The sequence below is a fragment of the Segatella copri genome (assembly GCF_002224675.1).
GTDB lineage: Bacteria > Bacteroidota > Bacteroidia > Bacteroidales > Bacteroidaceae > Prevotella > Prevotella copri_U.
Map to the genome: position 1 here is coordinate 1 of NZ_NMPZ01000023.1, position 57,671 is coordinate 57,671.

The window sequence follows — 57,671 nt, forward strand, 5'->3', positions numbered from 1 at the left end:
TTATCACAAGTGATTTCTGCCTTTGGATTGATGCGTTTGAGCAATTCGCTGGCTGGCTCGTCATTCGGGTCTTGCGGTACAAGTTTGCCATGAATAGCGAGGTCGAGGATTTTGGACTTTGCTTGAATAATTATTTTCTTCAAATCAGATTTTCCACTTTCAACAACATTTACAAACAACATCCAACGCTCAATCTCTGAAACGATTCGCTTTTGTTCTTCTAATGGTGGCAAAGGAAAGGCTATTTTTGAAAAATTGCCCTTATTCAGTATCGGTAATGTTGTTGCAGAAGCATTACTCTTAATTTCATTCTGCATGTATTCTGACACACACGCATAATATAAGAAATAAGGAATGATGCTCTTGGTTGGGACGATAGCATTTATCTGCTGATTACATGAGCCTTCTACGGAAATTAAACCTGTTTTTCCTATAGTAGCACCTATACATGTTACCAAAACAGTATTCGCTGGCAATTTTCGAGAAGACTCAAATCCTAATTGACTAAGTTTGTCATTTGAAAACTTTGTATCAATACCTTGCTCTAAATCCGTAGGCTTAAAGAAAGGAATATTGCCACCATAATACTCTTTATTATCTTTAGATGGAGTATTACCTGTAGTAATTTCTCCGATTTCTCCCAATGTCGTCCACTTCCACCCCTTCGGCAGTTCAAACGGATAATGCGGCTTATCAGAAGTTAAATATATTGCATAAAGCTGCTGCCAGATTCTAAAAACAGAAACAAAGCATAGACACAGATAAGTTTATCATCCCTCCTTAATTATCCACTCGCTGACAGTACGCTGAGTGCTATCATAAATCACAGCAAGAAGCTTCTCCATACTAATCTTCACCTCCTGGTTAGGATACAAACAAAGAAATAGCATCTATCCGATTACGCGCACATAAAAGTTTTTTCTACAAAAAAGTATCATAGTCTCATTTTTCGCTGGAAAATCCATATTATATTACTGATATATTGATATTTACATTCAATGAGACTTCCCGCAAAAAGTAGAAAGAAGTATCATGGAAGTATCATGAAATGCTATAGAAGTATCATTAAAGACTGCACGATGCACGCGAAAAAGCAGTTTAAACAGCGCAAAAAGATAGTTTAAACAGCGCAAAGACCCTAAAGAATATTGCCCAAAAACGAGTCCGATATTTGGGCACTCGTTGCCCACGCTATGGGCAATAGTTGCCCAGCACACGGTCTGCCGATGCCCACGTGGTGGGCTGCGGATGCCCGTGTGACGGGCACAAACAGACCAACCGGAGGGCATAGAGAGACCAACTGATGAACTGAAAAAGTAGACACATTACCGTGACTTATCCTGATTATATTGGCACCACTATCTGCACTTTTCCCAATTTTCCATCATTATAGAGAAGAAATAGGGTTAAAAAAGCCAATGAGACTTCAATGAGACTTCAATGAGACTTCTCGGCTCAAAAACCGAGAAGTCTCATTTTTATTATTTTCTTATATATCAAGTATTTAAGCCTCATTTTTCAAGCAAAAATGAGACTTTGATACTTTTTTCGAGAAAAAAAACTTTTTCACGTAGGCAATCGATGCCCGTAAAATTTTCACGTAGGCAACCGAAGCCTAAAACATGAAGATTATTCGATGATGATACCGCCATTAGGCTGAATCACAACCTTTGCCTTACCATTCTTTCCAACCTTCAATGCCTTCTTGACAGAAGTGAAGAACTTCTCGCCCTTCTTCTTTGGCTGGTCGGTGATATAAGTCACCGTCTTACCAGCAAACATCGGCAAATCCAGGGTCAGAGCAAGAGGCTTGTCTGTAGCATTCAGTCCGCCCACGAACCATCTGCCGGCAGTAAGCGCTGCACCTGAACCATTCTCTACACTCGACTTGCGAGCCACTACAGCATACTTGGTAGGATAACCGGCAATAAACTTGGTATCCTCCCATGCTGTTGGTACATTCTTGAGCCAATCCAACTCCCACTGCGGTACATCCTGCAAATTGTTAGGATAGAGACAGATGCAGTTTACGCTGCTCTGATTGGTGATGGCTGTAGCCATCTCAAATACATCGCTGGTATAACGCTGGTGGCGGCTCTTGTTATCCTTAGAGAAATACTTGTTCATCATCACACCACCCCAGTCGAAGCTGGCTACGGCATTTCTTGAGAACGGATGCATCGTCATCTCGAAGGCCTCTTTCTTGGCATGATAATCCGTGAAATATACGTTCTCAGAAGCCAGGGCAGCCTCGCTCGATACATAGTTAGGATACATACGCTCCCAGCCACGTGGCATGGTACAGCCATGGAAGATTACCTCCAAGCCATAATCGTTGGCATCGCTGAGGATATCCTCATAGAGCTTCATCGTCTCCTGCTTGTCGCCACCGAAGAAATCCACCTTGATACCTACCACGCCAATCTTCTTCATCCAAGCCATCTCCTTCTTGCGGGCGATGGAATTGTTCATAATCTGACGAGGAGTCTGAGGAGCATCATTCTCGAAACCGTTGGAATTGTACCAGAGCATCAGGCTTACCTTCTTGCTCTTGGCATACTTGCTCAACTCTTCGATGCGCTTTCTGCCTATCTGCTTGTCCCACAAGGCATCCACCAATACGGCTTCATACTCCTGAGCAGCAGCAACATCTATCATCTTCACCTGATCATCATAGTTGACAGAGTTATCCTGCCAGATGAGCCAGCTCCAGGTATAGCGGGAAGGCTTGTAGGTCTGGGATGCCTCATACAAAGGCTCTACCACATCGTAAGGGATGGTAGTTTCTACGACAGGAGCCAGCGAAGAACCTACGGTAATGGTCCGCCAAGGAGTCTCGCCCGGCAATGGGATGCCGGCAAATTCAGAACCGATGCCATTGTTCTCACCCTTCTGAGGGAAGGCTACGGTATAGCCCTTGCCTGGCTCGTAATCAGAAAGACGACTGCCTGGATAAGCGCTCGACACACCGGTTTCGCTGACCAGTACCCATCCATCGTTTCCTACCTTGAAGAGACAAGGAAAAGTATAGCCTACACCGAACTGTGACTTCACGTTCATCGGAGCATCCGGAGTATATTCCTCCTCATAAGATGGCTTGGTGCGCTCCCAACCGGTCATCGGAGTAATCTGAGGACAGAGGAAGGTAGTGGTCTTCTCCGGGAAATTGAATCCACTCACCTCATTATAGATAATCACCGACTTAGGATTATCCTTCTTAGGACGGCTCATCTCATACTTGTAGGCGAGGTCGTTGTTGCTTACATGAAGATGGAGGGTCATGGAATCCTTCTTACTGTTGAGGAAACCGATGGTAGCATCCACCACATCCTTCTGGATATCACTCTTCTTGATGCGGGTCATCTTATAGGCAAGCGGCTTCACTTCCCCACCCTTTAGGATGCCCATGGTGAGATCCTTTGAGAAATCACCATAATTGGCAACCAGACCGAGCGCCGAAGTTCCCAGCATCTGCTTGCCATTGTAATCTACCGTGTAGGAAGCCTTGCCTCCCTCACAAGCAACATTCACCACCAATTTACCATCTGGCGACTTCACTGTATAGTTGTTAGCCTGCATACCCAAAGCAGCAAGCAACAAAATACCAGCGATACTCATTTTTTGCTTCATATTATTTTCTTCTTAGGTTTGATTTATTTTAATGCCTGCAAAGATAAGCAAAATCCAGAAGAAAGAGGAGAAGAATCATTAAAAATTTGACACTTTTCGCTAATTTAAAGGGATTTAATGACAAAAAGCCCCGACATCACGTCGAGGCTTTTGAATTTTTGAATGTTTCAGCATTCAGACATGTCGATTCCTGCGTTCGCAAATACCGATTTCCGCCCCGTAGCCTTGCGGTCCCTTTCATAAAAAAAACATAATTTTCACCTTATATATATAATAAGAGCATTTTTTTTATTATCTTTGCACCTATAATAATACGTACGTAAAGAATGAAAGAATTTGTAATATCAGAAGTCAAGGCGGAAACCGCTGTGCTGGTGGGTCTTATTACCAAGACACAGGACGAAGCCAAGACCAAGGAATATCTCGACGAGTTGGAATTTCTTGCAGATACCGCAGGCGCCGTCACCGTGAAGCGATTCACGCAGAAGGTGGTGTCGCCAAACCAGACCACCTATGTGGGAAAGGGTAAGCTGGAGGAAATCAAGCAATACATCAAGGACGAGGAAGAAGAAGACAGAGAAGTAGGTATGGTGATCTTCGATGATGAACTCTCAGCCAAGCAAATCCGAAATATCGAGCAGGAATTGCAGGTGAAGATTCTCGACCGTACTTCACTCATCCTCGACATCTTCGCCATGCGTGCCCAGACTGCTGCTGCCAAGACGCAGGTAGAGCTGGCACAATACCGCTACATGCTGCCAAGACTGCAGCGACTCTGGACTCACCTGGAGCGCCAGGGTGGTGGTTCAGGTTCCGGTGGCGGAAAGGGATCGGTAGGTCTGCGTGGACCGGGTGAGACCCAGCTCGAGATGGACCGCCGTATCATCCTCGGCAGAATGAGCCTGCTCAAGGAGCGACTCGCAGAAATAGACAAGCAGAAGACTACCCAGCGCAAGAACCGCGGAAGAATGATCCGCGTGGCTCTCGTGGGCTATACCAACGTAGGAAAATCCACCATCATGAACCTGCTCAGCAAGAGCGAGGTGTTTGCAGAGAACAAGCTCTTTGCTACCCTCGATACCACCGTGAGAAAGGTGGTGGTAGATAACCTGCCATTCCTCCTTGCCGACACCGTAGGATTCATCCGCAAGCTGCCTACCGACCTGGTGGATTCCTTCAAGAGCACCCTGGATGAGACCCGTGAGGCAGACCTCCTGCTGCACGTGGTGGATATCTCCCACCCAGACTTCGAGGAGCAGATCCAGGTAGTGGAAAAGACCCTGGAGGAAATAGGATGCTCCGACAAGCCTTCGATGATCATCTTCAACAAGATAGACAACTACTCCTGGGTGGAGAAGGAGGAAGACGACCTCACTCCGATGGAGAAGGAGAACATCCCGCTGGAAGATCTCAAGAAAACCTGGATGGCAAAGCTCAACGACGACTGTCTCTTCATCTCTGCAAAGAACAAGGAGAACATCGACGAGTTCCGAGAGGTGCTATATAAAAAGGTAAGAGAACTGCACGTACAGAAGTATCCATACAACGACTTCCTGTACCAGGATTACGAATAATTCCCTAAAAACATATCAACAATGAATGACTACAGATCTCTGACCTCCGAGGAAATCGAGGTACTCAAGAGCAACGACTGCTGGGCAGAAGACTGGACTTCAATCAATGTTTCAGAAGACTTCAAGCCCAACTACATGCATCGCGTGATGCTCTATGGCGAGGTAAACATCGGTGCCTTCAACAAGAATGTGGAGGTGAGCCAAGGCTTCGTAAAGCATTCCGGCATCAACAATGCCACCCTGAGAAACGTAACCATCGGAGACGACTGTCTCATCGAGAACGTGGGCAACTTCATCAATAACTACTCCATTGGTGATGACTGCTACATCTCCAACATCTCTACGATGGAAACCACCGAGGGCGCTACCTTCGGCGAGGGTAACCTGGTGAGCGTGCTCAACGAGGTGGGCGAAGGAAACGTGATTCTCTTCTCCGACCTCAACAGTCAGCTGGCTGCCTTCATGGTGAAGCATTCCTCCGACAAGGAACTGAAGGAGAACATCCGACAGCTCATCAAGACCGACATCGAGAACAAGGCGCCGGAAAGAGGACAGATTGGCAGCAACGTGAAGATTGTGAACACCAAGGAGATTACCAACTGCGTAATCAACGACCTCTGCGAGGTAAACGGTGCTTCACGACTCAGCGACTGTACGCTGCTCGGTTCGGTTCACGGCAACGTATATATCGGCACGGGAGTCATCATCGAGAACTCCATCATCGCCGAGGGTTCCAGCGTAATCAACAGCGTGAAGATACAGGACTGCTTCGTAGGCGAAGCCTGCCAGCTGAGCAACGGATTCACAGCCTCAGCCTCCGTATTCTTTGCCAACAGCTATATGAGCAACGGTGAGGCGTGCGCCGCCTTCTGTGGTCCATTCACAGCATCGCATCACAAGAGCAGTCTGCTTATCGGCGGAATGTTCTCATTCTATAATGCCGGTTCAGCCACCAACTTCAGCAACCATGCCTACAAAATGGGTCCTATGCACTGGGGCATCCTGGAGCGTGGTTCGAAGACAGCCAGCGGTGCCTACCTGTTGATGCCAGCCACCCTGGGTTCGTTCTCAGTATGCTTCGGCAAGCTGATGCACCACCCTAACACCCGCAACCTGCCATTCGCCTATCTGATAGCCGATGGCGACAAGATGTTCCTCATCCCAGGCAGAAACATCACCACCGTGGGCTTGTACCGCGACATCAAGAAATGGCCGAAGCGCGACCTCCGTGCACAGGAAAACCGCAAGAGCATTGTCAACTTCGACTGGCTCTCTCCTTTCTCCGTGGGCGAAATTCTGAAGGGCAAGAAGATTCTGGAGAGTCTCCGCGAGGTAACGGGCGACAACGTATCGCAGTATCTCTATCACGAGTACATCATCCCTGCCACATCGCTCCACAAGGGCATCAAATACTACGACATCGCCTTGAGAATCTATATGGGTGCCGTGCTGAAGCGAGTTTTGAAGCGCGACCCTTCCATCACCCCTCCTACCACGGAGATAGGAACCAGCGACTGGGATGACCTCTCCGGACTCCTCCTGCCGGTTAGCGAGGAAGAGCGCATCATCTCCGACCTGAAGGATGGAACCATCGAAACCATCCAGGAGCTCATCAGCCGCTTCGAGGAGATTGATGCCAACTATCGCGAATATCAGTGGGCATGGACCTACAAGATGATCTGCGACTACTACCACATCTCCGAGATTACCCTGGAGGATGCCAACCGCATCCACGAGGACTACATCAAGGCACGCCGTTCCTGGATTGCGGAAATCAAGAAGGATGCCGAGAAGGAGTATGCCATGGGCGATGTGGAGGAAGAGGTTTACAGAAACTTCGTCAACAGTCTGGACCAGGAAGTGGAATACGAGAATTAATTCATAATGAAGAATTAACAATTTATAATTTAAAATGAAGATCAAGCACGTTTTGCTGGCAGCTGTCCTGATGGGCAGCATCAGCGCCACAGCTAAGGATTATCATTACACCACCATCCCCGGTGATGCGATGAAGACACGCATCTATACCCTCGACAACGGTCTGACGGTGTATATGTCAGTCAACAAGGAAAAGCCTCGTCTGCAGGCTAATATCGCCGTCAAGACAGGTTCCAGAAACGACCCTGCCGAAACAACCGGTCTTGCCCACTATCTGGAGCACCTGATGTTCAAGGGAACCCAGAAGTTCGGTACCATCGACCACGCCAAGGAGAAGCCTTATCTCGACGAAATCACACGCCGATATGAGAGCTACCGCAAGCTGACCGACCCTGCACAGCGCAAGCAGGCTTATCACGAAATCGACTCGGTTTCGCAGCTGGCAGCCAAGTACAACATCCCGAACGAGTACGACAAGCTGATGTCGAGCATCGGAAGCCAGGGCACCAACGCCTATACTTCCAACGACGTGACCTGCTATGTGGAGAACATCCCGAACAACGAGATTGAGAACTGGGCAAAGGTACAGAGCGACCGATTCCAAAACATGGTGATCCGCGGTTTCCATACCGAGCTGGAGGCTGTATACGAGGAGAAGAACATCTCTATGGCTAGCGACAACGACAAGGAGTTTGCTGCCCTCTGGAAGCTTCTCACCCCTACCCATCCTTACGGTACCCAGACCACCATCGGTGAGCAGGAACATCTCAAGAACCCTAGCATCATCAACATCCAGAACTACTTCCACCGCTACTATGTACCTAACAATGTGGCTATCTGTCTGGCAGGTGATTTCGACCCAGACCAGACCATTGCCATCATCGACAAATACTTCGGTTCATGGAAGAAGAGCGACAACCTCACCCGTCCTGAGTTCAGCCTGCAGCCGGACATTACTGCCGTCAAGGATACTGCCGTAGTGGGCAAGGAAGCTGAAAACGTGATGCTCGCCTGGAAATTCAAGGGTGCCAACGACAAGGAGAGCGATATCCTCGATGTCATCGAAGATATGCTTTCCAACGGTAAGGCTGGACTGATGGAGGTTGACCTGGAGCAACAGATGAAGCTGGCTTCTGCCGGAGCCTTCGTCTACGGCCTGCACGACTATTCTGCCTTCATCCTTGCCGGTAATCCTAACAAGGGTCAGAAGCTGGAAGAGGTACGCAGCCTCATGCTCCAGGAGATGGCGAAGCTGCGCCGTGGAGAATTCGACAACGACCTCCTGCCTTCAGTCATCGCCAACAAGAAGCTGAACTTCTACAGAGGTCTCGACAGCAATGACAACCGTGCCAGCATCATGGTAGATGCCTTCATCAACGACGAGAAATGGGAAGACGTAGCCAGCAAGCTGGAGCGTCAGAGCAAGCTGACCAAGCAGGACATCGTGGATTTCGCCAACAAATATCTGCGCGACGACAACTTCATCTGCGTCTACAAGCAAATGGGCGAGGATACTACCCTGAAGAAGATTGAGAAGCCTGCCATCACTCCTATTCCGGCAAACCGCGAGTATGAGAGTGCTTTCGTCAAGGAAATCAAGAACGCCCAGGTGCCTGAAATCCAGCCTCAGTTCCTCGATTTCAAGAAGGACCTTACCGTAGGAAAGACCAGCAGGAAGCTGCCTCTCGTATACAAGCAGAACACCCAGGACGACCTCTTCAACCTCGTATTCCGCTACGAGTTCGGCGATGAGGATGATATCCGCTACAGCTATGCAGCCCAGTATCTCGACTATATCGGAACCGACAAGAAGAGCGTTTCTGCCATCAAGCAGGCTTTCTACAAGCTGGCTTGCAACTTCAGCATCGCCCAGGGTTCCAAGACTCTGCAGATCAGCCTCAACGGTCTGAACGAGAACCTTCCTGCAGCTCTCCGGCTGACGGAGGAAATCCTGCACCATGCCAAGGCAGACAAGACCTCATGGAACCAGTTCATCGACCTCATCGAGAAGCAACAGCAGGATGCCAAGACCAACCAGATGTCAAACTTCAGCTATCTCTGGGACTACAGCACCTACGGTGCCTACAACCCAACCCGCAACGCCATCAAGACCGCTGACCTGCGCAAGATGGATCCTCAGGAGCTGGTCAACCTTCTGGGCGGACTGAACAACATAGAGCACACCGTTGCCTACTATGGTCCTTACAGCGAGAAGCAGCTCAACGCCCTGCTCGCCAAGGAGCACAAGACAGCCAAGAAGCTTGCTGCCGTTCCTGAGGGCAAGGAGTACAAGATGGAAGAAATCAAGCAGAACGAGATTTATATCGCTCCTTACGATGCCAAGAACATCTATCTGCGCTCCTACCAGAACACCGGAAAGAAGAGCGATGTGAAGGACGGTGCCCTGATTTCTCTCTTCAATGAGTATTATGGTGGCGGCATGAATACCATCGTCTTCCAGGAGCTTCGTGAGACCCGCGGTCTGGCTTACAATGCCGGTGCAGCCTACTACACTCCAGTTCGCAAGGACGAGAAGGATTACTTCATGCGTCACATCATCACCCAGAACGACAAGATGATGGACTGCATCCACGTCTTCGATGAGATTACCGACAATCTCCCACAGAACGAGGCTTCCTTCAATCTTGCCAAGCAGAACCTGATGAAGTCTATCCAGAGCCGTCGCGTTACCAAGGCTGGCGTCATCAACGCATACTTCAATGCCAAACTGATGGGCATCGACTATGATGTAACCAAGCTCTATTACGAGCAGCTCCCTTCACTCACCCTGCAGGACATCACGAACTTCGAGAAGCAGAATATCGTAGGCAAGCCATACCGCATGGTGATCCTCGGTGATGAGAAGAATCTCGATATGAAGAGCCTGGAGAAGATTGCGCCAATCAAGCGTCTCTCTCAAGAGGAAATCTTCGGCTATTAAATAGGAAAAAGAATATATTGAATATTTCAACAGTTTAAAATAACAAAAAAACATTATGGCAAAAACTCCAGATTTTAAGTATGCTCCAATGTTCCAGATTGGAGAGGACAAGACAGAGTATCGCCTTATCTCTAAGGAAGGCGTAAGCACAGCAGAGTTCGAGGGTAAGACTATCCTCAAGGTTTCCAAGGAAGCTCTTACTTTGCTGGCACAGCAGGGTTTCCACGACGTAGAGTTCAAGCTCCGTCGTGAGCACAACCTCCAGGTGGCTAAGATCCTCAGCGACCCAGAGGCTTCAGAGAACGACAAGTACGTAGCTCTCCAGTTCCTTCGCAATGCAGAGACTGCCGTCAAGGGCATTCTCCCATTCTGCCAGGATACAGGTACTGCTATCATCCACGGCGAGAAGGGTCAGCGCGTATGGACTGACTTCGAGGACGAAGAGGCTTTGAGCCTGGGTGTTTACAACACCTTTACACAGGACAACCTCCGCTATTCCCAGAACGCTCCTCTCAACATGTATGATGAGGTGAACACCCGTTGCAACCTGCCTGCCCAGATCGATATCGAGGCTACAGAGGGCGACGAGTACCGCTTCGTAATGGTAGCCAAGGGTGGTGGCTCTGCCAACAAGACTTACTTCTACCCTATGACCAAGGCTACTATCCAGAATGAGGGTACACTGCTCCCATTCCTCGTAGAGAAGATGAAGAGCCTGGGTACAGCTGCATGTCCTCCTTACCACATCGCCTTCGTTATCGGCGGTACTTCTGCTGAAAAGAACCTCCTTACCGTGAAGCTGGCTTCTATCAAGTACTATGATGAGTTGCCTACAACAGGTGATGAGACTGGCCGTGCCTTCCGTGACATCGACTTGGAGAACAAGCTCCTCGAAGAGGCTCACAAGATTGGCTTGGGTGCACAGTTCGGCGGTAAATATCTGGCTCACGATATCCGTGTCATCCGTCTGCCTCGTCACGGTGCAAGCTGCCCTATCGGTATGGGTGTAAGCTGCTCTGCCGACCGTAACATCAAGGCTAAGATCAACAAGGACGGTATCTGGTTGGAGAAGATGGATGAGAACCCAACAGAGTTGATTCCTGAGGAGCTCCGCAACCCAGGTGAGGGTACCAAGGGTATCGAGATTGACCTCGACAAGGGTATCGACGCAGTTCGTGCTGAGTTGAGCAAGTATCCAGTAAGCACCCGTGTAAACCTGAAGGGTACCATCATCGTGGCTCGTGACATCGCTCACGCCAAGCTCAAGGCTCGCTTGGATGCTGGCGAGGAGATGCCAGAGTACTTCAAGAACCACCCTATCCTCTATGCAGGACCAGCCAAGACTCCAGAGGGCTATCCATGTGGATCTATGGGACCTACCACAGCCAACCGTATGGACCCATACGTAGATGAGTTCCAGGATCACGGCGCCAGCCTGGTAATGATTGCCAAGGGTAACCGTGGTGATGTTGTTACAGAGGCCTGCAAGAAGCACGGTGGTTTCTACCTCGGAACTATCGGTGGTGTAGCTGCCGTTCTCTCTAAGAGTTCTATCAAGAGCATCGAGTGTGTAGAATACCCTGAGCTCGGTATGGAGGCAATCTGGAAGATTACCGTAGAGGACTTCCCTGCATTCATCCTCGTAGATGACAAGGGCAACGACTTCTTCAAGCAGTTGAAGCCTTGGACTCCTTGCAAGGAATGCCAGAAGTAATGACGCAGACATTATCATATAAAAAAGCTCAGGGCCATCAGCCTTGAGCTTTTTTCTTTATCTGTATTTCTTTTAAAGATCCTTTTACCTTTTTACTTTTTTACCTTTAAATTATTCTTCACTGATAAACTGCTTTTTCATAATTCCATGTTTTCCTAAAAAAAATAGAGCTGCTATCTACTCTTCACAAGCAGATAGCAGCTAATCAATCAACATTAAACCTTTATATCAACTATTCACTAAAAACCAACAATTCAAACTAATACTTACTGACCAAATGGGGAGCCTTACAATGTATATTCCTCAGGAATCTGAGGCATTGCACCATTCTGGGTACAAACGTATGCACTCACCTTAACGGCAAGCTCGTGTGCCTCCTGGATGCTCTTACCCTTCAGGATGCTGGCGCAGAAAGTACCGGTGAAGCTATCGCCTGCACCTACGGTATCAGCCACCTCAACCTTTGGAGTCTCCTGGAATGACTTCACACCCGGAGCGAAGACATAGCTGCCGTTTACACCACAGGTCAATACGAGCATATCGAGATTGTACTTGCCGAGAATCAACCAGCACTTGTTCTCGATATCCAAACCTGGATAACCGAAGAGGCGGCCGATGGTAATCAACTCCTCATCGTTAATCTTCAACACATTGCAGCGCTTCAAACTCTCGGTAATCACCTCAGGAGTATAGAAGTTCTGACGAAGATTGATGTCGAAAATCTTCAGACAATCCTCTGGAGTATGATCGAGGAACTGATAGATGGTCTTGCGGCTAACCTCACTGCGCTGAGCCAGAGAGCCCCAGCAAACAGCACCAGCATTGGCAGCAATCTCCTTGATATCATCAGTGAATGGGATATTATCCCAAGCCACACCCTGCTTGATATCGTATGTAGGAACACCCTCCTTGTCGAGCTGCACCTGAACTGTACCTGTAGGGAATTCTACCTCAGGCATCACATACTTCAGCTTCTTCTCATCGAGCAGGCGGAGAGCTGTTTCGCCCAGGACATCCTTGCCCACAGCACTGACAGCTACAGAATGCAGACCATGCTGACCAGCGTGGTAAGCGAAATTGGCAGGAGCACCGCCGAGTTGAGAACCAGTAGGGAGAACGTCAAAAAGAATCTCACCTAAACCTACACAATATTTTGTATTCAAATTCTTTGTTTCCATAATTACACCTTATCTATATATAGTATAAACGATTACGAATGAAGATTATTATAACTTTCTGATATAAGTGAAGAGATAAACAACTCCCACAGCCATGACTGCCACGGCACCTACCTGACCGAAGGTATCGCTGGCGAATCCCATGAACAATGGGAAGATGGTACCACCAAAGAGTCCCATAATCATCAATCCGCTCACCTCATTCTTCTTATCAGGCAAAGCAAGCAGCGCCTGAGAGAAAATCATGGAAAAGACGTTAGAGTTGCCGTATCCCACGAGGGCAATAGCGATGTAGAGCACTATATGGTTTGTTCCTACCCACATGCCTATCATACTCAAAGCCATCATCACCACACTGATGATGAAGAAAGTGCGGGTCTTCATCATACGGAGGAAGGCAGTACCAGTGAAACATCCGATGGTACGGAAGATGAAATAGAGCGATGTGGCGAAAGCAGCATCATTAAGACTCCATCCCAAGCGCTCCATCAGAATCTTAGGAGCTGTGGTATTGGTACCCACATCAATACCCACATGGCACATGATTCCTATGAAAGAAAGTAATACGATTGGCTTACCAAGCAACTTCAGACAATCCATAAAGCCCGAAGCTCCTCCATCCTGCTTCTCCTCGGTGATAGGTGTGCCAGCCAGAAAGAAGGTGGCAGCAATACCGATAACCAAATAGATTGGGAAGAGAATGCGCCAGCCCAGACCGAAAGTTGGAATGCTTGCCATGGCACCCCACATGGCAATGTATGGTGCCAGGAAGGAAGCTATCGCCTTGACAAACTGACCGAAGGTCAATGTGGATGCCAGGTTCTGACCTGATGTCACCACTGATACCAGAGGGTTCAGGGAGGTCTGCATCAAGGCATTTCCGATGCCGAGCAATGAGAATGACACGAGCATAAGCTCAAAGTTTTCGCCGAAAATGGGCAAAAGGAGTGAGATGACGGTAACGAGCAAAGACAGGACTACTGTCTTCTTCCTACCGATCTTATTCATCAGTATTCCAGTTGGAACCGAGAATATCAAAAACCAGAAGAATACCAATGAAGGGAACAGATTGGCTGTCGAATCATTGAGGTTGAGATCTTCCTTCACGTAGTTGGAGGCGATGCCTACCAAATCTACAAATCCCATGGCGAAGAAACAGAGCATCACCGGGATGATTGTTAATTTTGATGATTTATTCATAATTGTTAGCGTTATTGCTTCTTTTTACAGGTGCAAAGGTAGCGACAAACGATACAATATATCATAAAATATCGTTCATCAGCTACCATTTATGTTGCATTGTTACATCAGTAACACTCTTAGAAACAATTATCTTATAGATTCAGTTCTTAACAGATGAGGTTACTTGATGTCGTAAATCTGATACTTACCCATTCCCTTTACAGTAACCTTGTTGTAAGGCTTGCTTGGGAACACGAGATTGGTCATAGACATCTTGCCATCAGCATCCAGTGCCTCGATACTGCTCTTGTCGATGAAGATGCGCAGCTGGCTGATATTGCCATAGGTTGGAGCCTTGGTGACTGCAGCGAAGTCCTTGCTGAAATCCATCTTACCGCTCTTGGTTCTATCCATTGAGAAAGTCTCTGCCTTGGCATCGTAGTTCATCACTACCTTCTCGCCCTTGTCGTTGCTCAAAGTGATAGTAGCATTTCCCTTCAGGTTCACCACCATCTCGCAAGATTCTGTGAGTTTCTTGCCTGCCTTCTTGCTTCTTGCTGCTGTCATCTCAGGAGATGGAACCACGCTGCAATAAGTTTCACCCTTATACTCGAAGAGACCTAAGTCGCGAGGAATAGAGTTGCCTGAACGGTACTGCTGGGTAGGAACCTGGTTGGCATACTGCCAGTTGCTCATCCAGGCGATAGCCACACGGCGACCGTTTGGAGCATTATCAAAGGAAACTGTGGCATAGTGGTCCTTACCGTAATCCATCCACTTGGTAACCTCAGGCTTACTGTCGCAAGTAAACTTATGACCGTCGAAATCACCGATGAAATACTGGGTAGCAGAACCTCCGGAAGGTCCACCAGGATTGATGTTGCAGATAAGCATCCACTTCTCCTTACCGGTGCCACGAACCTTCATCTTCATCAAGTCTGGGCATTCCCAGACACCGCCATGGTTGCCATACTTCTCACCGAAAGAGCTTTCGTATTTCCAGTCCTTCAAGTTATCTGAAGAATAGATTTCCATGTGCTGACCAACCGCCATGATCATATTCCATTTCTTGATGTCCTCGTTCCAGAACATGTGAGGGTCACGGAAATCAGGCACATTGCTGGTGATGATCGGATTTCCCTCATATTTGGTAAAGGTCTTGCCATTATCTGTGCTGTAAGCCATGCTCTGTGTCTGGTTCTCACCAGCCGAAGTATAAAGTGCAACCACAGCATCCTTTCCGAAACCCGAGGTATTGTTCTTGTCAACCACGGCAGAACCACTGAAGATAGTACCTACAGCATCAGGCTGGATAGGAGTACCCTGGAACTTCCAATGTACCAAGTCGGTGGAAGTAGAATGTCCCCAGGTCATATTCTCCCACTGTGATCCATAAGGATTATACTGGAAATAGAGATTCCATACGCCATCCTTATAGAACATACCATTAGGGTCGTTCATCCATCCGTAAGCAGGAGTGTGATGGAAAACTGGGCGATACTGTTCACGATTCTTCATATCGAAAGAATCAGAGAACTTCATGTTCTCCCAGCAAGTGAGGGCGTTCAAACCCTCCTTGCTATAATCGCCGTTTACATGGATATCGAGAGCCAGGCCCTTCAAACCGGCAAACTCATTCATATAGAGAGGCACGTAATAATCTACGTGGTCTTTAGCCAACTTCACATTGAAGGCTTTCACCTGCTTGTTGTCAGCTATCACCTTAATATTGGCTATCTCTGCATTTTCCTGCACAGGGAGCAAGAGACACTTCTGGTTCTGACTCTCCTGGCTGATGCGATAGAGACAGTGGTTATTGCTCAAGAAGGAAGCCTGCTGGGCATAACTGGCGGTAAAACCGCAAAGAGCGACAAGCGCTGAAATAAATATCTTTTTCATTGTCTAATTATCTAATTATCTAAAAATACCGATGGTAATTACTCGTATCCCTTATTCTGCTTATAAAGACCAGGAATGTAATACAGCTGGTTATATGGAACCGGATAGAACTCGTTCTTGCCTGGAGTAAACTTGGCATCCTTCAGGTATTGAGCGTATGTCTGCTCTCCATACTTATCGTTCTGCTCTGATGCAAAATACTTGTTCAATGTCTCAGAAGCAATGCCCCAGCGGCGCAGGTCGAAGAAACGGCCGTTCTCCATAGCCATCTCCAGGCGACGTTCCCAGCGCAGGCACTTTCTTGCGGTCTCCTTATCCTGGAAATAAGACTCCGGATAGAGGGCTATATCACATTGATCCTTGGCATATTCAATATGCTTATCCACAGAATTTTTGGCTCTCTGACGGATATCGTTGATGATGGTACGAGCCTCAGCCAGACGGTCCAACTCTATCAAAGCCTCAGCACGCATCAACATAATGTCGCTATAACGGAGCACATAGTCGTTCATCGCAAACGCCTGCCAAGAGCCATTGTAAGTTTCACCCTTTGAACGCTGTGGTACTTCCTTCAGAGAGGTATAGTAACCGTAAACGTTTGGTGTACGAGAGTTGGCTGTAGTCATCGTGTATTCTGACTCATATTTATATGGGAAGGTAGGCATTCCTACAGTATGGAACAAACGTGGATCCCATTTCTGACTATTAGGCTCACCATTTACAGGATAATCACAAGTCTTGTTGTAGTCATCAAACTCAGGAAGTCCGTTCTTGGTCTTGAAGGCATTCACCAGGTCCTGTGAAGGCTTGTGGAAATCCCATCCGCAAGACCACATACCCCAACAGCCATTCAGCACGTTAGACCAGTTGCCACGTCCGAAGGTAGTATGGTCCTCGCTATAGTCGGAAGCCTGGACAGCAAAAACTGACTCCTTGCTGTTCTTATTGTCAGGCAGGAAGATGTCACCGAAGTCTGCCATGTAACCATAGTCAGAATTCTTCACCACATCAGTATATTCGACAACCTTCTGCATATACTCCTTATTAATATGGTCAACACCATCGGTTGCCTCATAGCCATCACCCCAGGCAATGGTAAGATAACACTTAGCCAGATAACCTGCGGCAGCAATCTTGTTGACACGACCGCCATCCTTCTGCTTAGCTGGAAGTACATCGTATGCTGTCTGGAAGTCGGCTATCACCTTCTTCCACAATTCCTCGTAAGTAAACTGAGTGTTTGATGTGCTCTCTGTTGCTTTATCCTCATAAACCTTCTCGTCTATCCAAGGAATCTGACGATACATGGTAAGTAACTTGAAATAGAAATGAGCACGGAGAAAACGAACCTCTGCCTCACGCTGCTTGGTTAGCTCAGCACCCAGTGTGCTCTCACCATTCTGTTGCAAAGAAACCAAGGCACGGTTGCAACGGGAAACAGCACAATAGAGACGATACCATAACTCGTCGAGTTCGCCCTTAGTAGAGGTCAAGGTACTCCAGATCTCCACATCGTGATAACCGGTGTCACCGGTACCACCGCCGCCCTTCAAACAATCGTCTGAAGAAAGGTCGCCGTATGGCCAAAGGTTGAATGGGTAAGAATACCAACAGTCGCCCAACATCGCATAGGCACTGTTTACCATCTTGTCCGGCTCGCTGAAAGCCTTGTCTTCATCAACCACAGCTGTTGGGGTGTAATCCAGGAAATCATCACAACTGGTGAATGTTCCTACCAGTGCTGCTGCAAGCACCATTGTATATAACTTTTTCATCTTAGAATTCTCTTTAAAAATATGAAACATTTTAGAAACCTACCTGAAGTCCGAATGATACGGATGTTGAAAGTGGATAGTTCCAGTTTGGATTCTCTGGGTCTGAACAGGTCAGGCTATTGCTCTTGATGGTCAAAAGATTCTGACCTGAGAGATAGACACGGGCACTGGTCATCTTCAACTTAGAGAGGATGCTGCTTGGGATGGTGTAACCCACCTGCAAGGTACGCAACTTCAAGTAAGATCCATTCTCCACAAAGTAAGAAGATGCTCGACCTTCATCGGCTGTATTCATGGTGCTCAAGCGTGGGATGGAAGAACCAGTGTTGTTGGTATTCCAAGCATCGAGCAAACGGGTACCCTTGTTAGAACCACCATCAGTAATAGCCCAGAAGTCGGTCTGGAACTTTTGGTTGTTATACACATCCTGGTCATAGACACCCTGCCAGAACATACTGAAATCAAAGCCCTTGTAGTTGAGAGCAATATTCAAACCATAAGAGAAGGCTGGCACAGGGTCGAAAATCCAAGTCTGGTCATCTGAAGTAATTCCATTTTTACCATCTAAGTCCTTGTATTTCAATCCACCGACACGTGCGTTTGGCTGTCCAGACTTATCTACTTCTTCCTGATTCTGGAAAATTCCATCGGCTACATAACCTACGATAGAACCGTATGACTTGCCACTCTGCACCAGGTTTTCCTTAGATGTGTGAGCGTAAGCACCTGTTGTTGATGCTGGCAAATAAGTAACCTTGTTGCGGAAGAAATCCAGATTGCCGTTCACATCGATGCCAAGTCCATTAGCCAAGGTCTTGCGATAACCCACGGTGAACTCCATACCCCAGTTGCGGAGCGAAGGACCATTCTGCCATGAATTTCCACCTTCACCAGTTGCACCCAGATAAGCAGGATTAATCAACATATCCTTTACATTCTTAATATAGGCATCCACTGTACCATAGAGGGTGTTGCCAAACAGGGTGTAATCCAAACCTACATTATACTGGGTAGCTGCCTCCCATTTCAAGTTAGGGTTAGCCAACTGTGTGGCACGATAACCAGAAGGGAAGGTACCTGAACCTTGCAGGAAGAGATCGTATGCAGTAGAGGTTACACGGTCTAGTCCGTAATCCACTACATAAAGACCAAACTGTGCATTGTTGTCGATAGCCTGGTTACCCGTCTGACCCCAAGAGAGTCGCAACTTGGCATCATCCAACCAATCCTTCTTCAGAAGATTGGAGAATCTGAAGCCGAGTGATGCAGCAGGGAAAGTACCCCAGCGATGAGCCTTACCGAAACGTGAAGAACCATCATGACGGATAGTGAAGGAAGCCAAGAGGAGATCATCCCAGTTGTAGTTCACCTTTCCGAAGAAAGAAGCCAGGCGATAGCCTACCTTCGCACCCGAGTTACGCATCGTTCCCGTGGCAGCATTTGGCCACATATAATCTTTATCTTCCAGCGCATAGCCTTCTGAATAGGCAGAGAAATCGATAACCGACTGCTTGGAAAATTCCATACCACCGAGTACATCGATGTTGTGCTTGCCAATCTGAGTAACGTACTGGGCTGTGTTAGACCATGTCCAGTTAGTCTCATTGTTATTTGAGAGCGTTGTCTTGGCGATGTCATTGTTGACAATATCGGAATGATAAGTATTCGTCATCGAATTGATAAACGAAGTCTTAAAATCCAAACCGAAGTTAGAACGCAGGGTCAATCCCTTGACAGGCTTCAATTCTACGAAGGCATTACCGAAGATGCGCCAGTAGTCGAGGTGGTTATTGCGGTTCTGATACTGCTCACGACAAGGGTTCTGACGGTCGGCCATACTTCCTACAGGACCTGCGAAGGTCTTGCCATCTTCTTCGTAAACCGGAACGATAGAAGGCATCTTCAAGGCATTCTCCATCGGATGGCAATCTACCTGAGAGGTATAAGTCAATGTTACATTCTCACCTACGGTTACGATCTTGTTTAAATTCCAAGAGGTGTTCAAACGAGCTGAGATATTCTCGAAGTCGGTATATTTCAAGACACCCTCATTGTTCTTGTATCCCAAGGAGAACATAGCGCTATGCTTGTCATTGGCATGAGATACAGAGAGGTCGTAGTTCTGCGAGAAACCTGTGCGAGAGATTTCATCGAGCCAGTCGGTATCTGAAAATCGCATGGTCTTCTTGGCATTGATGTAGCCATCATATCGACCATTGATAGTATAGTTCTGATACTGGTTGGTAGCAGGATTCCAAACGGTGATTGGAGTACCAGAGGCCGCATTCAAGTCGATGCCGTAGTTGGCAGCATAAGCTACAGGATCGAGTCCATCGTTCAGGGCTGCCTGAGCCATCGCAGTAGCATACTGGCTGGAGTTCATCAGCTTCATCTTCGACTGGTTGGAATAGAACTGTGCAGTCAGGTTGGCAGAGAAGTCAACAGCCACCTTGCTACCCTTCTTACCTTTCTTGGTGGTGATGATGATGACACCATTCGATGCACGGGAACCATAGATAGAAGCCGAAGCGGCATCCTTCAAAACCTGCATACTCTCTATATCATTTGTATTGAGAGTATTCAATGCCATATTGGTAGGCACACCATCTATGATATAAAGAGGATCCTGAGAAGAGTTGAAAGAACCGATACCACGAATACGCACGGTTCCTGAACCAATAGGAGAACCATCGGTAGTGACGGTCATACCAGGAACACGACCCTGCAAAGCACGCATCGGGTCTGTCTCTGAACTTGTCTTCAGGTTCTTGGTTGAAACCACAGCCACGGAACCGGTCAAGTCAGCCTTCTTCTGAGTGGTATAACCTGTTACAACTACTTCCTGCAAGTCGTTGGCATCTTCCTGAAGTGTTACCTCCATATTGTCTGAAGCCTTTACTTCTTGCGTCTTATATCCAATATAAGATATAACAAGTGTGGAACCAGGAGCACATTCTACATGGAAGTTACCATCAAAGTCGGTAACAGTACCAGTCTTTGTGCCTTTCACCATAACAGATGCACCAATGACAGTCTCACCGGTAGCATCCTTTACGATGCCATTTACATTTACCTGTTGTGCACTAACCATGGTGCAAACAGCACAGAGCGCAGAGCTCATCAGTAATCTTGAAAGATTGTTCATACTATTATAACGTTTTAAGTTCCAAAAATTGTGATTGTTTGAATCTGCTGCAAAATTAGGGTAAAAGCTGTGATATAAATAAAAAAAATCGTTCCTGCAACAATAATTATGTTACATGAAACGATTTTCTTATCTTTTGCTAAGATTTTAAAGTACTTATTTTAAAGGAGTTAGAAAACTATTTTCTTTTAGATAACTGTTTATTTCTGAAATCGGTAGGAAGAACGCCAAACTGCTTTCTGAAGCATGAAGAGAAATAGCCCGGTAATGCAAAGCCTACTTCTGCCGAGACTTCAGCTACAGTCTTATCAGTCTGCATCAGGAGCGTATAGGCTCTCTGCAGACGCATCTCTTTCAGGAGCTCGACAGGCGTTTTTCCTGTCATAGCCTTCACCTTGCGATAGAGCTGTACTTTACTCAACTGCATCTCGGCTCCCAAATCATCCATCTTCATATCAGCATTGCCCATATTATCAAGAATCTTCTTCTTGAAACGATCCATGAAATAACGATCACTCTCATCCAAGTGATTCAGTTCAGCAGCCCAGCCCTCCTTGTTCTCAATGAATCCACGAGCCACGGCTTTCTGCTTCTGCAGCTTCTTTCTATATACCTTATATATATAGAAGATGATAATGAGCAGAACTAGGACAATAACGACGGCAACAATAATCATCCATTGCTGGATGCGGGATACCTCTGAATAAGAATCAAGACTGTCAGAAATCTGATCCAAATTCTTCATCTTGACTTCCAAATCCTGATATTGTAGGGCGATGGCATCACAGTTTTCAGAGGTAGCAAGGAATGATTTCATCACATTATCCTTCTTATAGGGTTTACCCTGAAGGATATTCATCGCCAATTCCATAATCTTCTCGCCCTGGGTAGGATAGACATAAGAAGCAGCAAACTGTCCTCTCTTCACTCTATCCACTCCTTCCCATTCTCCAGGCAATCCATCAATGCCTACTATCAGCATCTGCTTATCAATGCCTCGTCTCTCTGCTTCCAGAAAGGCTCCTATGGCACCTAGGTCGCTATGTCCAAACACGCCATCCGCATGTCCACACTTATCCAGATATTGTTTCATCAACTCCTGGGCTCGCTCCAACTTCCAGTTGCTTTCCAGGGTAACCACCTTGATTCCCGGATAATTCTTCATCACCTCATGGAAACCACGATGGCGCTCAATGACAGGAGAAGCATCTTTCAAGCCCGTAATCTCAACAACGATACCTTTTCCATCCAGTTTCCTGACAAGAAAGCGGGCTACTTCCCTACCCGCTTCTACATTATCGCCACCGATGGAAGCTGTATAATGGGATGTCTTTACCTTTCTGTCGAAGAGAATAACCGGGATATGCGCACGATAAGCTCGCTCGATGGCAGGTGTTACATCAGTTACGTTATCAGGGGCAACAACAATCAAATCTACCTTCCTGGCTATCATACTGTCTATCTGCCGAGCCTGGCGTTGCCCGTCATTCTCTGCAGTAGTAAACAGCAAATCCACATTCTTATATTGATACTGCGCCAGTCGCATCTCATTATTCACCTTCTCGCGCCAAACTCCACTACAACATTGCGACACACCTATCACCACATTCTTCTGGGTGCAAGAACCTAGAAGAAGAATCATACAAAATAGTATAGTTAAGTTTTTATAAAGTCTTTCCATCAATAGTTGTATTTATTATGAGCGCAAAAATACTAATTCTTTTTGAAACGCCCATCGTTTTTTATCAAAAAAAGAGTCGCAACCCAAAATATATTCAAGTTGCGACTCCTTATTATTAACATTAAAACCTACAATTCGACTATACAATATCTACATGATTACAAACCAAGCTTGTGAACCTTCAGATTCTTGAATTCAGCCTTGCCATCCTGGGTGTAAAGCTTCACATTCTCGTATGGAGCTACAGGGAACACGAGGTTGGTCATGGCGATACGGCCTCCATCTACGAAGAGCTCAACTGATGACTTATCTACGAAGATATCAACATGATAAGTCTTCTTGCCATCCTCGCAAAGACTCAACGGAGCCCAGGTAGCCAGAGCGAAATCGTTCTTGTAGTTGATGGAATTGGCAATGCGGGCAGGCTCCTTGCCTTCAGCTGCACGCTGCTTGTCCCAAGCCAACTCGATATCGTGAGGAACTGCCTGCTTGCCGAAATCGGTCAAACCGCTCTCTGTTCTATCCATTACCACCTTGCCCTGCTTCATATCGAAATAAATCAGGGTGCGCTCACGCTTGTTGTTTGAAATCTCAATACCGGCAATGCCGTTGGCATCTGGAGTTACATCGGCTTCGATTTCGAAAGCACCATTCATATTGGCAGCAACACCCTTCAGATTCTTGGCATCGGCTACAGAAGCATCAGCCAAATCCTTGGTTTCCTTTCTCAAAGCATATACTTCAGGAGCTACATTTTCAGAAACATAATACTTGCCATTCTTCTCGTAGAGTTTCAACTCTCGAGGCAAACCGTTGGCACCACGATTCTGCTTAAACGGAGTAAGGTTGGCATACTGCCAGTTGCTCATCCAGGTGATACCCAGAACTCGGTCGCCTGTGTTTGAGAAGGTAACGGTAGCATAGTGATCCTTACCCCAATCGAGCCACTTTACTTCGTTGGCATCAGGACAAGTAAACTTCTTGCCATCGAAATCGCCTACGAAATACTCGGTAGCGCTGCCACCAAACCAGCAGCCAGGGTTGATATTCATCGTCATCACCCACTTCATCTTCTTCTTATCACCATTTACAGGCAACTGGAAGAAGTCTGGGCACTCATACTGACATGGCTGCTGACCTATACCTTTACCGAAGGCACTAACATAATTCCACTTCTTGAGATTCTTTGACTTGTACAAACGCATCTCCTTATCGGCAGAAACAATCATATACCAGCATTTTCCCTTCTCATACCAGAACACCTTAGGGTCACGGAAGTCCTTCAAGCCATCGAATGGAGTCAACACTGGGTTGCCCTCGTACTTGGTAAAGGTACGACCTTTGTCATTGCTATAAGCGATGCACTGCACCTCATCATGGTTTACACTACTGTTGTTGGTATAGATGGCGATGATGGCATTCTTGCCAAAGCCGGCAGTATTCTTCTTGTCGATGACAGAACTGCCAGAGAAGATATGACCTACAGGGTCGCGGGCAATGGCTGGATCGAGATGCTCCCAATGAACCAGGTCCTTGCTTACGGCATGGCCCCAATGCATATTACCCCACTTGCTTCCGTATGGGTTATACTGGAAGTAGAGATGATACTCACCATCCTTATACACCATTCCGTTAGGGTCGTTCATCCAACCATAGAGCGGAGTGAAGTGATAAGATGGACGATAGTAATCGGTGTTGGTTGTATCGAATGTATCGCTGAGCTTGAGCAAGTTGAGTGCCAAGGCATCTTTCTTCAGGCCAAGAATCTTGACGGTAGCAGTCTTACCCTTGCCCAAAGCGAAAGGCACATAGTAATCAGAACCATTCTGAGCCAGGCGAACGTCCATCCAGGTATCATCCTTAGAACCTGTATCGAGCAAAACCTGAGCCTCATCCTTCTCTTCCTGGATAGGGAGAAGAAGATACTTGGTAGGATTCTCCACCTTGACGATGGTAGTATCACCCTTGTGTTCGATGTTCATCTTCTGTGCAAAGGCAGAAGTGGTAGCTGATGCCATCAACATGAGGCAAGCAGCCTTTGTAATCATTGAATTGGATTTCATGATCTGTTCTTTTTTAAATTGTTAGTGCTATTGTTTAAATTCTGCTGCAAAGGTAAGGATAAAACAGGAATTATCATATCAATTTCGTTTCACCCGATACAAGAAATCGTTCATGCAACATCTTTCGCAGTGCATGAACGATTCTTTTTCTCACATCTCCTTGGAGGCAACAAGACTATACTTCCCCCATCAGCCATTTCAACGCATTGATTCGCTTGATACCATCATAATCTGCCGTCGGGTCTTCATCGAGCGTCAAGATATACTTGGGATATTGGTCCTTGATTTGCTGAAGCGAAGCGAGTTCACGCTTCAAGGTCTTCTCATCCCTTACCGTTGCAGCTACCTGATAATAGGTTAAGTCATTCTCGTCGATAGCAACAAAATCAACCTCCAAGTTATCCATCTTGCCTATATACACTTTCTTCTGCCGACGCAAGAGTTCCAGAAAAACGATATTTTCCAAAATACGCCCTGCATCAAAAGAGCGAGAGCCAAGCAACATACGTCGCAAACCAATATCCACCAGATAGTATTTTCCCAAAGTTTTGAGGAGTTGCTTACCCTTGATGTTATATCGCTTCACTTCATACAAGAAGAAAGACTCGCAAAGGGTTGACAGGTATTTCTCCACTGTCTTTTGGTCAATCTTTCGCCCATCAGCCGACATCAAGTCTGCAATACGTTTCGTCGAGAGAATATTGCCGATATTATCTGCCGTGAAACGTATCACGCTCTCCAACATCATCACATCGGAAAGTTTATTTCGACTCATGATGTCCTTTACCACTATCGTATTGTAAACAGCATTCAAGTAATCGCTAATCTCATTCGCCGTATCCAACTCCAATGTATATGGGAAACTGCTCTTGCTCACATATTCTATATATGTCTGCGGAAGATGATCCGTACCACCGATACCTTCCGCATACTCCTTGAAAGACAACGGAAGCATCGCAATCTCTACATACCTGCCAGACAAGAGTGTAGCTATCTCGCTAGAAAGCATGTAGGCATTCGAACCCGTCACATATAAATCAACTGTTGGCTTCAAATTAAGACTATTGATGATATCCGGAAAATCCGTGACATGCTGTATCTCATCAAAAAAGATGTAAGTCATCTTATCTTGCAGTATCAAAGGTTTGACATAAGAATACAGTTTTCTTGGGTCTCGCAATTCAAAATAGTCATAGTCCTCAAAATTGAGATAGATGATTTGCTCTTGCGTTACTCCATGAGCTATCAGCCAGTCACGATAAATCTCCATAATGGTCGATTTACCACAACGGCGGATGCCTGTTATTACCTTGATAAGCTTTTTATCCTTGAAAGCTATCAGCTTTTGCAGATAGTTATGTCGTTCTATTCTCTTCATTTTCGTATTTTTACATGTCACGCTGCAAATATACATATTTTTTAGGAATCTACATACTAGAAGTACGATTATTTAGAAAGTTTTAGGAATTGATTCCTAAAACTTTTCTTTTACGGACATTTTTAGGAAGACAAACACTAAAACTTCTCCGCTTTTATTCATCATAACTAATAACTGAGCCCACTTTAAAAAGGGGCTCAGTAATAAAAATTGATTGCAGTTCGTGTAAACACATCTAATCCATTTAAAATCAAGTGCAAAGATACAACTTTATTTTCATTTCCAAACCAAAAACTAATAATTTCTTGTGCATTTCCAAACCAAAAGCCATATTTTTCCAATCATTTCCAAACCAAAAACAAGAAAAAGGCAGCACTATACATTATTATATAGTACTGCCTTATCTTATTATGTTTGAACTAATTAGAACTTCAGCGAAGCTGTGAATTCAACCGTGAATGGACGGAGATAACTACCCGTCATTATCTGGTTCTTGATTCCCTTGGCCTCATCCTTGGTAATCAGCTCGGCACCTGCGATACTACCCTTGGCACCAGTCTGGTTGAGGAAGTTGACTACGGTGCAGCCGAGAGCCAGACGCTTGGTTGCCTGCCAGTTCAAACCTCCGAAAGTCTCCCAGTGACCATTAAAGTAATATGCCTCATTAATGTTGGCATAGGTCTTGCTAAAGTAACGGAAGCTGGTCCAGAGCTTGATGTCCTTGGTAATCATGTAGCTTGGATCCAACTCGATGAGAATCTGAGGAATCTCGGCTACAATGTTGCCGGTGGCATTGATGTTGCCAGGGGTACCATCACTGAAGGTAACCGATGTCTCATATTTCTTGTAAGTTGGCTTCTGATAAGTGAAGAGGAAGTGGAAATCGAATCCCTTGAAAGGATGAGCCACAGCATCGGTTGTCCAACCCCATGTCTGAATATCGTAAGCCATAGGAGCTGCCTTGATTTCACTGCCATGCTGCAAGTTCAGAGTTGAGTTGTTGTTGGTCTTTGAGATGTAAGAGAACAACGATGTCAAACTCAACCATGAGTTATTGTAGTAGATACCTGCACGACCGAGTGGCACAGAAATCTTATCCGTATTTGGCAATGTAGCTGGGGCAAAAGCCTCGAACTTAGGATGCTGAACGATGTAAGTGAAATCGCCAGTGAAGCCGAAGTTATCGGTCAACTTATAAGTTGCTGCTACAGAGAAATCATAGTTCAACCAGTTGTAACTCAAGTCTGCCGGAGCAATCTTAGTAGTCTTATCTGGTGCCGTAGCACCGAGATAGTAATCGGCAAAACGGCCTACGAATTCACCCTTTGCATTCTTCACTGCTGCATTTTCACCCTTCAGCTTCTGCCACTCCAGACGAGCACCATAGTAGAGGTTCAACTTATTGGTGACATCCCAATCGTGAGTGAAGTAGAGAGCCAGCTTGTTTTCGCTTCCCTTATAATACTCAGAGGCGTTCTTGTTGAAATCGTAGAAATAGCCATTGCGCTGGTTGGCATCCCAAACTCGCAAGGCATAACTGCCATCTGCAGGTATACTCTGGTCATACATGGTTGTATTTGAGCAATAATCGATATGGTAGAACCACTCATTCACGCCAAGACGGAAGGTGGAAGTACTGAATTTCTTGCTGAGCTCGGTGGTGAAAAGAGCCTCGTCAATCTTACCGGCATTGAGACAGGACATACGGGTCTGAACATACTGACCATTGTAAGCCTTAGTCTGTCCGTCGATGTCGCGATACATATAATTATATACGCCCTTGTTGGCATCGCTCTTCAAATCGATGATAGACATTGGTGATTGGAATACAAAAGCACCGCGAGAATGATCGTACTTCAAGGTAGCCTTCCAGTTCAAGCCATTGTCAAAACGGTAGTTGTTCATCAGGGTTACCTCGCTTGTCTTGTTCAGACAGGCATCATAGAGAGAAGTCTGCTTCAACTCACCAGTACGCATATCACGATAGGTCATATCATTATCTACAGGAAGATAAGAGGTAGTTCCGAGCTTGAAATCTCCATACTCCTTCACACTTCCATCGCCTACATAGATGAATGGAGCACCCGAAGTAGCGTAGTTATATACGCTATGGCTATTGGCATATCTATACATGGCAGTAAACTCACCACGATTGCCGTTATACTTCTTGGTAAGGAGCGCCTTGTAAATCTGGGTACGGTCCTGATAAGGAGTTGACTTGATCTTGAAGGTTCCTGGGTCGAAATCCTGATACATGTTAAAACTGTAGTACCAGTCGCTTCCCAAATCGCCATTCATATTCAAAGAGAATTCCTGCAATCCGAAGTGATTGCTCTTATAATTCAGAGTACCATTGAATCCTTTCTGACCCTTCTGAGTGAAAGAGTTCACGGCATAACCGATATTACCTGTAGTGATAGCTGTCTCTGCAATCTTGAGCAATCCCTGATGGCTCAAACTTGCATCGCCACGCCAGATGGTATTGACAGAATGAGGATTGGTTGCATAAGTTACAGGTAAGCCATTCTCCAATACGTTAACATCGGCAGAAGGCAAACCTATCTGAATCTCACGAGGTCCATTCGCACTGGCTGCATTAAGCATTACATTACGGTTACCCTCTTCCTTAGCACTTGAATTATCATCCTGTGCAAAAGCTGCTGTAACATTTACCAATGAAAGTGCAAGCATCATAGCTGCGCTCTTTCCATTTAAAAAGTTGTGCATACTTAAAATTTCTAATTTGTTAATCCTATTTTTTATTTCTGCTACAAAATTATATAATAGTATCATCAAAGGCTTTAAAATTCATATCATTGAATTAAAAAAAACGTTCATTGTAACATAATTGCTAGCTGATGAACGATTATTATCAAGAACAAGAAGAAAGATTTGCATAAAAAAGAAATAATTCGTAATTTTGCAGATACATAAAACAAACTTTTAATAATAAGAGCATAATATATCAGACAATGGAAGAGCGAAAGATCATACATATCGACATGGATGCCTTCTTTGCAGCTGTAGAGCAGAGAGACAATCCGGAACTTCGGGGCAAACCGGTAGCGGTGGGCTTCGACGGACCTCGTGGTGTGGTTTCTACAGCCAGCTATGAAGCTCGAAAATGGGGCGTTCACTCGGCGCAATCCATTGCTCAAGCCAAGCAGCGCTGTCCAGATCTCATCATCGTGCCGTGCCGGCATTCTTATTATGCAGAAATATCTCATCAGATACATCAGATATTCCAGGAATACACCGATTTCATTGAACCCATCTCCATTGATGAAGCCTTTCTGGATGTCACTCACAACAAGAAAGGGATAGAACTGGCGGTGGATATCGCCAAGGAAATCAAGGTCCGTATCAAGGAGGCAACAGGTCTCACAGCCTCGGCAGGTATCAGCTACTGCAAGTTTCTCGCCAAGGTGGCATCCGATTACCGGAAGCCAGACGGCATCTGCACCATCCATCCCGATAAGGCTCTCGATTTCATCGCCCAGCTCCCTGTAGAGGATTTCTGGGGCGTAGGCAAGAAGACCCTACAGAAGATGCACTTCATGGGCATCTACAATGGTGCCGACCTACGGAAAGTATCCGAAGAACATCTTGTAGAAGTATTCGGGAAAGCCGGACATATCTTCTACCATTTTGCAAGAGGTATAGACGAACGGCCCGTCATCACCTATCGGGAACGCAAATCTGTGGGATGCGAACAGACTTTCCTGGAGGATATCTATGCCAAGTCGGCAGTGATTATCGAACTCTACCATACGGTTCTTGAACTGCTGGAGAGAATCGCCAAAAGCGGTTTTGAAGGAAGGACCTTAACCCTAAAGGTGAAGTTCTCGGATTTCACCCAGATTACTCGCAGCATCTCTCAGGAGAAGATTCTGACGAAAAAGGACGATATCCTTCCCCTTGCCAAGCGACTGCTTCAACTGGTAAATTACTCTTCGAGTCGTCCCATCCGTCTGTTGGGCCTATCCGTAAGCAATGCCACCTCAGAAGAAGCCCGGAAGGAAGACAAGGAGAACAGTACCCTGAAACCTGAATACCGGGAGTTGGAACTCGAGTTTGAGGAATGGAAAGAATGAGAAAGGTGATGAGAAGGAGATGAAATGAAAGAAGAAAAGGAGATAAGCCCCGAATAGAAAGTGAAAAGCAGCTGACAGGCATATTCCTGCAGCTGCTTTTTCATTTTTACTGTTTTTTCCCAAAACTAACTATTCATTTTCCCAAAACTAACATAAACCTATCTTAAACAACTAACTAACATTTTCCCAAAACAATCTTTTACCTAAAAGAAACTAATTACCTCTGAAAAACAATCCTATAAACCTAAATAACTAAAACCTATATACTTACTAAACCTATGAACTTACTAAATCTTAAACTTTATAAACCATTAAAACCTAAACTTAAAAACTTGCAAATATTACTACCTCAAATACTTGAAACAATTTATTAACTTCAAATTTCTGGTGCAAAAGTATAAAGATTTAGCGAAAGTCATGGATAATTATCGTTCAAAAACTAGAAAAAAATGGTACTTTGCACTCTTTTCATCGAAAATGAACGATTTTTGCACCTTTCCCGAACGATTTTTTGAATCGCTATCGGTTATTTCCTTGAAAAAGAGTAAGGAGCATCATCTTTATGAATACCTCGCTGCAAGTTTGGTTGCTCAGAAAGTCGATAGGTAATCTGTGTTCCCTGCATCAAAGAACGCATATCAAGATAGTTATGCTGGTAAGATTTGCCATTCAGCAACATTTCATCCACATAGCATCCCTTGCCTTCCGACTGGATATCTACTTCCTTGCCGTTCTCCAAATGAAGTTTCATCGACTTGAAATAAGGAGTTCCCAACACATACTGACCACTTCCAGGACAAACAGGATAGAATCCCATCGCCGAGAAAACATACCAGGCTGAAGTCTGACCATTATCTTCATCACCACAATAACCATCTGGAGCTGGCGTATAGAGCTTGTCCATCACCTGGCGAATCCAGTACTGAGTCTTCCAAGGCTGACCGCTATAGCCATAGAGATAGATAGCGTGCTGAACAGGCTGGTTGCCATGTGCATAATTTCCCATATTCATCACCTGCATCTCACGGATTTCATGAATCGTATATCCATAGTAACTGTTGTCGAAAACAGGAGGCAGGATAAAGACAGAATCGAGCATCTGATTGAAAGCATCCTTACCACCCATCAGCTGGATCAATCCCTGAGGATCATGGAATACCGACCAGGTATAATGCCATGCATTACCCTCTGTAAAGGCATCACCCCACTTCAGAGGATTGAAAGGAGACATAAACTTGCCATTCTTCAATCTGCCACGCATCAGGTTTGTTTCCTTATCAAACACCTTCTGATAATTCATCGCACGCTTGGCAAAAGGCTTCAGCTCCTTAGCGGACTTTCCCAAAGCCTTACCCAACTGATAGATGCACCAGTCATCGTAAGCATATTCCAAGGTACGGGCTACACTCTCATTGATCTTCACATCGTATGGCACATAACCCAACTTATTGTAATACTCATATCCCAAACGTCCGGTAGAGTTTACCTGAGGATGAACAGCCTGGGTACCATGAACCACAGCCTGCCAAAGCGTCTCCATATCATAGCCGCGCAAACCGGAAAGATAAGCATCGGCTACCACAGAGGCTGAATTATTACCTACCATACAACCACGATGACCCGGACTCGCCCACTCTGGCAGGAAACCACTCTCCTTATAAGTATTGGCAAGACCTTCCTGAATCTTCACGTTTTCAGATGGATACATCAGGTTGAGAAGAGGGAAGAGACAGCGGAAAGTATCCCAGAAACCAGTATCCGTGAACATATAGCCCTTCTGAACCGTACCATTGTAAGGACTGTAATGCACGATTTCGCCAGCAGCATCCTTCTCGTAGAATGCACGAGGGAAAAGTAACGAGCGATAGAGACAGCTATAGAAAGTACGGAGATGATCGATACTCTCATCCTCTACCTCTATCTTTCCCAGAACTTCGTTCCAGCGCTGACGGCCCTGCTGTTTGAGCTGATCCATATCCGCCTGTCCCAGTTCCTTGAGATTCTGCATGGCCTGGGCGCTGCTGATAAACGAAGAAGCTACACGTGCCTGAATCTTTTCGCCACGCTGACTGGTTTTGAAAGTGATGATAGCACCCACGTGGTTTCCCTTCTGTTCGTTAGCTGAAATCAGTTGACCATCCTTCACACTGACAAATGCATCAAAGTCGTGATCGAACTCGATGACAAAGTAATTGCGGAAATTATCAGGTACTCCCCCACTGTTGCGGGTAGAGAAACCGATTACTTTCCGTTCAGCAGGAATCACCTGGATGCAACTTCCCTTGTCGAAGGCATCAATCACCACATTTGCCTGATCAGTCTTCGGGAAGGTGAAAGCCATCAAGGCAGCGCGCTCCGTAGGGCACAACTCTGCCGTTACATCATAGTCTGCCAGATAGACACTATAATAATAAGGTGTAGCCTTCTCTGCCTTGTGAGAGAACCAGCTGGCTCGCTTCGCCTCATCAAAGACCGGTTTACCCACGGTAGGCAAGAGAGAGAACTGCCCGTAATCATTGATCCAAGGACTTGGCTGATGAGTCTGCTTCAATCCTCTGATTTTCTTAGCTGAATAAGTGTATTGCCATCCATCACCCATCTTTCCGGTCTGAGGAACCCAGAAGTTCATACCCCAAGGCATTGCTATGGCTGGATAAGTATTTCCTGTAGAAAGCTCGGGGTTGGAATCTGAACCCACAAGTGGATTGACGAAATCTACGGCATTCTTTACGCTCACCTTGACAGCATGTGCCAGCAAGGTGAGACATACAAATAGTAATAAAAGTGATTTTCTTTTCATTTTCTTCAGAAAATTAGTTATTATTAGAAACTACGTTAATTATATGATGTCATATTATACATTTCCCACTTCTCCCGGCAACATACCATACTCATCTTTAAAACACTTGGTGAAATAAGAAGGAGCAGAGAAGCCCACATCATAGGCAACCTCGGAGACACTCATACTGCGGGATTCCAGCAAACGCTTTGCTTTCGCCAAGCGAGCCTTACGGAGCAGATCAACGACAGAAGAACCCGTCATCGCCTTCACCTTGCGATAAAGCTGGACGCGGCTCAAGCCTATCTGCTTACCGATATCCTCGACGCCAAACTCGCTATTCGAGAGATTCTTCTGAATGATGGCGTGAAGCTGTTTCATAAACTGCTTATCACGATCTTCCAGATGAGAATCGGCGATTTCCTGCTCTGCCTCCAGAGTGCCCTGGAAAAGATGCTTCAGAAGTTTGCGCTGCTTCAACAGATTCTCTATACGTGCCAGGAGCACCTTGCTGTGGAACGGCTTGGTGATGTAGGAATCGGCACCATGTTCATACCCCTCGGCACGATGCTCTTCCAGATTCTTCGCCGTAAGCATGATGACAGGGATATGAGAGGTTGCCGTATGGGTCTTCAGATTCTGGGTAAACTCCAAACCGTCCATCACCGGCATCATCACATCACAAATCACCAGGTCGGGAACTTCCTTCTTGGCAACATCCAGTCCTTCCTTACCATCAGCAGCTTCCAGAACGATATAATCATCCTGCAGAAGGGTATGCTCATACTGACGGATATCATTGTTGTCATCGATAACCAAGACGGTTGGCTTATTCGCATGTTCGCTCAGCACCTGCTGTACTTTTCCACTTTTTCTCTCTCCATCGTCGATATATTGCAGTTCTGACTCATTAATCAAAGTTTTACATTCTGATAAAGAAGCATTTACAGAGTTATCCACATTATCCACATCCGTGTGGATAACTAGCGACTTATCCTCCTGCTCACGAGGAATCACCACGAAAAAGTCGGATCCCTTACCCAACTCACTTTCTACACGAGCCTCGCCATGATGCAATTCTACAAACGACTTCACCAAAGCCAAGCCGATGCCCGTACCGCTTGCTGCTCCCTTAGCCTGGAAGAAACGCTCGAAAATCTTGCCAGCCTCTTCCTGCGAGATACCCTTGCCGGTATCTCGCACATCCAGGCGGAACTTTCCATCCTCATCTTTCAGAGATACGAAAATATCGCCACCGGCAGGTGTATATTTCAAGGCATTGCTCAGAAGATTGAAGACAACACGAGCTATCTTCTCCTTATCTGCAACCACCTCCTGAGAACCAACAGAATCAGTTATATCCAAATGGAGCTTGATTTGCTTGCGCTCAGCAGTAAGCTGGAAATCGCCTACCCACATTTTCAAAGCTTTCACCAGGTCGAAGCGATAGAGCGTCAATTCCATCTTTCCGTTCTGAATCTTTCGGAAATCGAGGATGCTGCTCACCAGTTGCTGGAGAGCTACCGCATTACGCTTCACCATCTTCAAAAGTTCACGACTCTTTCCCTTGATACCACTGTCCTCCAGCAGCATTTCCACAGGATCGGCAATCAATGTCAATGGGGTACGAAGTTCATGACTGATATTCGTAAAGAACACCAGGCGGGAATGGGTGAGTTCCAACACCTCCTCGTTCAGTCGTTTCAACTCCGCGTTCTTGCTTTCCAATTCCCCATTCACTCTTTTCAACTCTCCATTGGTTCTCGCCAATTCCTCATTCAGTTTAGCCTTCACCACATAACTGCGGAAAATCATAGCAGCAGCGACAATACAAACCAGCAGGAACAGGCACAAGCCTATCAACATGACTTTCTGGGAATTATAGTCAGAAAGATACCGATCCACCTGTTTATGCAAAGCCTTCAGATTATGAGCCTGTCGTTCAGCGTCCCTGGCTTCCATCAACGTAAGTTCCGCATTTTCCTGGGTAATGATAGATGTACTGAGATAGTTTTTCCGCTCAAAAGGCTGATGCTTCAGGATCTTCATCGCCAAGGCAATTACCTCATCACCCTTGGTAGGATAAAGATAGGAAGCTTCGAAGATGCCATCGCGCACCAGCTCCAGGCCACCACCCTGGGTAGCCATTCCATCAACACCCGTAAATTTATAACGATGCTGCAGCCCCATCTGCTTGGCAGCCTCGTAGGCACCCCATGCCAGACGATCGCTGTGAGCAAAGACATAATCAAAATCCTGTGTCTTCTTCAGGATGCGCTTCATTGCCTGAACGCCTCCTTCCTCCTTCCAGTTGCCTTCTTCAGAAGCAACTACCTGGATACCCGGATATGGTTTAATGGCATCCATGAAACCAAGATGGCGCTCCATGGCAGGCGAAGATCCATCCAATCCACAGATTTCAACAATGCGTCCCTTACCCTGAAGCTTTTGAGCTATAAAGGTACCCATCGACTTACCGATATGATAGTTGTCGCAGCCGATGAATGCAGTATATTTATCGGTATTGGAGATACGATCATACAGAATCACCGGGATTCCCTTCTCGTAGGCACGCTCCACCGCCTTGGAAATCGCACTCAACTGATTAGGAGAGATGACCAGCAAGTCCACGCCCTCATCCACGAACTGATTAACCTGTTTGTTCTGCAACACATTGTCATCATTCGAGGAAGCAAGCTTCACGATAATCGAATCATTGAGATATTCTCCCATCTTCAGCTCATCATTGAGCTTGTTGCGCCAGATATCCTCGGAGCATTGGGATACACCAATGACAAACTTCTTTGGCTGCTGCTTGCATGCTGCCAAAGAAAGTCCCAAACCTATATATATAATAAGGTATAAATATCGTTTCATATTTATTGTATTGTTTAAATTTATAGACTGATAGACTCTGAAAGAGTTGCCTCTACAAGAGTTTTGGTGCAAATTTACTATTTTTTTTGTATTTTAGTGCATTTGGTGCGTTTTTTACAAATTAAGGTTCATTTTTTATAAAGAGAATCTACAGAAATCATCGTATCTTTGCAGCGGATAAAGGAAACAACTCCTTCTTCCGAAAACAGAGAATCAATAAAAATAATACAATAACTAGAGAATAAATAACATTAGTATAAACAACAAAACTAACTATATTATGGCTGAAGTTAAAAATTTTAGAGTAGAGTCAGACCTTTTAGGTGAACTCAAAGTTCCTGCAGAAGCACTTTACGGTGTACAGACACAGCGCGGTATCAACAACTATCACATTTCCCGTAAGACTATGAGAGCTTACCCTGATTTCATCATCGCTATCGCTTACGTGAAGTTGGCAGCTATCGAGACCAACCATACCCTCGGTGTGATCAACGATGAAATTTCGGGTTCTATCTCTCAGGCTTGCCGCGAGATCATCGAAGGCAAATGGCATGAGAACTTCCCTATCGACATGGTACAGGGTGGTGCTGGTACTTCTGTTAACATGAATGCCAACGAGGTAATCGCTAACCGTGCACTCGAAATCATGGGTCACGAGAAGGGTGACTATCAGTTCTGCTCTCCTAACGACCATTGCAACTGTGGACAGAGCACCAACGACGTTTACCCAACCTCTATCCGTTTGGCTTTGATTCGCATGAATACACACCTGATAGGTGCTTTAACTGGTTTGATCAGCGCATTCCGCTACAAGGCAGACGAATATGCTGACGTTATCAAGATGGGCCGTACTCAATTGCAGGATGCAGTTCCAATGTCTTTCGGTCAGGAATTCAATGCATACGCCAACAACCTGGAAGAGGAAATCCTCAACCTGGAGCGCAATGTGAAGCTCTTGCATGAGATCAATATGGGCGGTACAGCTATCGGTACAGGTTTGAACGCAGTTCCTGGCTTCGCTAAGCTTTGTGCAGCCAACCTCAGCAAGTTGACAGGCGAAAACTTCGAAACAGCTACAGACCTGGTAGAGGCAACTCCTGATACTGGTGCTTACGTAAGCTACTCTTCTGCTCTGAAGCGCTTGGCAATCAAGCTGTCTAAGATCTGTAACGACCTCCGTCTGATGGCTTCTGGTCCTCGCTGCGGTCTGAACGAGATCAATCTCCCTGCCAAGGCACCAGGTTCTTCTATCATGCCAGGTAAGGTGAACCCTGTTATCCCTGAGGTAACCAACCAGGTTTGCTTCAAGGTAATCGGTAACGATGCTACCGTTAGCTTCGCAGCAGAGGCTGGTCAGTTGGAGTTAAACGTAATGGAACCTATCATCACCGAGAGCCTCTTCGAGAGCTTGACATGGATGAAGAACGCTATTGAGACTTTGACTTCTGAGTGTATTCTCGGCATCACCGTCAACAAGGAGCGCTGCTACGAGATGGTAAAGAACAGTATCGGTATCGTTACTGCCCTCAATCCTATCATCGGCTACAAGAAAAGTACGAAGGTTGCCAAGGAAGCTCATGCCACAGGCCGTTCCGTTTATGACATCGTCATCGAACAGGGCATTCTGAGCAAGGAAGAGCTTGACAAGGCACTCGACCCTAAGGAGATGTTGCAGTCACACAAATTTACCCTGAAATAAATTTTTCCATAACCAGTCAGCTGATTAGCTGACAAACAAAAAACCTGTAAGCGTATTCCTATCAAGGGAATATAGCTTACAGGTTATTTGTTATACATAAAGCTTATATGCCATGTAAGGGCAAAAGCCTTCAACATCAGCCTTGGTTCCGATATGCCAGCGGCGTCATTCCCGCCCTCATCTTAAAGAAATTCGTCATGGCACTCTGATCACTGAAATGCAGATGATCTGCAATTTCTCCCATCGTCATGTCAGATTGCTTCAGGAGATTGCATATTTCTTTATAGAGCAAGGAGGTGATGTGATCATTCACGGTAGTTCCTGAAATATCCTTGATCATCCTGGAAAGATAAGGTGCCGAGACATTCAACTTGTCGGCATAGAACCTGATCTGTCGCTCGGTTTTGAAATGGCGATACAGAAGATGAAGGAAAATCTCATAAACTTCCTTCTTGTGGCGCAAATCGCGAGTCACCGATACATTCTCGTAAGGAAGTTCCGAAACCAGAAGCTTCAGGACATTCACCATCGACTGGATCATCTCTACCTTGTAGATGTGCTGATGACGCACTATATCACGAATCATGTGAAAGATATCGATGGCAGATTTCTGCTTGTCAGCCGATAACTGATACACCACATCGGCAGTAATCTCCTCATCCACCAGGATGCACTCAGCCTCAAAATCCGCCGACATCTCGGAAAAAGCAATGACATGCTTGGGCGAGACGACCAGCAATTCACCTGCCGAAAGCGTCCTGTCGGAATCATTGGCTTCAGCACTTTGCTGAAGTATCCCCATTTTGATATTTCCCCTGGTCACCAACACGAGTTTAGTGAACAGGGTGCGCTCTTGAGCCATCTCTATAAAATCCCTTTCGCATAGATCGTCGATATAAATATGTGCGGCATAAGCCCCAAAGATACTTTCAAGATGGTGTCGTGCGGCAAACTCTTTCAAATTATAAACTTGTTGCTGCTTCATAAAGACTCAAATTCTTAGTTGGGGGCAAATTTACTATTTATTTTTGTAAAATGCAAGAAAAGTATGGATAAAAAATGTGAAGAACTTTTAGAAGATTCGGTTATCAACAATCGTTATCCAAACAAGGCTAAACTGATTATCAGGTACTTATATTTCTTTTCCACAGTTATCAACACCCCTGTGGAAAACTTTATCAAGACTTTTGTGGAAAAATGTGGAAAAGTTTGGCGCACAAAAAAGACACTAACTAAAAAGTTAGTGTCTCAATGTAGCGGGAGGGGGCCACGATCCCTCGACCTCCGGATTATGAATCCGACGCTCTAACCAGCTGAGCTATCCCGCCATCCTTTACAAGTCATTTCTGATTTGCGGGTGCAAAGGTACAACAATTATTTGGTTCCACCAAATTTTTTCGGAGAAATTTTCGAAAAAAGTTTGTTTTTTCTTTTTTTTGCTCAAATTCCGACCTATTTACACCTATTATATATATAAAAAAAGCGAAAAAGAAAGGATTTCTAATTTTTTTGTGTAACTTTGCAGGCTGAAACGATAGCTGTTCACCTCGAAATGATGAGAAAACAGCTTACTAGAAAAAAAGAAATGCTTAGAATTAAGAAATTAGACATATTTATAACCAAGCAATTTGGACTTCTCTTTATGGGAACCTTCTTCATCTGCCAGTTTGTGCTGATGATGCAGTTCCTGTGGCGATATATCGACGATCTCATCGGAAAGGGAATCTCGATGGACGTAATGGCGCAGTTCTTCTGGTATATGGGTCTGATGCTCGTACCTCAGGCTTTGCCGCTTGCCATCCTCCTCTCCTCACTGATGACTTTCGGTAATCTCGGCGAAAGTTCGGAGCTCACAGCCATCAAGGCTGCCGGCATCTCTCTGATGCAGGCTTTCCGCTCGCTCATCGTCATCACCGTCATCATTATGTTCGGATCCTTCTACTTCCAGAACAATGTAGGTCCGCACTCCAACCAGAAGCTGGCACAACTCCTCATATCCATGAAGCAGAAGAGTCCGGAACTGGAAATCCCGGAAGGCATCTTCTACGATGGAATCCCGAACTGCAACCTCTATGTGCAGAAGAAGGACCTGAATACAGGAAAGCTCTACGGCATCATGATCTATCGCATGACAGACAGCTACGAAGATGCCGCCATCATCCTTGCCGACTCGGGAATGCTGCAAAGTACAGCCGAGAAGAAGCACCTCGTACTGAGTCTTTACAGCGGAGAATGGTTTGAGAATATGAAGAGCAGTGAATTCGGCAACAGCGCTGCCGTTCCATACAGAAGAGAAACCTTCGTTTCCAAGAAGATCGTGCTCGACTTTGATGCCGACTTCAACCTTACCGATGCCTCGTCGCTTGCCAACAATGCCAAGGGAAAAAGTCTGTCGGAGATTTTCCACTCCATCGACTCCATCAACGGACTGTATGATTCCATAGGAAAGAACTATCTTTCGGAGGCAAATGCCCGATTCTACCGCACGACACAGGTAAACAAGGTAGATTCGCTGAAAGAAATCAAGAAGGGACTGACGGAGAATTTCGACACCTTATATAATAAGCTCTCGAACGACAAGAAACTCCGGGCACTCAATGATGCACAGATGACAGCACAGCAGGAGCTCACCGACCTCGACTTCAAGGCAATGGTTACGAGCGATGCCGACTATATCATCAGGCAACACAAGATAGAAGCAATCAAGAAGTTCACGCTGGCACTCTCCTGCCTGATCTTCTTCTTCATCGGAGCTCCACTGGGTGCCATCATCCGAAAGGGTGGATTGGGATTCCCGGTCATCATCTCCGTATTCGTGTTCATCATCTTCTACATCCTCGACAATACGGGCTACAGAATGTCGAGACTGGGAACCTGGACCATCTGGTTCGGTCAAGGACTGGCTCCAGCCGTACTGGCACCAATCGCCGTATTCGTCACCTACAAGGCAACCAACGACTCTACGGTGTTCAATATGGAGATGTATAAGATGTTCTTCATGAAACTGCTCGGTCTCCGTATCAAACGCCACGTCTTCGGCAAAGAGGTCATCATCGAAGAGCCGAAATATACAGAAGATGCACAGCGACTGGAAAAGCTCAACAGCGATATCTATATATATAATAAGGTACACGAGCTGAAGAAGCTTCCAAACTTCATCAATGTGTTCTTCAAATACCAGCCCGACAACGAGATTGAACGCATTAGCGATGAGCTTGAAAACGTGATAGAGGATCTGACCAATACCAGGAACAAGGTCATCCTTCACAACCTCAACCTCTACCCTATTCTTGCGACGAAGGCTCATACCCGCCCATTCGAACGTCAGTGGCTCAACATCCTTGCAGCCATCATCGTACCTGTGGGCATCGTACTCTACCTGAGAATGTGGCGATTCAGAATCCGACTCTACCGAGACCTGAACACCATCAGGCAGAGTAACGCAAACATCATCAATCAGATAAAGGAAATGTAACTATAAAAAGTATCAAACAAATGGCAGATATTAAACTAAATAGCATCGAAGATGCAGTAAAGGACTTCCAGGAAGGTAAGTTTGTCATCGTTGTAGATGACGAAGATCGCGAAAACGAGGGCGACCTCATCATCGCCGCTGAGAAAATCGACGCAGAGAAGGTAAACTTCATGCTCAAGAACGCAAGAGGTGTACTCTGTGCCCCTATCACCCTGAGCCGATGCGAGGAACTCGACTTGCCTCACCAGGTATCAGACAATACATCCATGCTTGGCACCCCATTCACCATTACCGTGGATAAGCTGGAGGGCTGCTCAACAGGAGTATCAGCCCACGACCGCGCAGAGACCATCAAGGCTCTTGCCGATCCGGCATCTACCCCACAGACATTCGGTCGCCCTGGTCACATCAATCCTCTCTATGCCCAGGACAACGGTGTTTTGAGAAGAAGCGGACATACAGAGGCAGCCATTGACCTCTGCAGAATGGCAGGACTCTATCCTGCAGGCGCCCTCATGGAGATTATGAACGAAGACGGAACCATGGCACGTCTTCCACAGCTGATGGAGATGGCAAAGGAATGGAACCTCAAGATCATCTCTATCAAGGATATGATTGAGTACAGACTCAAGAAGGAATCGCTCATCGAGGTGGGCGAAGAGGTAGATATGCCTACAGAATACGGACACTTCCGTCTGATTCCTTTCCGCCAGGCAAGCAACGGACTTGAACACATGGCACTCATCAAGGGCGAATGGAAGGAAGATGAGCCTATAATGGTCCGTGTACACTCATCTTGCGCCACAGGCGACATTCTCGGAAGCAAGCGATGCGACTGCGGACAGCAGCTGCACAAGGCGATGCAGATGATCGAGAAAGCCGGCAAGGGTGTAGTCATCTACATGCAGCAGGAAGGCCGAGGCATCGGATTGATGAACAAGATTGCAGCCTACAAGCTGCAGGAAGAAGGATACGATACCGTAGATGCCAACGTACACCTCGGTTTCAAGCCAGATGAGCGTGACTACGGATGCGGCGCACAGATGCTCCGCCACCTCGGCGTGCACAAGATGCGCCTGCTCACCAACAACCCTGTAAAGCGTGTTGGCCTGGAGGCTTATGGACTCGAAATCACAGAGAATGTGCCTATCGAAGTAGTACCAAATGAGTACAACGAGCGCTATCTCAAGACCAAGAGAGACCGCATGGGGCACACTTTACACCTCTGATAATGTAAATTATGTTATTATTTTGCATCAAATCGCGAAATAACGGATGATTTTCTTCCGAAAAAGAAATAAAATGCTTAATTTTGCACACGATTAATTAACAATAAAATAAAATTATGGCACAATTATCTGATCGTCTTAACAGATTGGCACCATCAGCAACGCTGGCGATGTCACAGAAGAGTAGTGAAATGAAAGCTCAGGGTATCGATGTAATTAACATGAGTGTAGGTGAACCAGACTTCAACACGCCTGACAATATCAAGGAGGCTGCGAAGAAGGCTATTGATGAGAACTTCTCACGTTACTCACCAGTTCCTGGTTATCCTGACTTGCGAAAAGCTATTGTTGCCAAATTGAAAAAAGAAAACGGACTTGACTACACAGTCAACGAGGTAATCGTGGGCACCGGTGGCAAGCAGTGCGTATGCAACGCCGTACTGGCTCTCGTAAACCCTGGCGACGAGGTAATCATCCCTGCACCATATTGGGTAAGCTACCCACAGATGGTGAAATTGGCAGGCGGTACTCCAGTCATCGTAAACGCAGGTTTCGACCAGGACTTCAAGATGACAGCCGAGCAGCTTGAGAACGCAATCACCGAAAAGACCAAGATGCTCATTCTCTGCTCACCAAGCAACCCTACCGGAAGTGTATATTCCAAGGAGGAGCTGGCAGCATTGGCAGAGGTTCTGAAGAAGCACCCAGAGGTATTTGTGTTGGCAGACGAGATCTACGAGCACATCAACTATATCGGCAAGCATCACAGCATTGCACAGGAGCCTGGCATGAAGGAGCAGGTGATCATCGCCAATGGTGTATCCAAGGCATACGCCATGACAGGATGGAGAATCGGTTTCCTCGCAGGTCCAGAGTGGATCATCAAGGGATGCAGCAAGTTGCAGGGTCAATATACCAGCGGTACCTGTTCAGTAAGCCAGAAGGCAGCTGAAGCAGCCTACACACTCGACCAGGGTGCTGTAGAGGAGATGCGCGTAGCTTTCGAGCGTCGCCGCAACCTCATCGTGAAGCTCGCCAAGGAGGTTCCAGGACTTGAGGTCAATATGCCACAGGGTGCCTTTTATCTCTTCCCTAAGTGCAACAGCTACTTCGGCAAGAGCAATGGTGAGAAGACCATCAACAACTCTACAGATTTCGCAATGTACCTCCTGGAGGAGGCTCACGTAGCCACAGTAGGTGGAGATGCCTTCGGTGATCCAGACTGCTTCCGCATGAGCTATGCCACAAGCGATGAAAACATCGTAGAGGCAATCCGCCGCATCAAGGAAGCTCTGAGCAAATTGAAATAAAAATAGGAGAAAAGAGTCCTAAAAAGGTCAACTTTGTAAGAAAAAAGCGAGATATTGGTAAAAAATGAGCCAATATCTCGTTAAAACTTCTTAATTAGGACGATAGTTTCTCAATATTTATTATCTTTGCCAAAGGAATTTGGATAACCTAAGCGTGTTTATTCAAGACAACACAAACTAGGCATACAAAACAACTAAAATAGAGCGAGAAATAAATAAGAAATATTAATAATTTATTAACTAATAATTTAAAAAAGTAAAAATTATGGCAACTACAAAACAAGCAGCCCCAGCTAAGAAGTCTGCGGGCTTTCAGGGAGTAAGAGGCGCATTCTGGATCATCGTGGTATGTGCTATCATCGCATTCACATTGTTCTTCACATGGTTCGGTAACGACATGCACTTCCAGGATCCAGGTGTCCAGGATCACCCAGCAGACATTTGGGGTACAATTTACAAGGGTGGTGTAATCGTACCAGTTATCCACACATTGTTGCTCACAGTGTTGGCTATGACTATCGAGCGTTGGTTGGCTCTTAAGACCGCTACAGGTACAGGTGCTCTTCCTAAGTTCGTAGCAAACATCAAGTCTGCATTGAACGCTAACGATTTCGCTAAGGCTGAGCAGCTCTGCAACAAGCAGCGCGGTACAGTTGCAAACGTAGTATTGGCTTCTTTGAACGCTTACAAGTCTATGGAGTCTGGTGCTAACGCATCTTTGAAGAAGGCTCAGAAGGTAGCTAAGATCCAGCAGGCTCACGAGGAGGCAACTCAGTTGGAGATGCCAACTTTGACAATGAACTTGCCTATCATCGCTACAATTGTAACTCTCGGTACATTGACAGGTCTTCTTGGTACTGTAACCGGTATGATCAAGTCATTCCAGGCCATGGGTGAAGGTGGTGGCGCTGACTCAGCAGCACTTTCTGTAGGTATTTCTGAGGCGTTGATCAACACCGCATTCGGTATTTTGACATCTTGGTGTGCTGTAGTATCTTACAACACATTTACAAACAAGGTTGATAAGTTGACATACGCACTCGACGAGGTAGGTTACTCAATTGCTCAGACATACGAAGCTAACCACGCAGAAGAGGCTTAATTTTTGCTAACCCTTTAAAATTTTATCGCTATGGGTAAAGTAAAAATTAAGAAGAGTGACATCTGGATCGATATGACGCCTATGTCAGACGTTATGACCCTGTTGCTTACCTTCTTCATGCTCACCTCTACATTCGTAAAGAATGAGCCAGTGAAGGTAAACACACCAGGTTCTGTGTCTGAGATTAAGGTGCCAGAGAATGGTGTCTTGACCATCTTGGTAAGTCCTGAAAAGGACAAGGCCGGAAAACCAACCGGCGAGGGCCAAGTATTTATGAGTATTGATAATACCGATCAGTTGGGAGCAGCACTGAGCACAATGACAAGCAACTTCGGCGTGTCTTTGACCCCTAAGCAGATTGAGACATTCAAGAGCGAGGGTACATTCGGTGTTTCTATGAGTGACATGAGCACTTATCTGTCTATGAACGCTGCAAAGCGTCCACAGTATCTCCAGACTAAGGGTATTCCTCTCGACAGTATCAAGGGTGGCATGAGCGAGTTCCAGCAGTGGGTTGACGCTGCTCGTAACGCTAACGAAGAAATCAAGATTGCCCTCAAGGCAGATGCTTCTACACCTTACAAGACAGTGAAGAGAGTGATGAACGAACTCCAGGACATGGATGAGAGTCATTACTATATGATTACACAGTTAAAACAACAGGGGGACGAATAAATGGCAAAGAAAGAAAGCAAACAAAAGAAAATGAATGTTCGCGTAGACTTTACGCCTATGGTGGATATGCTCATGCTTCTTATCACGTTCTTCATGCTGTGTACATCTTTGAGCAAACCTCAGACTATGGAGCTGACTATGCCAAGTAATGACGAGAATACTCAAGATGACCAGAAGAACGAGGCGAAAGCTTCTGAGACTATTACCCTCTACGTAGCAGCTGATAACAAGATTTATTATGGTGCTGGTATCCCTAACTACAACGATCCTACATGGATCAAGGAGACAACATGGGGTAGCCAGGGTATCCGTAAGGTCTTGAGAGAGCACGCTACAGAGAATGGTACACGTCCGGTAGAGAGAATTGCGCTCGCTGTTAAGGAGTTGAACATGGATCGTCAGAAGAATCCTAAGCAGTATCCTGATAGCATCTATCAGAAGAAGCTCAGCGATTTGAAGGCTGGTAACTTGAAGGATGGTAAGATCCCTACTCTGACCATCGTCATCAAGCCAACCGACAACGCTTCTTACAAGAATATGGTTGACGCTCTCGACGAAATGCAGATTTCAAACATTGGTACTTACGTCATCGATAAGATTAACGCAGACGATGAGAAGCTTCTCGAGTCTAGACACGTTAAGATGTAAGATGAGTAACAAACAATTTTAAACAAGAAAGAAATGGCAAAAATAGATCTTTACGATCCTAAATGGGTCGAAATGGTTTTCGCCGGAAAGAACAAGGAGTATGGTGCATACCAGCTCCGTAAGGGTACTTCCGGTCGAAACATCAAGTCTCTTCTGATCTTGGTCATTGCTGCAGCTCTCGTGGGTGGATTCTTGGCTTGGAAAGTTATCGAACAGAAACAAGCTGAAGAACAGCAGGCATATATGGAAGCTATGGAGTTGGCTAAACTCCAGCAGCAGGCTAAGAAGGAAGAAAAGAAGAAGGAGCCAGTGAAGCCAAAGATTGAACCTAAGAAGGAGATACCTGTGGCTCGCGAAACTCAGAAGTTTACTGCACCTGTCATCAAGAAGGATGAACTCGTAAAAGAGGAAAACCAGGTTAAGCAGATGGATAAACTGGACGAAAAGGTTGCTGTCGGTACTGAAAACAAGGAAGGTGTGAAGGACCGTACAGTGGAAGCAGTGAGAAGTGAGATTGCGGTAGCAGCTCCACCTCCACCACCAGCTCCAAAACCTGAGGTTGCAACTAAGGTCTTCGATGTTGTAGAGGAGATGCCTTCATTCCCTGGTGGACAAGGCGCTTTGATGCAGTATCTGGCTAGCAACATCAAGTATCCTGTCGTAGCACAGGAGAACGGCGTACAGGGGCGTGTTATCGTTTCATTCGTGGTAGAGCGTGATGGTTCTATCTCTGATGTGAAGGTAGCTCGTTCTGTGGACCCTTCACTTGACCGTGAGGCACAGCGTGTCGTTAAGAGCATGCCTAGATGGTCTCCAGGTAAGCAGAATGGTTCTACTGTACGTGTTAAGTATACTGTACCAGTTGTATTTAGATTGCAGTAATAGAATGAAAAGAATATCTTATATTTATATAGGATTAACAGTACTATCAATGGCTTTCTTCTCGTCTTGTGGCGAGAAGAAAGCCAAAGATGGTAGAACTGATACTCCTACTTCAGGCACAATTGAGTTTGTGGCTGACGAGAGTTTGAGTCCTATCATTGACGAAGAAAGAAGTCAGTTTGAGTTCGAGTACCCAAAGGCCAAGCTCAAACCAAAATACACAGATGAAGTCACTGGACTTCAGATGATCAAGGATTTCAAGACAGCACTCCTCTTTACTACCCGTAATCTGAAGGATAGTGAGATTGCATACTTGAAATCGAAGAGCAATGTGATTCCTTCCGTTTTCCCTATCGGATACGATGGTCTGGCATTCATTGTCAACAAGAATAATAGTGATACTTGCATCACAGTGAATGACATTAAGCGTGTCCTTACTGGAAAGGCGACCAAATGGAGTGATATTGTTCCTGGATCAAAGAGAGGTGATATCGAGGTCATCTTCGACAACACTCGCTCTGCAACCACCAACTTCGTGGTAGATTCCGTTCTCCACGGCGAAAAGATGGGTGCGAAGATCATGGCTGCCAAAACAAGCAAGCAGGTCATCGACTTCGTTGACCAGAATCCAGGTTCTATCGGTGTTATCGGATCAAATTGGTTGAACGACCGACGCGATTCCACCAACACTACCTTTAAGAAGAATATTCATGTAATGCAGGTATCCATCAAGGAGAAAGCTACCCCAATGAACAGCTGGAAGCCTTACCAGGCATACCTGTTGGATGGAAGATATCCATTCGTAAGAACTATATACGCTATCGTGGTTGACCCTCATAAGGCTTTGCCTTGGAGCTTTGCCAACTACATTTCCAATCCTAAGGGACAGCTTATCCTCTTCAAGACAGGCTTACTTCCTTACAGAGGTGATATTACGATTAAGACAGTTAATGTTAAACGTTAAAAGTTTAGATAGAAAGTAGAATTATGAAAGCAGTTAAATATTTAGTAGCAGGTTTGCTCGTCATGGGTTTGGCGGCTCCTGCAATGGCTCAGGACGTTAACTACAAGGATGCTCTGAAGCCAATAGAAGCAACTTTGAAGGCTGGTAACGTAGATGCCAAGGCTTTTGCCAAGGTTCTCAAGGAGTATCAGAAGGAGTACAAGAAGGATCCTAAGGCGCTCGTTGCTTTGGGTAATGCCCTCGTCATCAACAAGGACTACACCAATGCCCTGGCTGTAGCTGATGCAGTCATCGCTAAGTACAAGACCTGTGGTGATGCTTATATCCTCAAGGGCGATATCTACGCTATGCAGGACAATGGTGGTGAGGCTGCTTCTTGGTATAAGAATTGTATGACTATGGATCCTAAGAATCCTCAGGGTTACATCAGCTACGCTAACGTTTACCGCAAGATTGACCCACAGGCTTCTGCAGAGGCTTTGAACAAGTTGAGAGCGGTTGATCCTAACTACCCTATCGAGGCAGAAACTGGTCACAACTACTACTCTATCGGTAGCTACGACAAGGCTTACGAGAACTTCTCTAAGGCTAACCTGAATACAATGGAAGAGTATATCTTCTACGAGTACTGCTTCACTACATACGTATTGAACAAGAAGGATGAAACTCTCAACCTTTGCAAGAAGGGTATGCAGAAGTATCCTAAGGATACAGCTTTCTTGATTCTGGCTATGCGTGCATCTGTTGATACACAGAATTTTACTGAGGCTCTCCAGTATGCTAACAGCATTATGGCTAACAACGATATCAAGAAGAACTCTAGTATCTACTCTTACTATGGTCTGGCACTCGCTGGCAACAAGCAGTTCGACCAGGCTTTGGAGCAGTACAACAAGGCCTTGGAGGTAAACAAGGAAGACTTCAAGCCATATCAGTACATCTCTGAGGCATATAAGGGTATGGGCAACGAGGATAAGGCTATCGAATTTGCACAGGCATATATGGATAAGAACCCTAACGTGTCACCATCAGACTATGTAAAGATGGCAGAGATCTACAATGCAAAGGCTCAGAAGGGTGGCGATCAGAAGGAGGCTAACGTTGATAAGGCTATCAACGTATATAACAGCTTCGCAGAGAAGTATCCACAGCTGAAGGCATACGCTCACCTCCAGGCTGCCAACATCGCATTCCAGAACGAGTTGGACGACAAGGCTCTTGCTAACTATGAATTGGTTATCAAGGAACTTGAGAGCAAGCAGTATGATGAGGATGAGAAGGGCTACCTGATGCAGGCTTACAAGAACGCCGGTTACATCTACTGGGGTTCTAAGAAGGACCTGACAACAGCTCAGCCATACTTCGAGAAGCTGATCAAGCTTGATCCAAACAACTCTCTCGCAAAGAAGGCCTTAGGTCTTGACGAGGAGAAGCAGGCACAGTAAAATTACGAAATAAGAACATAATTAAAGGGGTGATAGCTATGTGATATGGCTTTCACCCCTTTTTTTGTGATATGAATCAGACCATAAACGAAAAGAGCGATTCCAAAGGAACCGCTCTCAATGTTTTATTGTAACTAAAAGTATCTTTCCATAATAAATTATGGAAGACTGATTGCCTCATTAGGACAAACATCAGCACAAGTACCGCACTCTGTGCAGAGATCTGGGTTGATTGAATACTTCTCGCCCTCAGAGATTGCACCTGATGGACACTCGTCAATACATGTACCGCAAGCGATACAATCGTCACCAATTACGTATGCCATAATTATAAATATTTAAAATGTTAATAATGTTTCTGTATCTATGCTAATCTAGAGATAGGTTATTACCTACTTTTGATGGTGCAAAGATAACAATTATTTTCGATATACCTATAAATAGGTATGACTTTTTTCTTGATTTTACTCAATTTATACTTTATCGAAATAAATTAGTACAATAAGAAGCCAACCTTGCCGTTTATTAATAATAACGAAGAACAAATAGCAAATATGAAGAGAATCATACTGATGGCTCTAATAGCCTTCTATACAGGTATCAATGGCATGGCACAGCTTAGGACGGTAGAGAATCGCCCTTATACCGATCTGCGCCCATTCCATTTCGGTGTACTCATCGGAACACATGCACAAGATATGGAATTCCAGAATACCGGAATCACCCAATACATCGATGCCAACGGTATCGAGCAACCTTCTCATGTCACTGTAGATCAAGACCGTTGGGATATGGGATTCACCGTTGGCGTACTAGGAGAATTCCGTCTCAACAGAAGCTTCCAGTTCCGCATAGCACCTGCCATGTACTTCGGTACTCGTCACCTCACCTTTTATAACCTCTTGGAGAAAGATGGTGCAGGAAACGCCATCGTGCAGCATCAGGAGATGAAGACTGCCTATATTTCTTCAGCTATGGACCTGATTTTCGCAGCCGAGCGGTTCAATAATCACCGACCTTACGTGATGGCGGGCATTAATCCGATGATGAACCTCAACAGCAGCAAGTCAGACTACATCAAGCTCAAGAAATCGGAAATATTTCTCGAACTGGGCGTAGGTTGCGATTTCTACATGCCATTTTTCAAGCTCCGTCCGGAACTCAAGTTTATGTATGGATTGACAGATTCCTTCGACAAGAAACATCCCGAGCACATCAAAAACAAGAATGAGCTCCCTTATGCCTTGGCAGCTAAAGGAGCTCATAGTAAGATAATTGCATTGACATTCTATTTCGAGTAGCCTACTCTACCACTTCCCAAGAGAAGACACAACCATTCTTCATACCAGCATCAGCGCCCTGGAAATCAGCAGAATAAGGACTGCCGTCGGTAGGATGCTTGCCCACATACCGCTGGGTCTTCAGCGATAGAAGCATACAGCGGTTGTAAAGCATATCCTGCCATACAAACTCCCCAGCATGAGAGGCATCAGAAGTAAGACGCACATCGCCCGACAAGCCAGCACCTGCGATATATACATATCGTCCATCTGCAGTTTTCAGCGCAATCTTGCCCTGTCCACGGTCTTCGATGATGAATTTCACGCCATTGCTCATCTCCTTTTTATTCCTGGAGCTGTGCATCAGACCATGACCGGTAGCATTCATCAGGTTACCATCAGCAAGATTAAAGAGTCGGATGGTCTTTCCGATAGGCAGATTAGCAGTTCTGTCAGCCATCGGTTCCTCCACCTTGAAGTCATCAAAATCAGCCACGCCGCCGTTCACTCCCGTCTTGTTAAAGGCATACAGCGCTACACGCACACCCTGGAAGGTCTTCAACTGATAAGGAGAAAGCATTTGCTCTCCGATATTCTCCCAAGTCTTTCCATCAAGAGAGTAGGAATATTGCAGCAGACTCTTATCATAATCACCCCAAAGGCGCAACCATACCACCTTGTTCTTGGCAATCGGCTTCAGCACCTCCTTGTTGGTATTCTGGTCGTAGCATCTCAGGCTTAATCCCTTTTCCGTCTTCATCACGCCTAATGAAGCGTATGGCGTATTCATAGCACCGAGTCCAGCCTCATCCCCCATCTTCAGTCGGGATACATCCAGCTTGACAGATGTATAAGATACAGGACCGATGGCACGTTGCGTCAACGAATTCTTTGCCCAGAGTAGCTGCTTGGCAGGCATAGAATGCAAACGGAGCCATCCTTTTCGCTCCTTGTTCAGCGACCACATCTTGTCGTTCGGATTATGATTCCACTGCCAAACCGGCTTGAAAGTCTTTCCCGAGAAATCATCACATCTGTCGTATGGAGCCTGTGGTGTCTTCACCGCATCATTCGGTTTGAACCAGGTTCGAGGCGAGCGACCCAGATTCTTCTCCAATCCGAAGTAAGGCCAGCCATCCACCCATGTGACAGGCGAAAGGCATACCGTTCTGCCCACAGCATTGAAATCCAGCATCGATACGCCCCACCATTTGCCATCAGGAGCCTGGACGATGCCCCCCTGATGAATGGTAGCACACCCCAGGTTCACCCCATTCGGTCTGTTGTTATTAAATTGATATCCATCTTCAGGAAGCGGCCTACCGATACCCATGTTACCTACACTCCATCCAGCAGCATAACCATACGATTCGCGTTCGCTGATCACACAGGTTTCGTAAGGTCCCCAGATACTCTTGCTTCGGGCACACTGCATGCGGCCCATCGGTGAATAATCGGCAGAGAGGATATAGTACATACCATTGATTTTATACACATGATGTCCCTCCCCCATCGCATTGCCTTCCGGAATCACCACCTTGCTGCTGCCCTCTACCGGACCACTCAAATCGGGCTTCAACTCCGTAACGGTCACGTTGCCATACTTGTGCACGGCATAAATCTTGCCATCATCATCGAAGAGCACAGAGAGGTCGTAGATATCGCCATTAATCTTGTGATGCGTCCAAGGACCCTTGGCACTGTCCGAGATATACACCTGCAATCCATGCCCGTTGATATTGGAGAAGATATAGAACTTACCGTTATGATATCGGATGGCAGGCGCCCAGATACCCTGTCCGTAAGCCTCCTTGCCATTGCGGAGATTGAAATCATCAGAATCATCAAAGCGGTCGAAACAATAGGAAGAGAACTCCCAATTTACGAGATCCTTGGAATGGAGAACCACCAGTCCCGGCACACTGTGCATCGTGGTACCCGCCAGATAATAATCCTCCCCTACTCTGATAATATCAGGGTCAGAAAACTCATCATAAAACAAAGGGTTTGTAAAGGTACCATTACCATTATCAGCCGACCAAGACTTCCCTTTCAAAGTCTGTGTCAGAACATTCTTGGCTGCAGATTTTTTCTGCGCCGCAGCTCCCAAAGAACCGCTCAAAAAAGCGATGCAACAGGTTGCAAATAAAATTTTCTTCATTCTCATTGATAGGTCTAAAAGATTATTATAAAAAATATTGCCACAAAAGTACGAATAATTATCCAAACAGAGGTGGACAAAATGATACTTTTATGGCAACAAATGTAATTTTAGAACATTATTTAATCAGATAAGTCTTTCCTGGTTCTGTTTCCAAGTCATATTCATATACGTCAGGAATAGGGACCTTCACTCCTTCCGCTATCCGATGCTGTTCCATTACAGGCTTCACTTCTGCAGATGCAAAAAGGATATTCGGACAATCGCCTTCAGCCTTCTTCAGATTCTTCGCCTTCAGCGGAACGTAGGAGCGGAGACGCAGCACGCCTCCGATGGTGGAGCGAATCTTCGCCTTCATCAGTCTGCCATTCTTCCAGTCCATATCCACCACAAAGCCGCCACGGGCACGAAGTCCCTTTACGCTTCCTTCTTTCCAGGCATCAGGCAAGGCTGGCAAGAGATGCACGGCTCCATCATGACTCTGCAGGAGCATTTCGGCGATACCGGCTGTTACTCCGAAGTTGCCGTCTATCTGGAATGGTGGATGCGCATCGAAGAGATTCGGATAGGTTCTGCCCTCAGGATACTCCTTTGCCTGCGCATCAGATGGCAACAGGCGAAGCATATTGCTGATGATTCTGAAAGCATGATTGCCATCGAGCATACGAGCCCAGAAGTTCGTCTTCCAACCTAGACTCCAGCCCGTAGCCTGGTCGCCACGATGCTTCAGTGTGGTGGCAGCGGCATGGAACAGTTCCGGATGAGAGAAAGGAGAAATCTGATTGGATGGATACAATCCATAGAGATGCGAGATATGGCGATGCTCATTCTTCGGATCATCCGCATCCACAAGCCACTCCTGCAACTGTCCGTACTTTCCTATCTGCATTGGCGGAATCTGGGAAATCAGCTGCTGCATCGCCTTGCGCTCAGCCTCATCAACCCCCAATATTTCAGAAGTCTTCACGGCACTGGTCAGGGCATCGAAGGCTATCTGGTTATCCATTGTACATCCCGCCGTTACGGCAGTTCTCTTCCCCATAGGTCCCTGTTCCGGACTCACCGACGGCACGGTTACCTTCCATTCGGTGCCCGGCAACTTCTGCATATAGTCAAGATAGAACTCAGCGGCACCTTTTATTACCGGATACCACTGCTTGAGGAAAGCCTTGTCGCCCGTATAGAGATAATGCTGCCAGAGATGGGTGGTGAGCCAGGCTCCACCATTCGGGAACATGCCCCACTGCGCACCATCCACCGGACCCGCTATGCGCCAGATATCGGTGTTATGATGTGCCATCCAGCCACGACAGCCATACATTTCCCTAGCCGTCTGTGCTCCCGTTACACTCAAATCCTTAATCAGCGAATACAGAGGCTCCGTGGTGTTACCGAGATTCGTTATCTCGGCAGGCCAGTAGTTCATCTCCGTATTGATGTTGATGGTATATTTACTGTCCCAAGGCGCATTTTTGCTGTTGTTCCAAACACCCTGCAAGTTTGCCGCCTGTCCACCAGGCTGGGAAGAGGAGATGAGCAGATAGCGACCATAGTTATACATCAGTGCCACCATCGCCATATCCTTGCTGCCTGCAAATTTCTCCAGGCGCTGATTGGTAGGCAACGTAGCATTGATATCGGTTGGCAAAATCAGAGAAGAAGTAGCGAACTGCTTCCGGTAAGCCTCCACATGGCGTTTCTCCAACTGTGCATAACTCATCAGTTTCACCTTATTTATATAGTCGGCATTGCGCTGGGCGGCATTGCCCGACACATCGTGATAGTTCACAAAATTGGTGGCAGCACTCACGAGGATGGTTGTCTCGGTGCCATCCGTCTTCACATCCGCCACACATTCGGCAGTGAGAGCCGCCTTGATGCCTTCCTGGTCTTGTCCCTTCACCTTCAGCATAACCCCTGAAGGCGTTTTCTGAATCTGATGTTCAAAAGGCGAATCCAGGGTAACATCAATATTCAGGGCACCCTTTCTACTCGCCTTGATGTGGCAAACGATAACGCCATCAGCCAGCGAAGCAAAGGTAGTACGGGTATATCTTACGCCATCCATCACGAAAGAAGTCGTGGCAATCGCCCTCTTCAAATCCAGGTTGCGCACAAACTGCTCAGCCTTTCCCTGGTTCTTCATGCTGATATGCAGATTTGCCATCGGCAGGAAGCGCATGCCATGAGGCCCTGGGATGAAGGTCTGGTTGATGAGAGCCGCCGCCTTCTCTTCCCTACCATTGAAGATGAGTTCCCTCACCTTTGACAGATTTTCCAGGGATTTCTTGCTATTGTTGTTATGAGGACCGCCACTCCAGAAAGTCTCCTCATTCAACTGGATATTCTCATCCGTGGTTCCGCCATACACCATACCTCCCAGATGTGAGTTTCCGATAGGCAGAGCCTCCAGCCACTGCTGGGCTGGGGCGTTATACCAAAGCAGAGTACTATTAGCAGAACTGCTAGCCTTAGCCATCATCTTTACCGGAAGAAGAAACGCCAAAGCCATAGTTCCCACTATTATTCTATTTCTCACTACTATTCTGTTTTTGATACTCAAAACTATCCACATCCACATATCCACCAGCAGCCTTTGTGGCATAATTGTAGATGGCGATACGGGTACCCATGAAGAGGCGGCGATAATCATACTGCATCTTGAAATCCTTGATGGCAGGAATCCAGGTCTTTCCATCTATACTATAGAATAAGGTGGCGAGATCCTGATGAAGACGGAAATCGCAACTCATCTTCAGATAGATGATGCTTGATTTCGTTGCCTTATCCTGCTTCAGATTCAAAGGCTGGCGATACACCTCCTCACGCTTCACATCGGTCACAGCCTTTTCCTTTTCTGTCAAAGCTACACTCTCCTTGGTACCCACCACAAAGAGTTTCTTGCCTTCCTTTACAATAGAGAGCAAAGCCGCATCACCCTGGAAGGCTGACAAGCCAGCCACATCGCCATCTTTCATCTTGCTCACATCCATCTTGATGATTCCCTCGCAGGTTGGTCCTTCGGTACGGGTACTGATGGTATTGGGAGCCAGGAAGATATTAGGAACGATGCGGGATGTCTTCAGACGGAGCCAGCCCTTGCGCTCTATGAGCGACCAGGCATTATCCACAGGATTGTGGTTCCACTGCCACTGCAATTCCAGTTTATCCTTCGAGAAATCGTCGCTATACACGAGTCCCTTACCGTCATATCCCAATACAGGCTTCTGCATCTTGGCAGGAATATTGCCCTTCTCATCGGTCAGCATTGGCCATCCGTCCTTCCAGGTACATGGCTCCAGCGTGAGCACTCTGCCCACACCACCACGGTCTTGGAATACGATGCCATACCAGTCGCCATCCTTATCATCTACAATCGTACCTTGTCCCACGCCGTTGAATCCGGCAAACTCCGTTTCCAGAATCACCTTCTTTTCGTAAGGACCCGTTATCTTATCAGCACGATAACAAACCTCACGACGAGGATGTCCCTGTGGCCACGAAATCATCAGAAGATAATACTTGCCGTTGTGCTTGATCATGCGGGAGCCTTCGAGCAAACCCGTTTCATCAGCATCACGCTCAAAGAGTTTACGATGGCTGCCCGGCACCACATCCGTCAGGTCGGCATTCAGCTGCACCATCTCTCCCGTTCCATAAACCACGTATGCCTTGTCATCGTCATCGAAGAAGAGAGCGGCATCATGGAAATGCTGCAAACGGCTATGGACAGTCCATTTGCCCTCGATATCATCGGCGGTGCAGATATAAGTCTCTCCACCAGGATTATCGTTTGGAGCAAAGAGCGCATAGAACTTGCCACGATGATACTGCAGCGAAGTGGCCCACTGACCACGACCATACACCGTACCCTCCTTCATGTCATACTTAGGTGAATCGGTAAGTTTAGGGAAGATATAGTTCACGGTTTCCCAGTTCACCAAATCCTTCGATTTCATGATAGGCGCACCCGGCATCAGATGCATGGTGGTGCTTACCATATAGAAGCTGTCACCCACACGGATTACATCCACATCAGGCACATCAGCCCAAACCACAGGATTGGCGAAATTCTTCTCAAACTTCCACCAGTCGAAATTGAAGAGTTTGCTTCCCTTCAATCCCTTGAACACGAAGTATATATCATGCTTTCCTGTCACTTTCTTCAGCATTTGTGCCGAGAAAGTCTTCCACTTTTCCCAGCCACCCGTCTTGGTAACATCAAGTTTAGCTATCAGTTCGCCATCTTCCTTATCGAGATGAACCTCCAGCGAACCGCCGAGCGATGAGCACGCAGCAGAGATGGCAAATGCATCCGGACTCTCTTTTCCGAAATCCACCTCACGTACCTTGATATAATCACCTGTATGAATTTCAGAGATATAAACACCCGTATCATCGGTCTGCTCCGACTTCACTCCCTTAGAGAAAGCGATGGTTTCAGCCTCCTGACGCTTGTAAGGATTGAGGGTTGCAATAGGAGCCACTCCTTCCTGAGTATGGTGGATAATTGGGAAGGTACCGTCGGCATTATATTTGAATTCTTCCACAGCCACACTGCGTCCGAATCCGCCTCCCAGTTTACCCGTATGATAGAAGAAATAAGACTTGCCCTTGAAGTCGGTCACACCGCAATGGTTAGTAAAGGAACCCGTATCTTCCAATGGCATGATTTCGCCCATATACTTCCATGGTCCGAAAGGCTTCTTGCTCATGGAATAAGCGATATGCTCAGGCACTCCACCTGCAGCATAAAGCATATAATAGTTCTTGCCACGCTTCATGAACCAAGGTCCCTCTGTGTAGCAATCTTTATATTTTCGGGTAGAATCACGCTTCTCCACGTCAGGCGAACCGAATCCCTCCTCAGTCATCACGATTCTGCCCACTTCACGCTTTTCATCAACAGCTGCCTTAGCATCTATACCACCCTTGAAGCTGATCATATCTTTATTCAGTTTGGCATAGTAAAGATGTGGATTACCCCAATAGAGATAAGCCTGACCATCCTCA

The 57,671-nt window shown here is 46.1% G+C and carries 34 protein-coding genes and 1 tRNA gene (1 of these 35 running past the window's edge); 16 read left to right on the plus strand and 19 right to left on the minus strand.

Going from position 1 to position 57,671, the window contains the following annotated elements; translation table 11 throughout:
• Both CFT61_RS12615 and CFT61_RS12620 read right to left on the minus strand, forming a co-directional pair.
• Positions 1-644, minus strand: a 644-nt coding sequence (locus CFT61_RS12615) for a restriction endonuclease subunit S (RefSeq protein ID WP_176425604.1), incomplete at its 3' end; no start/stop codon positions are given.
• Between the two features lie 985 nt (positions 645-1,629).
• Positions 1,630-3,630, minus strand: a complete 2,001-nt coding sequence (locus CFT61_RS12620; protein WP_089544779.1) for a glycoside hydrolase family 97 protein — start codon at positions 3,628-3,630, stop codon at positions 1,630-1,632.
• A 326-nt stretch (positions 3,631-3,956) separates the two neighbouring features.
• On the opposite strand from CFT61_RS12620, the gene hflX reads away from it, so the two are divergent.
• From hflX to CFT61_RS12640, 4 genes are read left to right on the plus strand one after another with little or no spacing between them, the layout of a single operon-like run.
• Positions 3,957-5,204: a GTPase HflX gene (gene hflX, locus CFT61_RS12625; protein WP_089544780.1), complete on the plus strand. Its 1,248-nt coding sequence runs from the start codon at positions 3,957-3,959 to the stop codon at positions 5,202-5,204.
• Positions 5,205-5,225: 21 nt separating this feature from the next.
• The gene (locus tag CFT61_RS12630) at positions 5,226-7,082 is read left to right on the plus strand and encodes a DUF4954 family protein (protein WP_089544781.1); all 1,857 of its coding nucleotides are present in this window, start codon (positions 5,226-5,228) and stop codon (positions 7,080-7,082) included.
• Between the two features lie 34 nt (positions 7,083-7,116).
• Positions 7,117-10,023, plus strand: coding sequence for a M16 family metallopeptidase (locus CFT61_RS12635; RefSeq protein WP_089544782.1), 2,907 nt, complete (start codon positions 7,117-7,119; stop codon positions 10,021-10,023).
• Between the two features lie 55 nt (positions 10,024-10,078).
• Positions 10,079-11,737 (plus strand): fumarate hydratase, encoded by a 1,659-nt coding sequence (locus CFT61_RS12640; protein ID WP_089544783.1) that lies wholly within the window; start codon positions 10,079-10,081, stop codon positions 11,735-11,737.
• A gap of 287 nt (positions 11,738-12,024) precedes the next feature.
• Here CFT61_RS12640 and CFT61_RS12645 read toward each other — a convergent pair whose 3' ends face one another.
• From CFT61_RS12645 to CFT61_RS12685, 9 genes are all read right to left on the minus strand, one after another.
• Complete coding sequence (locus CFT61_RS12645; protein WP_089544784.1) at positions 12,025-12,915, minus strand: carbohydrate kinase family protein; 891 nt, start codon at positions 12,913-12,915, stop codon at positions 12,025-12,027.
• A 48-nt stretch (positions 12,916-12,963) separates the two neighbouring features.
• The gene (locus CFT61_RS12650; RefSeq protein ID WP_089544785.1) at positions 12,964-14,115 is read right to left on the minus strand and encodes an MFS transporter; all 1,152 of its coding nucleotides are present in this window, start codon (positions 14,113-14,115) and stop codon (positions 12,964-12,966) included.
• Positions 14,116-14,277: 162 nt separating this feature from the next.
• A complete protein-coding gene (locus CFT61_RS12655; RefSeq protein WP_089544786.1) occupies positions 14,278-15,996 on the minus strand; it encodes a DUF4980 domain-containing protein in 1,719 nt (572 codons plus the stop codon).
• Positions 15,997-16,034: 38 nt separating this feature from the next.
• The gene (locus CFT61_RS12660; RefSeq protein ID WP_089544811.1) at positions 16,035-17,771 is read right to left on the minus strand and encodes a RagB/SusD family nutrient uptake outer membrane protein; all 1,737 of its coding nucleotides are present in this window, start codon (positions 17,769-17,771) and stop codon (positions 16,035-16,037) included.
• A gap of 31 nt (positions 17,772-17,802) precedes the next feature.
• Positions 17,803-20,916: a SusC/RagA family TonB-linked outer membrane protein gene (locus CFT61_RS12665; protein ID WP_089544787.1), complete on the minus strand. Its 3,114-nt coding sequence runs from the start codon at positions 20,914-20,916 to the stop codon at positions 17,803-17,805.
• A 178-nt stretch (positions 20,917-21,094) separates the two neighbouring features.
• Positions 21,095-22,558 carry an AraC family transcriptional regulator gene (locus tag CFT61_RS12670; RefSeq protein WP_176425605.1) on the minus strand — a complete coding sequence of 488 codons (1,464 nt, stop codon included), beginning with the start codon at positions 22,556-22,558 and terminating at the stop codon, positions 21,095-21,097.
• Positions 22,559-22,755: 197 nt separating this feature from the next.
• Positions 22,756-24,660, minus strand: coding sequence for a GH32 C-terminal domain-containing protein (locus CFT61_RS12675; RefSeq protein ID WP_089544789.1), 1,905 nt, complete (start codon positions 24,658-24,660; stop codon positions 22,756-22,758).
• 175 nt (positions 24,661-24,835) lie between these two features.
• Entirely contained in the window at positions 24,836-26,038 is a 1,203-nt protein-coding gene (locus tag CFT61_RS12680; RefSeq protein WP_089544790.1) for an ATP-binding protein, read from the minus strand.
• Positions 26,039-26,461: 423 nt separating this feature from the next.
• A complete protein-coding gene (locus tag CFT61_RS12685; protein WP_089544791.1) occupies positions 26,462-28,765 on the minus strand; it encodes a TonB-dependent receptor in 2,304 nt (767 codons plus the stop codon).
• Between the two features lie 245 nt (positions 28,766-29,010).
• On the opposite strand from CFT61_RS12685, the gene dinB reads away from it, so the two are divergent.
• Positions 29,011-30,132, plus strand: coding sequence for a DNA polymerase IV (gene dinB / locus CFT61_RS12690; protein WP_089544792.1), 1,122 nt, complete (start codon positions 29,011-29,013; stop codon positions 30,130-30,132).
• 526 nt (positions 30,133-30,658) lie between these two features.
• Here dinB and CFT61_RS12695 read toward each other — a convergent pair.
• Together CFT61_RS12695 and CFT61_RS12700 are read right to left on the minus strand one after the other, a co-directional pair.
• Positions 30,659-32,932, minus strand: coding sequence for a GH92 family glycosyl hydrolase (locus tag CFT61_RS12695; RefSeq protein WP_089544793.1), 2,274 nt, complete (start codon positions 32,930-32,932; stop codon positions 30,659-30,661).
• Between the two features lie 54 nt (positions 32,933-32,986).
• Positions 32,987-35,788, minus strand: a complete 2,802-nt coding sequence (locus tag CFT61_RS12700; RefSeq protein ID WP_089544794.1) for a hybrid sensor histidine kinase/response regulator transcription factor — start codon at positions 35,786-35,788, stop codon at positions 32,987-32,989.
• Positions 35,789-36,068: 280 nt separating this feature from the next.
• Between CFT61_RS12700 and CFT61_RS12705 the strand changes: the two genes are divergently transcribed.
• A complete protein-coding gene (locus CFT61_RS12705; RefSeq protein WP_089544795.1) occupies positions 36,069-37,487 on the plus strand; it encodes an aspartate ammonia-lyase in 1,419 nt (472 codons plus the stop codon).
• Between the two features lie 136 nt (positions 37,488-37,623).
• On the opposite strand, the gene CFT61_RS12710 is transcribed toward CFT61_RS12705, so the two are convergent.
• Positions 37,624-38,289, minus strand: coding sequence for a helix-turn-helix domain-containing protein (locus CFT61_RS12710; protein ID WP_176425606.1), 666 nt, complete (start codon positions 38,287-38,289; stop codon positions 37,624-37,626).
• Positions 38,290-38,741: 452 nt separating this feature from the next.
• Positions 38,742-38,815, minus strand: a tRNA-Met gene (locus CFT61_RS12715).
• A 257-nt stretch (positions 38,816-39,072) separates the two neighbouring features.
• Here CFT61_RS12715 and CFT61_RS12720 point away from each other — a divergent pair.
• The 9 genes from CFT61_RS12720 to CFT61_RS12760 all read left to right on the plus strand — a co-directional run bounded on the left by CFT61_RS12720 (position 39,073) and on the right by CFT61_RS12760 (position 49,217).
• Complete coding sequence (locus CFT61_RS12720; RefSeq protein WP_089544812.1) at positions 39,073-40,962, plus strand: LptF/LptG family permease; 1,890 nt, start codon at positions 39,073-39,075, stop codon at positions 40,960-40,962.
• Between the two features lie 20 nt (positions 40,963-40,982).
• The gene (locus CFT61_RS12725; protein ID WP_089544797.1) at positions 40,983-42,191 is read left to right on the plus strand and encodes a bifunctional 3,4-dihydroxy-2-butanone-4-phosphate synthase/GTP cyclohydrolase II; all 1,209 of its coding nucleotides are present in this window, start codon (positions 40,983-40,985) and stop codon (positions 42,189-42,191) included.
• A 116-nt stretch (positions 42,192-42,307) separates the two neighbouring features.
• Positions 42,308-43,501, plus strand: coding sequence for a pyridoxal phosphate-dependent aminotransferase (locus tag CFT61_RS12730; protein WP_089544798.1), 1,194 nt, complete (start codon positions 42,308-42,310; stop codon positions 43,499-43,501).
• A 265-nt stretch (positions 43,502-43,766) separates the two neighbouring features.
• Positions 43,767-44,603 (plus strand): MotA/TolQ/ExbB proton channel family protein, encoded by an 837-nt coding sequence (locus CFT61_RS12735; protein ID WP_089544799.1) that lies wholly within the window; start codon positions 43,767-43,769, stop codon positions 44,601-44,603.
• 30 nt (positions 44,604-44,633) lie between these two features.
• Positions 44,634-45,278: an ExbD/TolR family protein gene (locus CFT61_RS12740; RefSeq protein WP_089544800.1), complete on the plus strand. Its 645-nt coding sequence runs from the start codon at positions 44,634-44,636 to the stop codon at positions 45,276-45,278.
• Complete coding sequence (locus CFT61_RS12745) at positions 45,279-45,926, plus strand: ExbD/TolR family protein (protein WP_089544801.1); 648 nt, start codon at positions 45,279-45,281, stop codon at positions 45,924-45,926.
• Between the two features lie 33 nt (positions 45,927-45,959).
• Positions 45,960-46,808 (plus strand): energy transducer TonB, encoded by an 849-nt coding sequence (locus tag CFT61_RS12750; protein ID WP_089544802.1) that lies wholly within the window; start codon positions 45,960-45,962, stop codon positions 46,806-46,808.
• Positions 46,809-46,812: 4 nt separating this feature from the next.
• Positions 46,813-47,772: a PstS family phosphate ABC transporter substrate-binding protein gene (locus CFT61_RS12755; RefSeq protein ID WP_089544803.1), complete on the plus strand. Its 960-nt coding sequence runs from the start codon at positions 46,813-46,815 to the stop codon at positions 47,770-47,772.
• A 23-nt stretch (positions 47,773-47,795) separates the two neighbouring features.
• Positions 47,796-49,217: a tetratricopeptide repeat protein gene (locus CFT61_RS12760; RefSeq protein WP_089544804.1), complete on the plus strand. Its 1,422-nt coding sequence runs from the start codon at positions 47,796-47,798 to the stop codon at positions 49,215-49,217.
• A 158-nt stretch (positions 49,218-49,375) separates the two neighbouring features.
• Here CFT61_RS12760 and CFT61_RS12765 read toward each other — a convergent pair whose 3' ends face one another.
• Positions 49,376-49,543: a 4Fe-4S binding protein gene (locus CFT61_RS12765; RefSeq protein ID WP_006849139.1), complete on the minus strand. Its 168-nt coding sequence runs from the start codon at positions 49,541-49,543 to the stop codon at positions 49,376-49,378.
• A 228-nt stretch (positions 49,544-49,771) separates the two neighbouring features.
• On the opposite strand from CFT61_RS12765, the gene CFT61_RS12770 reads away from it, so the two are divergent.
• A complete protein-coding gene (locus CFT61_RS12770) occupies positions 49,772-50,518 on the plus strand; it encodes a porin family protein (RefSeq protein WP_089544805.1) in 747 nt (248 codons plus the stop codon).
• Between the two features lies 1 nt (position 50,519).
• Here the strand turns inward: CFT61_RS12770 and CFT61_RS12775 are convergent, their stop codons facing one another.
• From CFT61_RS12775 to CFT61_RS12785, 3 genes are all read right to left on the minus strand, one after another.
• Entirely contained in the window at positions 50,520-52,658 is a 2,139-nt protein-coding gene (locus CFT61_RS12775; RefSeq protein WP_089544806.1) for a family 43 glycosylhydrolase, read from the minus strand.
• A gap of 118 nt (positions 52,659-52,776) precedes the next feature.
• Positions 52,777-55,170: a glycosyl hydrolase family 95 catalytic domain-containing protein gene (locus tag CFT61_RS12780; protein ID WP_437176829.1), complete on the minus strand. Its 2,394-nt coding sequence runs from the start codon at positions 55,168-55,170 to the stop codon at positions 52,777-52,779.
• A 16-nt stretch (positions 55,171-55,186) separates the two neighbouring features.
• Positions 55,187-57,671, minus strand: the 3' portion of a protein-coding gene (locus tag CFT61_RS12785; protein WP_437176828.1) for a family 43 glycosylhydrolase. Its footprint extends 491 nt past the window's final position; 2,485 of the gene's 2,976 nt are visible here — the last part of the coding sequence; the start codon falls outside the window, past its right edge; the stop codon is at positions 55,187-55,189.

Coding starts and splice junctions, on each gene's coding strand:
- CFT61_RS12620 (WP_089544779.1), bottom strand. CDS start 3,630: ATGAAGCAAAAAATGAGTATCGCTGGTATTTTGTTGCTTGCTGCTTTG.
- hflX (WP_089544780.1), top strand. CDS start 3,957: ATGAAAGAATTTGTAATATCAGAAGTCAAGGCGGAAACCGCTGTGCTG.
- CFT61_RS12630 (WP_089544781.1), top strand. CDS start 5,226: ATGAATGACTACAGATCTCTGACCTCCGAGGAAATCGAGGTACTCAAG.
- CFT61_RS12635 (WP_089544782.1), top strand. CDS start 7,117: ATGAAGATCAAGCACGTTTTGCTGGCAGCTGTCCTGATGGGCAGCATC.
- CFT61_RS12640 (WP_089544783.1), top strand. CDS start 10,079: ATGGCAAAAACTCCAGATTTTAAGTATGCTCCAATGTTCCAGATTGGA.
- CFT61_RS12645 (WP_089544784.1), bottom strand. CDS start 12,915: ATGGAAACAAAGAATTTGAATACAAAATATTGTGTAGGTTTAGGTGAG.
- CFT61_RS12650 (WP_089544785.1), bottom strand. CDS start 14,115: ATGAATAAATCATCAAAATTAACAATCATCCCGGTGATGCTCTGTTTC.
- CFT61_RS12655 (WP_089544786.1), bottom strand. CDS start 15,996: ATGAAAAAGATATTTATTTCAGCGCTTGTCGCTCTTTGCGGTTTTACC.
- CFT61_RS12660 (WP_089544811.1), bottom strand. CDS start 17,771: ATGAAAAAGTTATATACAATGGTGCTTGCAGCAGCACTGGTAGGAACA.
- CFT61_RS12665 (WP_089544787.1), bottom strand. CDS start 20,916: ATGAACAATCTTTCAAGATTACTGATGAGCTCTGCGCTCTGTGCTGTT.
- CFT61_RS12670 (WP_176425605.1), bottom strand. CDS start 22,558: ATGATTCTTCTTCTAGGTTCTTGCACCCAGAAGAATGTGGTGATAGGT.
- CFT61_RS12675 (WP_089544789.1), bottom strand. CDS start 24,660: ATGAAATCCAATTCAATGATTACAAAGGCTGCTTGCCTCATGTTGATG.
- CFT61_RS12680 (WP_089544790.1), bottom strand. CDS start 26,038: ATGAAGAGAATAGAACGACATAACTATCTGCAAAAGCTGATAGCTTTC.
- CFT61_RS12685 (WP_089544791.1), bottom strand. CDS start 28,765: ATGCACAACTTTTTAAATGGAAAGAGCGCAGCTATGATGCTTGCACTT.
- dinB (WP_089544792.1), top strand. CDS start 29,011: ATGGAAGAGCGAAAGATCATACATATCGACATGGATGCCTTCTTTGCA.
- CFT61_RS12695 (WP_089544793.1), bottom strand. CDS start 32,932: ATGAAAAGAAAATCACTTTTATTACTATTTGTATGTCTCACCTTGCTG.
- CFT61_RS12700 (WP_089544794.1), bottom strand. CDS start 35,788: ATGAAACGATATTTATACCTTATTATATATATAGGTTTGGGACTTTCT.
- CFT61_RS12705 (WP_089544795.1), top strand. CDS start 36,069: ATGGCTGAAGTTAAAAATTTTAGAGTAGAGTCAGACCTTTTAGGTGAA.
- CFT61_RS12710 (WP_176425606.1), bottom strand. CDS start 38,289: ATGGGGATACTTCAGCAAAGTGCTGAAGCCAATGATTCCGACAGGACG.
- CFT61_RS12720 (WP_089544812.1), top strand. CDS start 39,073: ATGCTTAGAATTAAGAAATTAGACATATTTATAACCAAGCAATTTGGA.
- CFT61_RS12725 (WP_089544797.1), top strand. CDS start 40,983: ATGGCAGATATTAAACTAAATAGCATCGAAGATGCAGTAAAGGACTTC.
- CFT61_RS12730 (WP_089544798.1), top strand. CDS start 42,308: ATGGCACAATTATCTGATCGTCTTAACAGATTGGCACCATCAGCAACG.
- CFT61_RS12735 (WP_089544799.1), top strand. CDS start 43,767: ATGGCAACTACAAAACAAGCAGCCCCAGCTAAGAAGTCTGCGGGCTTT.
- CFT61_RS12740 (WP_089544800.1), top strand. CDS start 44,634: ATGGGTAAAGTAAAAATTAAGAAGAGTGACATCTGGATCGATATGACG.
- CFT61_RS12745 (WP_089544801.1), top strand. CDS start 45,279: ATGGCAAAGAAAGAAAGCAAACAAAAGAAAATGAATGTTCGCGTAGAC.
- CFT61_RS12750 (WP_089544802.1), top strand. CDS start 45,960: ATGGCAAAAATAGATCTTTACGATCCTAAATGGGTCGAAATGGTTTTC.
- CFT61_RS12755 (WP_089544803.1), top strand. CDS start 46,813: ATGAAAAGAATATCTTATATTTATATAGGATTAACAGTACTATCAATG.
- CFT61_RS12760 (WP_089544804.1), top strand. CDS start 47,796: ATGAAAGCAGTTAAATATTTAGTAGCAGGTTTGCTCGTCATGGGTTTG.
- CFT61_RS12765 (WP_006849139.1), bottom strand. CDS start 49,543: ATGGCATACGTAATTGGTGACGATTGTATCGCTTGCGGTACATGTATT.
- CFT61_RS12770 (WP_089544805.1), top strand. CDS start 49,772: ATGAAGAGAATCATACTGATGGCTCTAATAGCCTTCTATACAGGTATC.
- CFT61_RS12775 (WP_089544806.1), bottom strand. CDS start 52,658: ATGAAGAAAATTTTATTTGCAACCTGTTGCATCGCTTTTTTGAGCGGT.
- CFT61_RS12780 (WP_437176829.1), bottom strand. CDS start 55,170: ATGGCTTTGGCGTTTCTTCTTCCGGTAAAGATGATGGCTAAGGCTAGC.